41 protein-coding genes and 1 riboswitch are annotated in these 50,290 nt (G+C 63.4%); of the genes, 17 read left to right on the forward strand and 24 right to left on the reverse strand.

Annotated elements, in window-relative coordinates:
* A partial coding sequence (locus RQH62_RS21635) for a recombinase family protein (protein ID WP_311270722.1) occupies positions 1-1,734 on the forward strand: 1,734 nt, incomplete at its 5' end.
* Positions 1,735-1,831: 97 nt separating this feature from the next.
* On the opposite strand, the gene RQH62_RS21640 is transcribed toward RQH62_RS21635, so the two are convergent.
* The 3 genes from RQH62_RS21640 to RQH62_RS21650 are packed head-to-tail and all read right to left on the reverse strand — an operon-like array spanning position 1,832 to position 4,857.
* Positions 1,832-3,268 carry an aldehyde dehydrogenase family protein gene (locus RQH62_RS21640; RefSeq protein ID WP_311270723.1) on the reverse strand — a complete coding sequence of 479 codons (1,437 nt, stop codon included), beginning with the start codon at positions 3,266-3,268 and terminating at the stop codon, positions 1,832-1,834.
* Positions 3,269-3,279: 11 nt separating this feature from the next.
* Complete coding sequence (locus RQH62_RS21645; RefSeq protein ID WP_311270724.1) at positions 3,280-4,101, reverse strand: glutathione S-transferase family protein; 822 nt, start codon at positions 4,099-4,101, stop codon at positions 3,280-3,282.
* Positions 4,102-4,104: 3 nt separating this feature from the next.
* Positions 4,105-4,857: a glutathione S-transferase family protein gene (locus tag RQH62_RS21650; protein WP_311270725.1), complete on the reverse strand. Its 753-nt coding sequence runs from the start codon at positions 4,855-4,857 to the stop codon at positions 4,105-4,107.
* 236 nt (positions 4,858-5,093) lie between these two features.
* Here RQH62_RS21650 and RQH62_RS21655 point away from each other — a divergent pair, with 236 nt between their 5' ends.
* From RQH62_RS21655 to RQH62_RS21670, 4 genes are all read left to right on the forward strand, one after another.
* Positions 5,094-5,762 carry a glutathione S-transferase family protein gene (locus RQH62_RS21655; RefSeq protein WP_311270726.1) on the forward strand — a complete coding sequence of 223 codons (669 nt, stop codon included), beginning with the start codon at positions 5,094-5,096 and terminating at the stop codon, positions 5,760-5,762.
* Entirely contained in the window at positions 5,759-6,181 is a 423-nt protein-coding gene (locus RQH62_RS21660) for an acyl-CoA thioesterase (protein WP_311270727.1), read from the forward strand. Before RQH62_RS21655 ends, RQH62_RS21660 begins: the two co-directional genes overlap by 4 nt.
* A gap of 160 nt (positions 6,182-6,341) precedes the next feature.
* Positions 6,342-7,013 (forward strand): DUF4197 domain-containing protein, encoded by a 672-nt coding sequence (locus tag RQH62_RS21665; RefSeq protein ID WP_311270728.1) that lies wholly within the window; start codon positions 6,342-6,344, stop codon positions 7,011-7,013.
* Between the two features lie 52 nt (positions 7,014-7,065).
* Positions 7,066-7,329, forward strand: a complete 264-nt coding sequence (locus RQH62_RS21670) for a hypothetical protein (protein ID WP_311270729.1) — start codon at positions 7,066-7,068, stop codon at positions 7,327-7,329.
* A gap of 19 nt (positions 7,330-7,348) precedes the next feature.
* Here RQH62_RS21670 and RQH62_RS21675 read toward each other — a convergent pair whose 3' ends face one another.
* Positions 7,349-8,185 carry a helix-turn-helix transcriptional regulator gene (locus tag RQH62_RS21675; protein ID WP_311270730.1) on the reverse strand — a complete coding sequence of 279 codons (837 nt, stop codon included), beginning with the start codon at positions 8,183-8,185 and terminating at the stop codon, positions 7,349-7,351.
* A gap of 137 nt (positions 8,186-8,322) precedes the next feature.
* Here RQH62_RS21675 and RQH62_RS21680 point away from each other — a divergent pair, with 137 nt between their 5' ends.
* Genes RQH62_RS21680 through RQH62_RS21690 form a run of 3 tightly spaced genes read left to right on the forward strand, consistent with a single transcriptional unit; the run spans position 8,323 to position 11,016 of the window.
* Complete coding sequence (locus RQH62_RS21680; RefSeq protein ID WP_311270761.1) at positions 8,323-9,180, forward strand: 3-keto-5-aminohexanoate cleavage protein; 858 nt, start codon at positions 8,323-8,325, stop codon at positions 9,178-9,180.
* Positions 9,181-9,193: 13 nt separating this feature from the next.
* Entirely contained in the window at positions 9,194-10,126 is a 933-nt protein-coding gene (locus RQH62_RS21685) for an SDR family NAD(P)-dependent oxidoreductase (protein ID WP_311270731.1), read from the forward strand.
* On the forward strand, positions 10,123-11,016 hold the full coding sequence (locus tag RQH62_RS21690) for an SDR family NAD(P)-dependent oxidoreductase (RefSeq protein WP_311270732.1): 894 nt from the start codon (positions 10,123-10,125) through the stop codon (positions 11,014-11,016). The genes RQH62_RS21685 and RQH62_RS21690 overlap by 4 nt, the downstream gene beginning before the upstream one ends.
* Positions 11,017-11,332: 316 nt before the next feature.
* Here RQH62_RS21690 and RQH62_RS21695 read toward each other — a convergent pair whose 3' ends face one another.
* From RQH62_RS21695 to RQH62_RS21725, 7 genes are all read right to left on the reverse strand, one after another.
* Entirely contained in the window at positions 11,333-12,205 is an 873-nt protein-coding gene (locus RQH62_RS21695; RefSeq protein WP_120252656.1) for an amidohydrolase family protein, read from the reverse strand.
* Entirely contained in the window at positions 12,195-14,324 is a 2,130-nt protein-coding gene (locus RQH62_RS21700) for a PQQ-dependent dehydrogenase, methanol/ethanol family (protein WP_311270733.1), read from the reverse strand. Before RQH62_RS21700 ends, RQH62_RS21695 begins: the two co-directional genes overlap by 11 nt.
* Positions 14,325-14,424: 100 nt before the next feature.
* Complete coding sequence (locus tag RQH62_RS21705; RefSeq protein WP_311270734.1) at positions 14,425-15,987, reverse strand: AMP-binding protein; 1,563 nt, start codon at positions 15,985-15,987, stop codon at positions 14,425-14,427.
* 4 nt (positions 15,988-15,991) lie between these two features.
* Positions 15,992-16,741 carry a glutathione S-transferase family protein gene (locus RQH62_RS21710; RefSeq protein WP_311270735.1) on the reverse strand — a complete coding sequence of 250 codons (750 nt, stop codon included), beginning with the start codon at positions 16,739-16,741 and terminating at the stop codon, positions 15,992-15,994.
* The gene (locus RQH62_RS21715) at positions 16,738-17,505 is read right to left on the reverse strand and encodes a glutathione S-transferase family protein (protein ID WP_311270736.1); all 768 of its coding nucleotides are present in this window, start codon (positions 17,503-17,505) and stop codon (positions 16,738-16,740) included. The genes RQH62_RS21710 and RQH62_RS21715 overlap by 4 nt, the downstream gene beginning before the upstream one ends.
* 64 nt (positions 17,506-17,569) lie before the next feature.
* Complete coding sequence (locus RQH62_RS21720; protein WP_311270737.1) at positions 17,570-20,077, reverse strand: TonB-dependent receptor domain-containing protein; 2,508 nt, start codon at positions 20,075-20,077, stop codon at positions 17,570-17,572.
* A gap of 274 nt (positions 20,078-20,351) precedes the next feature.
* Positions 20,352-20,816, reverse strand: a complete 465-nt coding sequence (locus RQH62_RS21725; RefSeq protein WP_311270738.1) for a MarR family transcriptional regulator — start codon at positions 20,814-20,816, stop codon at positions 20,352-20,354.
* 102 nt (positions 20,817-20,918) lie between these two features.
* Between RQH62_RS21725 and RQH62_RS21730 the strand changes: the two genes are divergently transcribed.
* Together RQH62_RS21730 and RQH62_RS21735 are read left to right on the forward strand one after the other, a co-directional pair.
* Positions 20,919-22,388, forward strand: a complete 1,470-nt coding sequence (locus tag RQH62_RS21730) for a carotenoid oxygenase family protein (protein WP_311270739.1) — start codon at positions 20,919-20,921, stop codon at positions 22,386-22,388.
* A gap of 505 nt (positions 22,389-22,893) precedes the next feature.
* The gene (locus tag RQH62_RS21735) at positions 22,894-25,254 is read left to right on the forward strand and encodes a DUF3772 domain-containing protein (RefSeq protein ID WP_311270740.1); all 2,361 of its coding nucleotides are present in this window, start codon (positions 22,894-22,896) and stop codon (positions 25,252-25,254) included.
* A 3-nt stretch (positions 25,255-25,257) separates the two neighbouring features.
* Here the strand turns inward: RQH62_RS21735 and RQH62_RS21740 are convergent, their stop codons facing one another.
* Together RQH62_RS21740 and RQH62_RS21745 are read right to left on the reverse strand one after the other, a co-directional pair.
* A complete protein-coding gene (locus tag RQH62_RS21740) occupies positions 25,258-25,800 on the reverse strand; it encodes a hypothetical protein (protein WP_311270741.1) in 543 nt (180 codons plus the stop codon).
* Position 25,801: 1 nt separating this feature from the next.
* Positions 25,802-26,203 (reverse strand): lysozyme inhibitor LprI family protein, encoded by a 402-nt coding sequence (locus tag RQH62_RS21745; protein ID WP_311270742.1) that lies wholly within the window; start codon positions 26,201-26,203, stop codon positions 25,802-25,804.
* A gap of 146 nt (positions 26,204-26,349) precedes the next feature.
* Positions 26,350-26,460, forward strand: a riboswitch (TPP riboswitch).
* A 34-nt stretch (positions 26,461-26,494) separates the two neighbouring features.
* Here RQH62_RS21745 and RQH62_RS21750 point away from each other — a divergent pair.
* The 3 genes from RQH62_RS21750 to pnuC are packed head-to-tail and all read left to right on the forward strand — an operon-like array spanning position 26,495 to position 30,468.
* Complete coding sequence (locus RQH62_RS21750; RefSeq protein ID WP_311270743.1) at positions 26,495-28,789, forward strand: TonB-dependent receptor domain-containing protein; 2,295 nt, start codon at positions 26,495-26,497, stop codon at positions 28,787-28,789.
* A gap of 3 nt (positions 28,790-28,792) precedes the next feature.
* Positions 28,793-29,902 (forward strand): phosphotransferase, encoded by a 1,110-nt coding sequence (locus RQH62_RS21755; protein ID WP_311270744.1) that lies wholly within the window; start codon positions 28,793-28,795, stop codon positions 29,900-29,902.
* Entirely contained in the window at positions 29,902-30,468 is a 567-nt protein-coding gene (gene pnuC / locus RQH62_RS21760) for a nicotinamide riboside transporter PnuC (protein WP_311270745.1), read from the forward strand. Before RQH62_RS21755 ends, pnuC begins: the two co-directional genes overlap by 1 nt.
* On the opposite strand, the gene RQH62_RS21765 is transcribed toward pnuC, so the two are convergent.
* The 5 genes from RQH62_RS21765 to RQH62_RS21785 are packed head-to-tail and all read right to left on the reverse strand — an operon-like array spanning position 30,465 to position 36,777.
* On the reverse strand, positions 30,465-32,069 hold the full coding sequence (locus tag RQH62_RS21765) for an MFS transporter (RefSeq protein WP_311270746.1): 1,605 nt from the start codon (positions 32,067-32,069) through the stop codon (positions 30,465-30,467). The genes pnuC and RQH62_RS21765 overlap by 4 nt on opposite strands.
* Positions 32,066-33,121 (reverse strand): amidohydrolase family protein, encoded by a 1,056-nt coding sequence (locus RQH62_RS21770; protein ID WP_311270747.1) that lies wholly within the window; start codon positions 33,119-33,121, stop codon positions 32,066-32,068. Before RQH62_RS21770 ends, RQH62_RS21765 begins: the two co-directional genes overlap by 4 nt.
* 3 nt (positions 33,122-33,124) lie before the next feature.
* Positions 33,125-34,552, reverse strand: coding sequence for an NAD-dependent succinate-semialdehyde dehydrogenase (locus RQH62_RS21775; protein ID WP_311270748.1), 1,428 nt, complete (start codon positions 34,550-34,552; stop codon positions 33,125-33,127).
* 5 nt (positions 34,553-34,557) lie between these two features.
* The gene (locus RQH62_RS21780) at positions 34,558-35,316 is read right to left on the reverse strand and encodes a nuclear transport factor 2 family protein (RefSeq protein ID WP_311270749.1); all 759 of its coding nucleotides are present in this window, start codon (positions 35,314-35,316) and stop codon (positions 34,558-34,560) included.
* 30 nt (positions 35,317-35,346) lie between these two features.
* Positions 35,347-36,777 carry an MFS transporter gene (locus tag RQH62_RS21785; RefSeq protein ID WP_311270750.1) on the reverse strand — a complete coding sequence of 477 codons (1,431 nt, stop codon included), beginning with the start codon at positions 36,775-36,777 and terminating at the stop codon, positions 35,347-35,349.
* 133 nt (positions 36,778-36,910) lie between these two features.
* Here RQH62_RS21785 and RQH62_RS21790 point away from each other — a divergent pair, with 133 nt between their 5' ends.
* Positions 36,911-37,813 carry an SDR family NAD(P)-dependent oxidoreductase gene (locus RQH62_RS21790; protein ID WP_311270751.1) on the forward strand — a complete coding sequence of 301 codons (903 nt, stop codon included), beginning with the start codon at positions 36,911-36,913 and terminating at the stop codon, positions 37,811-37,813.
* A 104-nt stretch (positions 37,814-37,917) separates the two neighbouring features.
* On the opposite strand, the gene RQH62_RS21795 is transcribed toward RQH62_RS21790, so the two are convergent.
* From RQH62_RS21795 to RQH62_RS21820, 6 genes are all read right to left on the reverse strand, one after another.
* Positions 37,918-38,493 carry a hypothetical protein gene (locus RQH62_RS21795; protein WP_311270752.1) on the reverse strand — a complete coding sequence of 192 codons (576 nt, stop codon included), beginning with the start codon at positions 38,491-38,493 and terminating at the stop codon, positions 37,918-37,920.
* A gap of 150 nt (positions 38,494-38,643) precedes the next feature.
* Positions 38,644-39,999: a HAMP domain-containing sensor histidine kinase gene (locus RQH62_RS21800; RefSeq protein ID WP_311270753.1), complete on the reverse strand. Its 1,356-nt coding sequence runs from the start codon at positions 39,997-39,999 to the stop codon at positions 38,644-38,646.
* Positions 40,000-40,001: 2 nt separating this feature from the next.
* Positions 40,002-40,685, reverse strand: coding sequence for a winged helix-turn-helix domain-containing protein (locus RQH62_RS21805; protein ID WP_311270754.1), 684 nt, complete (start codon positions 40,683-40,685; stop codon positions 40,002-40,004).
* Between the two features lie 8 nt (positions 40,686-40,693).
* Complete coding sequence (mprF, locus tag RQH62_RS21810; RefSeq protein ID WP_311270755.1) at positions 40,694-43,285, reverse strand: bifunctional lysylphosphatidylglycerol flippase/synthetase MprF; 2,592 nt, start codon at positions 43,283-43,285, stop codon at positions 40,694-40,696.
* Positions 43,282-44,013, reverse strand: a complete 732-nt coding sequence (locus RQH62_RS21815) for an AcvB/VirJ family lysyl-phosphatidylglycerol hydrolase (RefSeq protein WP_311270756.1) — start codon at positions 44,011-44,013, stop codon at positions 43,282-43,284. Before RQH62_RS21815 ends, mprF begins: the two co-directional genes overlap by 4 nt.
* Positions 44,010-47,381 carry a glycosyltransferase gene (locus RQH62_RS21820; protein ID WP_311270757.1) on the reverse strand — a complete coding sequence of 1,124 codons (3,372 nt, stop codon included), beginning with the start codon at positions 47,379-47,381 and terminating at the stop codon, positions 44,010-44,012. The genes RQH62_RS21815 and RQH62_RS21820 overlap by 4 nt, the downstream gene beginning before the upstream one ends.
* Before the next feature lie 297 nt (positions 47,382-47,678).
* Between RQH62_RS21820 and RQH62_RS21825 the strand changes: the two genes are divergently transcribed.
* The 3 genes from RQH62_RS21825 (at position 47,679) to RQH62_RS21835 (ending at position 49,915) form a co-directional block, all read left to right on the forward strand.
* On the forward strand, positions 47,679-47,999 hold the full coding sequence (locus tag RQH62_RS21825; RefSeq protein WP_311270758.1) for a hypothetical protein: 321 nt from the start codon (positions 47,679-47,681) through the stop codon (positions 47,997-47,999).
* Positions 48,000-48,024: 25 nt separating this feature from the next.
* Positions 48,025-48,921 (forward strand): pirin family protein, encoded by an 897-nt coding sequence (locus tag RQH62_RS21830; RefSeq protein WP_311270759.1) that lies wholly within the window; start codon positions 48,025-48,027, stop codon positions 48,919-48,921.
* Between the two features lie 127 nt (positions 48,922-49,048).
* Positions 49,049-49,915, forward strand: a complete 867-nt coding sequence (locus RQH62_RS21835) for a hypothetical protein (protein WP_311270760.1) — start codon at positions 49,049-49,051, stop codon at positions 49,913-49,915.
* Positions 49,916-50,290: the final 375 nt, after the last annotated feature.

Raw genomic sequence — 50,290 nt, forward strand, 5'->3', positions numbered from 1 at the left:
CGCAAGTGCATCATAGGGTCGGTCATCGTGGTTCCTTCCGTCAGGTTCGAGCTTCGCAACCCAAACCTATCCGAAAATCACGGTGACCACCTCAGACCCCAGCTACACCACCTCGTGGGACACGATCACCAACAGAGCGCAGCGTCTATAGATGATCAATTTATGATCTGCCGGGAACACGCATCAAGACACGGCTGGAGTATCGTGGGTGCCTACCAGGATGCAGCAATCTCCGGGGCTTCGGTTATTCTCAGGCCAGGCATTAAATCACTTCTTGCAGATGCTCAGGCCGGACGATTTGATGTCATTCTCGCCGAGGCTCTGGATCGCGTATCAAGGGACCAAGCCGACGTGGCGACCATGTTCAAGCACTTTAAATTCTGCGGGGTGAAACTCATCACCCTGTCAGAAGGAGAAATTTCCGAGCTCCATGTCGGGCTTAAGGGCACGATGAATGCCCTGTTCCTTAAAGACCTCGCGCTGAAGACCCATCGTGGTCAGCGGGGCCGTGTCGAAAAAGGGAAGGCGAGCGGGAATGTCTCTTACGGTTATGACGTTGTCAAAAAATTTGATGCAGCTGGCGATGCCGTGCGTGGAGAACGCATGATAAACGAAACTGAAGCGTCCATTGTTAGAAGGATTTTCTCTGAGTTCGCGAATGGGCGAAGCCCTCGTGCCATCGCTGTGGGGCTAAATCGAGACGGCATACCCGGGCCGACGGGCAAGACATGGTCTAATCAGACGATCCGGGGACATGCGGACCGCCAAGCTGGCATCCTCCGCAATGAATTATATGCGGGCATCATGGTGTGGAATCGAAAGCACCACGTAAAAAATCCGGCTACAGGTAAGCGGCTTCCGCGGATGAACCCTGAATCGGAGTGGATCAGGATCGAGGTGCCTGAATTGCGCATTATCGATGAAGATCTGTGGAATGCTGTTAGGAGTCAAATGGCTGAAGTCCGCAGACAATTTCGCCCGGACATCGACGGTACGCCTGTTCCCAAAAGCAAATTCCGCACTTTTCGTCGGCCAAGATACCTTCTCTCAGGTCTTATCGAGTGCGGTGTCTGTGGTAGACAAATGGCAATCATCGTCGAAGATCGTTATGGATGTCCAAACAAATACCGAAGAGGCACTTGCACCAACAATCGGACAATACGACGTGGCTTCATTGAAGATCGAGCATTAAAAGGTCTATCCTATAGGTTGATTTCCGATGCGTCCGTAAAAGAAGCCGTCGAAGCTTTCGGACGTGAAATTGAAACCGCTGATCAAGAGCGCAAATCGCGAGCGGCCGCGAGCATTCGGGATCTTTCAAAGCTCGATCGAGCAATCTCGGGCATCCTCAGCGCAATCGAAGACGGCATGTATCAGCCATCTATGAAGGCCAGACTGGCGGAATTAGAGCAACAAAAAGCCGTATTAGAGAACGCATTAGACCAGACCGATCCGATTATGCCAGAGGTGAAGCACAACTTCGCGGAGCGTTACCGGGATAAAATTCGTTATCTTACTTCTACGTTAGATGATCCGGAATTGCGGGATAGTGTTTCTCGCGACATCAGATCGATGATCAAAAATATCAGGATATTTTCTACCCTAACTAACGGCAAAGTTGATGCCACTCTCTCGGGCGACCTGGCAGGAATCTTGAGTTTAACGGAGGGGCGTAGCGAGCCAATTCACAATCTGATGACACCCAAGGCGGTCGCAAGCCCGCGCGACACATAACTGCGGGTGATGAAGGGGCCATCGTCCCGATAGCGGATCAGCGCGGGCGACTGTCGCGCGCTGTCCTCTATATCACCTTCGATCGGCAGGCTGGCTATCAGCCCATCTCTTCGGGCAGCGCGCCGATCACCGACTTGACCTCCAGAAACTCCTCCAGCCCGAACTTGCCGAATTCCCGGCCATTGCCCGATTGCTTGTAGCCGCCGAATGGCATGTCGAAGGCAAGCCCGCCCGCATTGACGAACACCGCACCGGCGCGCAGGCGGCTGACGAACTTGCGCGCATGGGCGGGGTCGCCCGCGACATAGGCGCCCAGGCCATAGGGCGTGTCGTTGGCGATGCGGATCGCGTCATCGTCATCGTCATAGGGCATCAGGACGAGGACAGGGCCGAAAATCTCTTCCTTGGCGATCGTCATGTCCGGCGTGACATTGGCGAAGACGGTGGGCCGGACATAGCTGCCTTCGCTCAATCCTTCAGGCAGCCCGGTGCCGCCGGTGACGAGGGTTGCGCCTTCGTCGATACCGGTCTGGATCAGGCCCTGAATCCGATCCCATTGCCGCTGGCTGACGACCGGGCCGATATGATCGCCCTCCGCCTGCGGATCGCCGACCTTCTTGGCGGCGAACAGTGCGCCGACCTTTTCCGCCGCTTCGTCATGCTGGGACTTGTGGACCAGCATCCGGGTAGGCGCGACGCAGCTCTGGCCGCTGTTGAGCAGCACGCCGCCGACCCCGCCGGGCAGCGCCTTGTCGAGCGGCGTGCCTTCCAGGATGATGTTGGGCGACTTGCCGCCCAGTTCCTGGGCGACGCGCTTGACCGTGTCGGCCGCGTTCTTGGCCACCATGATGCCCGCGCGGGTGGAACCGGTGAAGCTGACCATGTCGATATCAGGATGCTTGGCGAGCGCGGTGCCGACACCCTCGCCATCGCCCTGCACCAGATTGAAGACGCCGGCCGGCACGCCTGCCGCGTCCAATATCTCCGCGAAGATGGCGGCGCAGCTGGGCGCTTCTTCGGATGGCTTCAGGATCATTGTGCAGCCCGCCGCCAGCGCCGGTCCGACCTTGGCGACGATCTGGTTCATCGGCCAGTTCCAGGGCGTGATGAGCGCCACCACGCCGATCGGCTCGCGCACGACGCGGTTGTCGCCGATCTTCTCGGAAAATTCGTAATTTTTGAGCGCGTTCAGCGCTTGCCCCAGATGGCCGAGGCCCGACCCCGCCTGCGCCGTCTGGGCGATGGAGATGGGGCAGCCCATTTCGGTGGCGATGGCGCGGGCGATATCGGGGACGCGCTTCTGATACTCGCCGATGATCCGTTCCAGTAACGCAACGCGCTCCTCGCGACTGGTCAGCGAGAATGTCTCGAAAGCCCGGCGTGCCGCGACCACGGCTGCGTCAACATCGGCGGGGGTGCCCAATATCAGGTCGGCGGCGCTCTGGTCGGTCGCGGGATTGATGACGGCGATGGTGCGGCCGCCCTGGCTGTCGACCCACTGGCCATCGATATAATGTTGCTGCGTGTTGGGCATGATGAATGTCCTTATGCGGGAAGAAGGCCGAGTTCGGCGTCGGTGGCGGGCGTGCCCCATTTGTCGCGCGGCGGCAGGGGGCGGCTGTCCCAGGGGGGATCGAGCGTGAAGCTGGAGATGGTGCGGCCTTCGGGGAGGCGTCCGTTGCCGCCACCCTGAGCATAGTCATAATAGAGCGTCATCAGTTCGCGATGACCATGATGGCGCTCGGCCACCGGATGAGACAGGCAAGCCTCGCGCCAGCGCAGCAGTCGGGCCAGATGCTGCGGAATCTGATAGGCCTCATAAAAGTCGAGGAACCAGAGCCGCTTGAACATCGGGGTGAAGGCAACCTCTGCCCAACCGAAGCGATCGAACAGATAGTCGCCGTCCGGCGCATAATGGCGCAGAAAAGCGTCCAGTCGCGCATATTGGGCGTCCACTTCGGCCTTATGCTCCTCGCGTTTGGCCGGATCGCGGTTCAGTATCATGCGGTATCCAGCGCCGGTAAACTGGCCGTCGGTTGCGCATAGCATCGCCTCGACCGCATGTTCGAACGGGTCTTGCCGCGCCACCGGCGGATCGCGGAAGCGATCCTCGAAATAGCGCATGATGACCATGCTTTCCTTCAGCGTCTCGCCATTTTCCAGCTCCAGCGCGGGGAGCGCGGTGGTGCCGCGCGTCTTGGCGAGCAGCCAGTCGGGGCGGGGCTGCGATATGTCGATCTCATGATCGGCCATGATGCCGTGCAACCCCTTCAGATCGAGCAGCAACTCGATCCGCTCTGAAAAAGGACAGCCGGGGATATGATACATGCGCAACTGCCCGGCGGGCGGTTCGTCCTGCCAGCCCATGGATCAGGCCGCCGTCGCAGCCGGGCGGGGCGACATTTCGCTCTGTGACCGGGCGAACATCGCCTGCACGGCGGGGCGGGCGTTGATCTGGTCGATCCACGCGACCAGATGCGGTGTCGCCTCCCTGTTGACGATGTCGGCATAGCCAAACTGCATCCCGTTCGCGATCGCGAAGTTGCAGATATCGGCCAGCGTATACTCCTCCCCCGCCAGCCAGGGGCTTTGCGACAGCCGCTGTTCCAGCCGGTCGATCGATACGCGGATCTTGCGCATTTCCTCGTCCAGCACCGCCTGCGGGAAGCCGGCGCGGGCGCTGCGCCATTTGGCCTGCTGCTCCGGAATCGGGATATGCTTCAACTTCTCCTCAAACTCGGCGTCGGACAATTTGCGCGCCATCGGGCCGATCATCCGTTCCCAGCCGATGGTCGACACGCACCAGCAGAAATATTCGTCCACCCATTTGGTCCAGACCCGCATTTCGGCGATCTGCACCGGATCGGCCGGGCGCAGCCGTATCGCGTCGGGAAAGGCATCGTCCAGATATTCGCAGATGACGGTCGATTCGGTGATGATATGGCCGTCATGGTCGAGCGCCGGCACCTGGCCGCGCGGGTTGATCGCCTTGAACCAGTCCTCATGATGTTCGAACCGGGTCGGATCGACGAAGCGGGGCGTGAATTCCAGCCCCTTTTCATACAAAGCCAGCAGGGGCTTCAGGCTGTTGGCAGCCGGACCGAAGCTGTAGAGCGTCAACATGCGCTGTTCATCCTCACCTTATGGTTCTGGCGTCTGGTGCGCCTTCCGGGATGAAACTGGCTGGCGTTCGGGCGGGCCGCAAGTCGTCTGTCGATACTATCAGCGAAACTACCCGGCAGGGCGGGCGGCGGTGCGGGCCGCTCAACCTGTCAGTTTCAATGATAGCGCCGCCACTCGTCTTGCGGCGGGGGCAAGGCTTTGCTTTGGAAAGGTGACAAGAAAAGCCGGAGAGAAAGATGCTGGAACTGCTGACGTCGGAAACGCCCAACGGGTGGAAGGTGTCGATTCTGCTGGAGGAACTGGGCGTGCCCTATAAGGTCACGCAGATTTCGCTCACCAACCGGGTGCAGAAGCAGGACTGGTATGTCGCGCTCAATCCCAATGGCCGCATCCCGACTCTGGTGGATCATGATGCCGGCGACTTCGCCATTTTCGAATCCGGCGCCATCCTGCTCTATCTGGCGGAAAAATTTGGGCGGTTCATCCCTGCGGGAGGGCAGGATCGCAGCCGCGTCATCCAGTGGGTGATGTGGCAAATGTCCGGCCTTGGCCCGATGATGGGGCAGGCGACCGTCTTCAACCGCTATTTCGACGAGAAACTGCCGTCGGTGATCGACCGTTATGTGCGCGAAAGCCAGCGCCTGTTCGGCGTGATGGATGCGCGACTGGCGACCCGCGATTATCTGGTCGGCGACTATTCGATCGCCGACATCGCCTGCTTCCCCTGGGTACGTGGCCATGACTGGGCCGGCGTCGACATGGGCGGCTTCCCCCACCTTCAGCGCTGGTTCGACAGGATTTCGGCGCGGCCCGCGGTGCAGCGCGGGCTTCTTATCCCCACGCCGCCGACCGATGAGGAAATGGCGGAGAAAACGACCAGGCAGGGAAAGACTATTCTCGCGTGAGTGCTTTCCTCCAGCGGATCGTCCGCATCGAATGGGGGCATTGCGACCCGGCCGGCATCGTCCATGCCCCGCGCTACTTCGATATTTTCGGGGAAAGCACGATGCTGTTGTTCGAACATGCGGGACTGCCCAAGAAGCGGGAGATGCTGGCGACCATGCCCTTTGCCGGCTTCCCGATGGTGGACGTATCGGCGCGCTTCTTCGTGCCGACCGCCTATGGCGACGATGTGCTGGTGGAGGCGGATGCGCCGATCTTCGGCAACAGCAGTTTCACTGTCGCGCACCGCCTGTCGCTGGACGGCAAGCTGTGCGTAGAATGTACCGAAAAGCGGGTCTGGACCGTGCCGGATGCCAGCCGACCGGGCGGATTGCGCGCGGAGCATGTGCCGGATTCCGTGCGGACGCTGTTTGTCAAATAACAACCGTCTTTCGTTTCGAGCGTGTCGAGAAACGCCTGCGCAGCGCTCGCGGCTTCTCGACTTCGCTCGAAGCGAACGGAAATATCGTAGGTCTCACTGCGTTCAGCGCCCGGCAAGCCTGACGCGGCCATAGCGTCCTCCACGAAAAGGGAGATGCGTCATGGATCAATCATTCGGCCTTTCCGACAGGCGCAGCCTGATCGCCACGCTGGCGCTGCTACCGCTGGCGGCCTGCGCTACGCCGATGGGGCGCTATACGGTCGAGGACGCGGTGCGGCGTTTGCTGCAATTGTCGAGCGAGCGCGCCTTTGCCCGGCTGACGGAACCGGGCGGCTTTTATGATGATCAACTGACCCGGATCGTGCCGCCGGATCTGGGCGGCGGGAAGGGGGGTGCGGTCCTGTCCGCCCTGCTGCGCACCAATGCTGTGCGCAATCAGGTGGCGCGGTCGCTCAACGATGTGGCGGTCGATCTGGCTGACAATGCCACGCCGATCGTGATGGATGCGGTGCAGCGCATGACGCTGGCCGATGCGGTGTCGGTCTTGCGCGGCGGGCCGACGGCGGCGACCGACCTTCTGGCATCGCAGGCACGCGGATCGGTGGTGGAGGCGTTGCTACCCGGCGCGTCGCGGGCGCTGCGGTCCGACATGTTCGAAATGCTGTCGGCGGCGCTCTCCGCCAGCGGGGGCAAGGATTATGCAGCGCTGGCCGACAATGTTTCGGGCCAGATTGGCGACGCGATCTTCCGCGCGATCGGGCGGGAGGAGGCGGAGATTCGCCGCGATCCGGGCGCGACGCGCGATCCCATTCTGATGGCGCTGTTGAGATAGTCTCCGATTCTTAGACCTTGATTTCGTCGCCGGACCATGGTGACGCAAAGCCATGGAACAGAAATATCCCGGCGTCGCCGGCATCCCCTGGGATCAGCCCGCGACCATGATCGACCTGGATGGCAAGCCGCCGCTGATTGGCACGATTCGCGACTGCGCCGTCCATTTTGGCCTCTATAAGGACCATGCCAAGGCGCAGGCGCGCGTCCTGCTGACCCAGCCTGTCCATCGCGAAGGACGCAAGACGCGCACCTGGCTGCTGGAACCGGAAGAGATCGGCGCACTGGCCGAGCGGCTGAAGCGCGAGACGAACTGATGCCGGCCGGCACCGGCGCTCAAGCGAGCGCTGGCGCCTCCGTTTCCGCCACCAGCTTGGCAAGCCGCGCTGCGCTGACATCGTCCAGCGGCGCGAAGAGCAGCAACCGCTGGCCCGGCGCTTCCTCGATCGCATAGCTGGTGTGGCGGAACATGATTTCGCCCACGCCCGGCATGTCGGCGATATTCGTATCCTCGAAATGCGCCATGATTTCCGAATCCTGCCAGTAGCGCTGGAAGAATTCGGACTGCTCCATCATGTCGGCGATGATGCCCTCGAACACCTCCGGCTGGGCGGTGCGGCTATAATCCCATTTGAAGCGGGCGATCAGGCGGCGGCACATATCCTGGAACTTGTCCGGATCAGCGCGATAGCGCGGGTTCAGCATCAGGATGCGGAACAGATTGCGTTCTTCACGCGGCATCTGGCTGTAATCGCGAAAGGCGCGGCCGACGAGCCTGTTCCAGCCGATCACGGTCCAATCCTCCACGATCACCAGCGCGGGTATCGTCAGCGCATCCATCAGATGCTGAGTGCCCGCATGGATCGTCTCGTCGGGGCGGCGCGCCAGCGGGGGCGGGCGATGCTGCGCCAGAGCGAAGAGAAATTCGCGTTCATTGGGATTGAGGCGCAGGGTGCGGCTGAGCCGTTCCAGCATCGGCGCGGATAGTTGCACCTCACGCCCCTGTTCGAACCATGTGTACCAGGTGACGCTCATCCCCGCGAGCGTCGCCACCTCCTCGCGACGAAGGCCGCGCGTGCGGCGGCGCTCGCCCGGGGGTAGGCCGACTTCCGACGGCGCCAGTTTCGCGCGGGCGGCCTTCAGGAACCGTGACAATTCTTCCCTTTGTGCCATGCCTTATCCAGTTACTCGCAATAATGGGACATCCACCGGCCTTCTTGCGGGCCGTCTCCTCTGCAAGACCCTTGGGTCTGCGGTCGGCAGCATAGCCGAGACTAGACAGGAGAGCGATATTGGCTGGCAAGCTATTTGTGACATGCGCGGTGACGGGAAGTTCGCCGATGCCGTCACATCCCAATTTCCCCTTCCGCCCGGACCATGTCGCGGCCGAAGCATTGGCAGCGGCCGAGGCCGGCGCGTCGATCATCCATGTCCATGTGCGCAACCGCGAGACGGGCGACCCGTCACAGGCGCTGGAGGATTATCGCGAGGTCGTGGCCCTCATTCGCGCGAAGAATAACGAAGTCATCCTGAACGTCACCACCGGGCCGGGCTGCACCTGGATGCAGGGCGATGAAGACCCGGCGGTGTGTGGCCCCGGCACCTTGATGTTCACCGCCGAGCGGCGGCTGGAGCATATCCTCGACCTGAAGCCCGATATGTGCACGCTCGATATCTGCACCATGCAGTTGTGGGGCGGGGTGGCGATCAATCTCGACCCCATGATCACGAAAATGGGCCATATGATCCAGGATGCCGGCGTGCTGCCGGAAATCGAATGTTTCGAGGCGGGCGATTTCGTCTTCGCCGACGATCTGATGGCCAAGGGGGCGATTCCGAAGAATGTGCCCTTCACCTTCGTGCTGGGCACCAAATATGGCCTGCCCGCCACGCCAGAGGCGATGCTCTACGCCAAGAACCAGATACCGCGCGGCGCGCAGTTCACCGGCTTCGGCGTCAGCCGTCACAGCTTCCCGATGGCGGCGCAGTCGGCGCTGTTGGGCGGCAATATCCGCGTGGGTTTCGAGGATACCATCTATCTGCGGCGTGGCCAGATGGCCGCAAATAATGCCGACCTCGTCCGCTGGGGCGTGGAACTGGTCGAGCGGATCGGCGGCGATATCGCGACCGCCGGAGAGACACGGGCCATGCTGGGCCTGAAACAATAAGGGAGAGGATCAGATGACGACAGCAACCAGCCCGATGGGCGATGTGCATGGCAGGACGGCCTTCATCACCGGCGGCGCCAACGGCATAGGTTTGGGCATAGCCCGCGCGCTTGTGCGAGCTGGGGCCAATGTGGTGATCGCCGACATTCGCGAGGAATCGCTGGCGCAGGCGAAGGCCGACCTTGGTGCGGATGCGCAGGTGGAGACGGTGCAACTGGATGTGACTGATCGCGCGGCTTTTGCCCGCGCGGCCGATGCGGCGGAGGCGCGCTTTGGGAAGATCCATATCCTCGTCGGCAATGCCGGCGTCGGCGTGATGGGGCCGGTGCTGGACGCGCGTTTCGACGATTGGGACTGGGGCATGGGCGTCAATCTGGGCGGGGTCATCAATGGCCTCGTCACGATCCTGCCGCGCATCAAGGCACATGGGGAGGGCGGGCAGATCGTCACCACCTCGTCGCAATCGGCGCTGATCCCGATCAGCTATTCGGCCATCTATACGGCGGCCAAGGCAGCCGTGCTGGGCATTTCCGAAGCGATTCGGGGCGAACTGGCTGCCGAAAATATCGGCGTATCGGCCTTCATGCCCGGCCCGGTGCAGAGCCATATCGCTCATAGCGGCGAATTGCGCCCCGCCGCATATCGCGAGGATAGCGGCTATCGCCAGCGTGAGGAGGAACTGGAGCAGCGGCCAGTCTCCCCATTGTGGATGAGTGCCGACGAGGTGGGCGAACGGGTGCTGGCCGGCATCCGGAACAACGATCTTTATATCCTGACCCATCCCGAATTTGGTGCCGGCATGAAGACGCGGTTCGACGCAATTCTGGCGTCGATACCCGACGAGGCGATCAATCAGGACCGGGCGAAGGAGATCGGCTTCCTGCTCGGTAATCCGGTGTTCGACGACCAGCTGGCCCGCCGCAATGCAAAGGAACTGGCCGCATGACGCAGGTAGCAGGGCGCACCGCCTTCATCACCGGTGGCGGATCGGGCGTGGCGCTGGGACAGGCGAAGGTCTTTGCGCAGGCCGGGTGCAAGGTCGCGATCGCCGACATCCGGCAGGACCATCTGGACGAGGCGATGGCCTGGTTCGAGGGGCGCGGGCATGATGTGATGGCGGTGAAGCTGGATATCACCGACCGCGCCGCCTATGCGCGCGCCGCCGACGAAGTGGAGGCGAAGCTGGGGCCGGTCGAGTTGCTGTTCAATACGGCGGGCGTGTCGATCTTCGGCCCGCTTCAGAACGCCACTTATGATGACTGGGACTGGCAGCTGGACGTCAATCTGAAGGGGGTCATCAACGGCATCCAGACCTTCGTGCCGCGCATGATCGAGCGGGGCAAGGGCGGCCACATCGTCAACACCGCATCCATGTCCGCCTTTGTAGCGCTCAAAGGGACGGGCATTTATTGCACGTCGAAGATGGCGATACGGGGCCTCTCCGAATGTCTGGCGCTGGACCTGGCCGACCATGGCATCGGCGTGTCGATGCTGTGTCCCGGCGCGGTCAACAGCAATATCCATGAAGCGGTGCTGACCCGCCCGGCGCATTTGCAGAAGACCGGCTATTATGGTGCGGACCCGGATGTGATGGCGCATCTGAAGCAGGTGATCGCGGTCGGCATGGAGCCGGAGATACTGGCCCAATATGTGCTGAAAGGCGTGGAGGCGGACCAGCTCTATATCCTGCCTTATCCCGAATTTCGCGGGACGCTGGAGGAAATCCATGAGCGGGTCATGGCATCGCTCGCCAAGCCCGAGGATGATAGCGATTATGAAAAGCGGGTCGCCCATGGCGTGCCGGGCGGGGAGAAGCGGGAAAAGATCGAGAGTTGAAATGCCTCTGGCCGGGACGGATAAAGGGGTTCGCCCGGCCAGCTTTTTACAGGAACGGCCTTAACTTCGCACATTTCCCACTGATTTTGTTATTTAAGAACAAAGGTGAGAAATGATGTTGTTCGCCACTGCGGGGGAGGCGCGGAAACGGATTATAGAGACCAGTGCGACAGTAGGACAGCGCTAGATCGCCTTATCAACGCAGCGTCATCCTGAACTTGTTTCAGGATCCATTGTGCCTCCGTGCACTTTTGCCTGTTGGGAGGAATGGATGCTGAAACAAATTCAGCATGACGTTCGGGCATGAGAAAGGGCCTTACCCCAGCCCCAGCAATTTCACCGCATTGTCCTTCATGATGAGCGGCAGCACTTCCTCGCGGAAGCCGGCTTCCCGCGCGGCGTCGATCCATTTTTCCGGCCGGATGAGCGGCCAGTCGGAGCCGAAGAGCATTTTATGCTTCAGCTGGGTGTTGGCATATTGGATAACCTGTTTCGGGAAATATTTGGGTGACCAGCCGGACAGGTCCATGAAGACATTATCCTTGTGCAGCGCCATCGAAAGGCTCTCGTCGGTCCAGGGCCAGCTTGGATGGGCCAGGATGATCTTCATGTCGGGAAAATCGACCGCGACGTCATCGACCAATATCGGCTGGCCATATTTCAGCCGGACGCCGCCGCCGCCGCGCATTCCCGTGCCCATGCCCGAATGGCCGGTGTGGAAGATGGCGGGCAGCTTATATTCCGCGATCACTTCGTAAATGGGATAGGCGACCCGGTCGGCCGGGTGGCAATCCTGCATGATGCCGTGGAATTTGAAGCCTTTGACCCCGTAATTCTCCACCAGATCACGCGCTTCGCGCGCACCGAACTTGCCCTTGCGCGGGTCGATCGAGGCGAAGGGGATGACGATGTCACTATCGTTCGCGGCCAGCTCCGCCACTTCATAATTGCTGATCCGCTTCGCCCCGATACCGCTTTCGCAATCGACGGTGAACAGGCAGAAGGCGATATTCTGCGCCCGATAATAAGCGATGGTTTCAGGGATGGTCGGCCGCTTGCGGTCCGCCTTGAAATAGGCCGAGGCCGCATCGAAATATTTGGCCATCACCGGATCTTCGGGATCATGGCACGACACTTCGGCATGGACATGGACGTCGATGGCGAGAACCTTCGTCGGATCAACGGGCATTGGGCTTGCTTTCCAGTGTCTTGTCCTCATTGGCGCGGTGGATGACATAGGCGCGGATATCCTCGATCTCCTTGGGGGAGAAGATCGACGCGAAGCTGACCATGCCATTATCCTTGAGCGCGCCGTCATGCACGATCATCTGCCAGGTCGACTTGTCGTTCAAGGCAGCGCTGCGGCGCAAATCAGGGACGATGCTGCCGCCGATTGCCGAATCGCCATGGCAAGTGCTGCAATAGCGGCCAAAATGCTTGGCACCAGCCGCTATGTCCGCGGCGCTGGCGGTGGAGGGCGGCGGGTCGAGCGGCATGGCGTTATGAGGCGGGGGCGCGGGCAGTGTGCCCTTGCCGTCCAGCTTGAACACCAGCAGGCGGCTGATGTTGCGGCTGGGACCGCTCTTGTCGGACAGGATGCCGGGCGCCAGCGCCCATACGCCGCCCCAACCGGCCATCACCGCCACATATTGCGCCCCGTCCAGTTCATAGCTGATCGGCGCCGCGACGATGCCGGTCTGCGCCGGGAAGGACCAGAGTTTGCGGCCGTCCCCCGTGGCGTAGGCGTTGAAGTCGCCGGTCGCTGTCCCTTGGAACACCAAGTCGCCGCCGGTCGCCAGCAGGCCGCCATTCCACGGCCCCTTATAGGAGACGCGCCACTTTTCCTTCTGCGCGACCGGATCCCAGGCGATGAGTGCGCCGGTGGTCGCTTTCATTGCGGCGTCGCGGACCGCCTTGTCGGCTGGCATAGCGGCCGCCGCGATATCGACGCCGACATTGAAGCCCAGTTTGTTCGCCTTCCATCCCTTTTCCGGGATATAGGGGAAGGCGGCGAGGTTAGCGGGGATGAAGACGGTCTGGCTCTTGGGATCGAAAGCCATCGGGTGCCAGCTATGCGCGCCGGTCGCACCGGGGGAGCCGATGAAGGGCTTGCCGGTCTTGTAATAGCGCGCCTCCGGATTTTCGATCGGTCGGCCGGTCTTCATGTCGATACCGCTGGCCCAGTTGACCGGCACAAAATTCTTGGCCGACAGCAGTTTGCCGTTGGTGCGGTCCAGCACATAGAAGAAGCCGTTCTTAGGCGCCTGCATGAGCACTTTCTTTTTCTGGCCGCCCATTTCCATGTCGGCGAGCATGATATGCTGAGTAGCGGTAAAGTCCCAGCTATCGCCGGGCGTGGTCTGATAATGCCAGGCATATTCGCCCGTCTTCGCATGGACCGCGACGATGGAAGAGAGGTAGAGATTGTCGCCCTTGCCCTCCGACCGATAGGCCTGGTTCCACGGCGAGCCATTGCCGACGCCGATATAGAGAAGGTCGAGGTCCGGGTCATAGGCCATGGCGTCCCATACGGTACCACCGCCGCCCTGTTTCCACCATTCGCCATACCATGTGGCGGCGGCTTTCTTGAGGTAATCCGCTTCCTTCTCCGTGCCGGGTTGCGCCGGGACGGTGTAGAATTTCCATTTCTCCGCGCCTGTGTCGGCATCATAGGCCGCGACATAGCCGCGCGCGCCGAATTCCGCGCCGCCATTGCCGATGACGACCATGCCGTTCACCACGCGAGGCGCGCCGGTGATGGTGTAATTTTTCGTCTGGTCGAGCGTGACCTTGCTCCAGACCGGCTTGCCGCTCTTGCGGTCGATGGCGATCAGCCGGCCGTCCAGCGTACCGACGAAAATCTTGTCGCCCCATGCCGCCACGCCGCGATTGACCGCGTCGCAGCAGGCCTTGACCAGTGTCTCGCGAGGCACTTCCGGATCATAGGACCAGAGTAATTTGCCGCTGCGCGCGTCATAGGCTTTCACCATGCTCCAGGCGGTGGAGACATAGAGGGTGCCGTCGATGAAGAGCGGGGTCGCCTCCTGCCCGCGATTGGTATCCATATCCGCGGACCAGGCGAGGCCCAGCTTGCCGACCGTCTCTTGATTGATCGTGGACAGCGGGCTGAAGCGCTGCTCGTCATAGGTGCGGCCCGTGGAAAGCCATTCGGCGGGCTTGGCCGCGATGATCCGGGCGGCGTCCACGCCGCCGGTGGAAGCAGGGGCGGCGGCTTCCTGACTCGTGCCTTTGCCACAGGCCGACAGGGCCAGACTCGTTCCCAACAGCAGCGCAATCGCGACCCGCATCCTCTTCCTCTCCTTATGCGGTGCAGATGTTTGCATCTGTCACCCGTTTCTGTTTGCCGCGATTTCCGAGCCGTCAAATGTGCCATTTGACTGAAATCGCTCAATTGACCATCCGCTCGCCGGTCCAATAGGCGGCGCGCAGGGCTTTCTTGTCCATCTTTCCGGCGGCGGTCCGGGGAATGGCGGGGACGAAGGCGACGCTTTTGGGCGCCTTCACCCCGCCCAGCCGGGCCTTGGCATGGGAGATGATCTCAGTCTCACCGATATTGTCGGCGACGACAATGGCATGGACGGCCTCGCCCCATTTTTCATGGGGGATGCCGATGACGGCGCATTCGCGCACGGCCGCCAGTTCGGTGACGGCGGCCTCCACCTCCGCGGAGAAGACGTTGAAGCCGCCGGACACGACCATGTCCTTCTTGCGATCGACGATATAGAGATAGCCGTCCGCATCGCGCCGGGCGACGTCGCCGCTATGGTGCCAGCCATGGGCGCGCACTTCAGCGGTGGCATCGGGCATGGCATAATATTCGCGCGAGACGAGCACGCCGCGCACCACCAGCTCGCCCGCCTCGCCATCGGGCAACAGCGTGCCGTCGTCGTCCATGATGGCGACGCGCACGGAGCGGGTCGGTCGCCCGCAACTGGCGAGCCGTTCTGGGCGATCGCCGGCTGCCGCTGCTGCGACATCCTCCGGCGAAAGCCAGGTGACGATCATCGGCGATTCCACCTGGCCATAGGCTTGACAGAGGCAGGGGCCGAATATCTCCACCGCCTGCCGCAATTTCTCCGGCGAGACGGGCGAGCCGACCAGCAGGAAGATTTTGAGGGATGAGGTATCGCTGCCCGCCAGCTCCGGCGCGTCGAGCAGGCTGTATAGTGCGGTCGGTGGCATATAGACATGGGTGACACGGTGGCGGGCGATCGTCTCCAGCACGGCCGCGGCGTCGAAGCCGGGCAGGATCACCTGCGTCGCGCCCAAGGACAAGGTGGCGAGCGCCACTGGTCCGGCCGCATGGGTGATCGGTGCGACAACGAGTGAGACAGGTGAATCGGTTCTTCCGTCCACGGCCTGCGCCAATGTCTCGATCATCGTGCCCCAGCCCAGATTGGTGACGACTACCCCCTTGGACGGGCCGGTGGTGCCGCCGGTGGGGAAAAGGCCGACCACATCGTCGGGCTTGCCGAAGGGGTCGGAGAAGTCCGGCAAGCTGTCCAACTCGCTGTTCGCAATGAACTGGTCGAGCGAGGGATCGCCATCATGCGCGCGATCGAGACAGACGAAACGGGTCAGGCTGGGGACGCGCGCTTTGAGCGCCGCGACATCCTCCGCCTGGCTGCTATGATAGAAGAGCCAGCCGCAGCGGACATAGTCGAGATAGGCGGCATTGGCGTCGATGGCGTTGCGGGTGTTGACCGGCACCCACTGGCCATTGGCGCGCCAGATGGCGAGCAGGGCGATCATCATGGTCGCGCTGTTGGGGCCATAGAGCGCGATCGGTTGCTGATTGCGGAAGTCCGCCGCATGAAGCGCGGCGGCGATCCGGATCGTCAGCGCCCTGACCGCCGCGAAGCTCAGCGTCTCGCCACTCTCCACGTCGATCAGGCAGGGGCGTTCGGGGTCGATATCATGGCCCCGGTCGAAATAGTCGATCGCGCGCATCCCATCAGCCCCAGCGATTGATCTCCGGGCCGATGGCCCAGATGGCTTCGGGTTCCGGAACGGTGGCGAGGCCCAATGCCTGTACAACGGCCGGGCGGGCGCGCAACCGTGCTTCCCATGCGTCAATGCGTGGTGAAGCGACGAAGGCTTCGGGGATAAGTGGCCGCATGCCGGCGAGCCAGGCGAAGCTTTCCAGATCGGCGATGGAAAAATCACCCATCAGCCAGTCGCGCCCATCGGCCAGCTGCGCCTCGATCTTTTCGACTGCCTGCACGATCTTGTTGCGGCTGTCGGCGAGTTGCGTTGCATCCGCCTTGCCTTCCACGGCCTGCGTCCAGCGGGCGGCGAGGTCGGCGCTGGCGATGCCGGTAGGGACGGCCGGCGGTGGCGCGGCGGCATTGCCCAGTGCGGCGGCGGCGGGGGCGACGCGCTCGATCACATGGCGGCACCAGGCCATCATCTGCCAGCGGGCATAGGGATCGGCCGGGCGGATCGCCGGGCCGCTGCCCACCTCATCCAGATAGCAGGCGAGGAAGACGCTGTCGGTCATCGCCACGCCACCCACCAGCATCACGGGGCCTTCGCCCTCGATCGACTGGTCCACCTCGATCGGGTGGGGGAGAGCGGTCGAGTGGCGGTCGCCCGCGACCAGATCGATCGGGCGTCGGTCGAGATCGACGCCTTTCTCGAAGGCGGCGGCCAGGACGGTGAAGGACGGGCCATTGGGCTGGCCATGATAGAGGATGCCGGTCATGCGGGTTCGCTTTCGAGCAGGGAGATGCGGCGGGCGAGATCGGTGCGGCCCAGCGCCCAGCAGGCGCGGGTGGCGGGGCGCGCATAGATGGCGCGCAGCCAGCGCATGATATTGGGGGTCAGTTCGTCATTGCAGAGCTGCGGCTGCGACAGCGGCATGGCATAGGCGAGGTTGAAGCCGTTGATGTCGGCGAGCCCATAGCTGTCCGATGCCAGCCATTCCCGCTGCCCCAGCGCCTGTTCCAGATAGCCGATGCCGAGGCCTACACGGCGCTGCGATTCGGTCATTTCCTCCGGGGAGAAAGCGCCGTTGATCGCTTTGCGCCAGGCGGTGCGCCGTTCGGGCATGGGGATGCGGTCGATCGCGGCCTCCAGTTCGGCCGGGTCTTTCTGCCGCACCGACGGGCCGACGAAGACGCTCCAGCCGATCATCGAGAAGCTGGGGGCGAGCCACTGGTCGAGGAATTTCATCCACCAGCGGGTACGCCACTGGTCGACCGGGTCGGCGGGCATCAGGCGCGGGCCGTCGAACGCCTCATCGACATATTCCATGATGGCGGTGGATTCGGTCAGTACCAGCTTGCCATGGGTCATGGCGGGAATGGTGCCGAGCGGATTGACCGCCAGATAGTCTGGCCGATGCTGGTCGAAATTCAGCAGGTCGAGATAATGGCTGTCGAACGCGACGCCCTTTTCAAACAGCGCCAGCATGGGCTTTCCCGAATTGGCGTTGGGTTCCCAATGATAAAGTGTGACGTCGGTCATGCCGTATGCGTCTCCAAAAAGAAGCCGGCCGGGCGTGCGCAGCCCGACCGACCGAGGGGGAGGGCTAGAATTTCTTCTTCACCGTCACGGCCCACTCGCGCGGATTGCCGGGGCGTGCCTTGCGCACGCCGGCGCCCGCGCCGCGCAGGTCGAAGACGGAGAGATAATAATATTTGTCGAAAAGGTTGGTGACTTCGAACGAGACGTCGAGATCCTCGTCTGCGTTCTGCCAGGTCAGCCGCGCGTTGGCGAGCGTATAGGCGGGCACGAAGTTGAGGATGCGGGTGCCGTTGATGACCGCCGCGCCGCCGAACTTCTTGTCTTCATAGGTGACGTCGAAGCGCGGGGTCAGGCTGCCGGCCTTGTCGAGGTCGATCTTATACTGGGCGCCGAGGCTGAACTTCCAGGGCGGCGAGACTGGCGGATCGTCGGCCGATACGCCGCCCGGATTGGTCGGATAGGCAGCGGCTGGATCGAGGCTGCTCGCCTTATATTTGAAGTCCAGATAGCTGATCGATGCGTCGATCGCGAGGCCGTCGATCGGGTAGGCGGACAGTTCCGCCTCGAACCCCTTGACCCGCGCGTCGCCGGCATTGAGGCGGGCGGCGCAGGGCGCGGTGGGGCAGGTCAGCACCGGGATCTGGATATCGGTATAGTCGTTGATGAAGGCCGCAGCGTTCAGGCGAACGCGGCGATTGAAGAAGTCGCTCTTGAAGCCGACTTCATAGGCAGTCAGCTTTTCCGGGCGGAAGGCGATGACCTGCTGCGTCGTGAAGGGGCGCGGATTGGAGCCGCCGCCCTTGAAGCCGGTCGACACCGATCCATAGACCATCAGGCTGTCGGTCAGGCGATAATCGGCCGCGACGCGATAGTCCCAGCGCTTGGCGCTGTAATGGGCGGTCAGGCCCGACAGCGCCGTGACAATTTCGGACGTGTTGCCATTGCCATTATAATCGAGCGTGTCCGCACCCGAATAGCCGATGCCATAGGCTGCGCCCACAGGATCGAGGAAGCGATTGACCGTGCCGTCGAAGTTCAGGCGGTAATAGGTCTGGTCCTTGGTTTCCGTCGTGTAGCGCAGGCCGCCGCTCAGCGTCAGGCGATCGACGGGTTTCCAGGACAGATGGGCGAAGGCGGCCTTCGCTTCCGCCTTGGTCGGGTCAGGCTGACGAAATTGCAGCGGATAGACCGGGACATAGCGAATGTCCTGAAGCGAGTCGTAAGTGGAACTCTGCTTGAAATAATAGCCGCCGACCGTGGCGTTGAGATTTTCGCCCAGCTCCGCGTTCAATCGGACTTCCTGGCTGAAGCTCCAGTTTTCGAGATAGTTGCGGCCGAAACCGATATTGGCGGGCGAGATATCGTCGTCGGAATCGAACTGGGTGTTGAAGGTACGATAGCCGGTGATCGAGGTAAGCTTGAACGCGTCGGACAGGGCATAGTTGATCTGTCCCGACACGCCCCAGCCCTTGTAGAGGCTGCGGTCGGTGCCCTGCGTCGCGGCGAGCGGCGTGCCGGCGGCGCCATAGGGATCGACCGGGATGGGCGGAGTCCAAGTGCCCGCCGGCTGGCCAGTGCCGATATAGTTGCAATAGCGGCCGCAGATGAAGCGATCGTCATAAACGACGCCGGGTGCCGGATTGGTGTTGGGGGAATTGACCGGGTTGGTCGCGATCAGCACTTCGCCCGCGATCGTATGTTCGTCCCGCGTGTAATCGCCGATGACCGTGACATCCAGCTTGTCGCTGGGTTCCCAGAAGGCGATGGCGCGGATCGCCTGATAGCCCACGCCACCCAGCTTGCTGATGGTGCAGTCGCCGGCCGGCTGGGTGAATGGAATACCGCTGCCCGGATTGGCGCAGCCATAGTCGATGCGGTCGACGAAGCCGTCCTGCTGCTTGGCGACGCCGGAAATGCGGACGGCCAGCGTGTCGGTGATGCCGAAATCGGCGGCGGCGCGGATGCCGATGCGGTTGCGAATACCGTAATTGACCTCGACAAAGCCCCCGCCATCGCCCGAGGGACGCTTGGAATAAAGCTTGATCGCGCCGCCTTCGGCATTGCGGCCAGCCAGTGTGCCCTGCGGGCCGCGCAGGATTTCGACGCGGTCGAGGTCGAGCAGTTCGAACACCGCGCCGGTCAGCTGCGGATAATAGACATCGTCGATATAGATGCCGACGCCCGGTTCATAGGCGGGGTTGAAGTCGTTCTGGCCCACGCCACGGATTGAGGCTGTGATGGACGGGCCGAAGGACGCGCCCTGCGGCTTCAACGACACGTTGGGCGCGGCGTCGGCCATCTGGGCGAGGTTGGTCTGGCTCTTGGCCTCTAGTTCGGCGGCGCCGACGGCGGTGATGGAGATCGGCGTGTCCTGCAAGCGCTGGGCGCGGAACTGGGCGGTGACGACGATATCGGCGACGGACGATTGCGAGGCGGCTTCCTGCTCGGCCGCCTGCGGCGCTGCAGCGGGCGGCTGGGCCTGCGATTGCGCCGAAGCTGGCGTGGTGATTGCGAGGATGGAGGCTGACGCCAACAGGGCGCGCGACATCATTGCACGAAGATCGTGTTGCATGGGTAATCCCCTCTCCTAATCCGGCTTTGTAAGATCCGCCCTGACCGGACGTGACCCGCCTTGTGACATGCTGTGTGTCGATTGTTAGTAAGACATACAATCTTGCCCGTTGCAAGAGCCTGATCGCCCCGGCAACGAACATTGTTGCAATATTTGCCACTATTGCGAGAGGGCAAATAATGCTGTTGTCTCTATTGGTAGTAGTACCAGTAACAGGATGATCGCGGCGGGGAGGGGAAGGCCACGAAAGTCCTGGATTTAGTTCTTCGCCGGGTCAGACGTAGACGCGGCGCAGCAGTTCCACCAGCATGGCGGTTTCGGCCGGGCTGAACCGCGCCTTGAGCCAATTCTCATGCTCCGCGATGCAGGCGCGGGCATCGGCCAGCGAGTCGCGGCCACCCTCAGTCAGGCTCAATGTCTGGCGCCGGCGGTCCTGCGCGGATGCGCCGCGGGTCAGGAAACCCCGGTCTTGCATGCGATTGACGATCGCCATGACGCTGGCCCGGTCCATCTTCAGCCGGCGGCCGATATCGGCCTGAGCGATGCCGGGATGATCCTCGATCAGCCAGAGGACCGCGACCTGCTTCTGGGTGAGGCCGAGGTCGCTGAAGGTTTCGGTAAAATGCTGATAGACCGCCGCGCTCGCCAGTCGGATGTGAAAGCCGACCAGCCCGTCAATGCCGCTGAGGCTGGGATCGGGGAAGAGGTCGAGCGGCTCGATATCTTTCATGGTATTCATAGTAACAGTGTGCGCAGTAAGACCTGGTCCGTCAATCCTGCGACTTGAAAAAATGTGAGTGTCACATACAATATCTTAACCAGAACAGGGAGAGGATCAGCCGTGGCGCATTTTCCGGACACACCGTCCTTCACGGGTTTCAACACGCCGTCGCGGATTGAGGCGGACATTGCCAATCTGGACGTGAAGGGGGCGGTGCCGCCCGAGTTGGACGGGGCTTTCTACCGGGTGCAGCCGGACCCGCAATTTCCGCCACTGCTGGGCGACGACATCGCCTTCAATGGCGACGGCATGATTTCGATGTTCCGGTTCAAGGATGGCCGGGTCGATCTGCGCCAGCGCTGGGCGAAGACGGACAAATGGAAGCTGGAGCATGAGGCGGGCCGGGCGCTGTTCGGGGCCTATCGGAATCCTCTGACCGATGACGAGTCGGTGAAGGGGCAGTTTCGCGGCACCGCCAATACGACGGCCTTCATCCATGGCGGACGACTCTATGCGCTGAAGGAGGATAGCCCGGCGCTGGTGATGGACCCGGCGACGCTGGAAACCGATGGCTATACAAGGTTCGATGGCGCAATGACCGGCCAGACCTTCACCGCCCATCCCAAGATCGATCCCGCGACCGGCGACATGATCGCCTTCGGCTATGCGGCTAAGGGGGTGCTGACGCGGGACATGACCTATTATGTCGTGTCGCCGGAGGGGGAACTGAAGCAGGAGCTTTGGTTCGAACTGCCCTATTATGCGATGATGCACGATTTCGCGATCACGCCCGATTATGCGCTGTTCCATGTCGTGCCGAGCACGTCCAATTGGGAACGACTGAAGCAGGGGCTGCCGCATTTCGGCTTCGATACGACATTGCCCGTCTATCTGGGCGTGTTGCCGCGCCGGGCCGACGCGAGCGCGGCGGACATTCGGTGGTTCAAGCGCGACAATTGCTTCGCCAGCCATGTGATGAACGCGTTTCAGGAGGGGACGAAGATTCATTTCGATACGCCGGAAGCGAAGAACAACATGTTCCCCTTCTTCCCCGACATTCATGGCGTGCCGTTTAATCCGATGGAGGCCGCAAGCTTCCTGACCCGCTGGACGGTCGACATGGCATCCAATGGGGAGGATTTTGCCAGCGTGCGGCGCTTGACCGATATGATGGGCGAATTTCCGCGCATCGACGATCGGCAGACGGGTCTGCCCTATCGCTATGGCTGGCTGCTGGTGATCGACCCGACCAAGCCGGTGGAGTTGAAGGGGGGCAGCCCGTCCGGCATGCTGATGAACATGCTGGGCCTGATCGACCATCGGACCGGCGAGGAGCAACGCTGGTGGTGCGGGCCTGTGTCGTCTTTGCAGGAACCCTGCTTCATCCCGCGCAGCCCGGACGCGCCGGAAGGGGATGGCTGGATCGTGCAGGTCTGCAACCGGCTGGATGAGCATCGCACTGACCTGCTGCTGTTCGATGCGCTGGATATCGCCAAGGGGCCGATCGCGGAGATTCAGGTGCCGATCCGGTTGCGCTTTGGGTTGCACGGCAATTGGGCGAGCGCGGAGCAGATCGGGCTGGCGGGGTAGCTTTCGCCATGACCTGTTTGTCCTGAGTCTGGCGCAGGCCCTGCCTGTCCTTAGAGAAAGTGAAGGAAACGGGCGACACTTCGCTCATCTGGGAAGGGCATAAGGCCGGCCGCAACATGGCGAAATCGGATCTGGCACCGTTTCCAATGCCGATTATGGCGCGGTCGGTTCCTCCTGCCTGTCCGAGCGCCGCGCGATAGAGATAATCGCCGGCGGCAAACTGGAAACGCGCTTTCTGCGGTTCGGCGACCGGGTGCGGACGGAGATGCTGGATAGTCCGTTCGGCGTGATCGACCAGCAAGTGGTACAGGCTAGGGGGCTGCCGGCTGACGACGCGATGCCGCGAAGGGAGAGGCTTTTGCGTCGTGTCGCGCCCGCCTGACCCGATTTATACCTGCGCGCTGTGGACCTAAACCCACGCCGGCCATAGAGAGGGCCACAGTTTTGCGCAGAAAATGGGTGGTCCTTGTTCCGACACGATCAGGCAATTGATCCGATACGGCATATGCATGCCCTGATGGTGGTTCTGCTGCTGGCCCTGAGCCTTGGTCTGGCTGGCCCGGCGGGGGCGCAGGCGGACCCGGCGACTGATCCGGCAACCCGGCTGGCACAGGCGGAAAAGGATGTGCGCTCGGTCGATCAGAGCCTCGACACGCGGATGGATGCCGGCGATCGCAAGCTGCTGCTGGCAAAAATACTGGCGGCCAGGACGACTGCATCGGATGCCGCCGGCGACTTGCAGGACCAACTGGCCCTGCTCGATGCCAAGTTGACGGGGCTGGGCACCGTTGCGGCGGGCAATAGCGAAGCACCCGACATCAAGCGGCAGCGTGCGGCCCTGACGCGGCAGCGGTCCGCAATCGATTCGGCGATCAAGCGCGGCAACCTGATCGGTGTCGAGGCGCAGCAACTGGCCGACGAGATCGAACGGAGCGAGGCGGAGCAGTTCAGCGAGAAAATATCGACTCGTTCGCCATCGCCCTTGTCGCCCGGCTTCTGGTCCGGGCTTGGCGATGCCTTCCCCCGCGACATGCGGCGCGTGACGGCTTTTCTGGAGACAGGCCGGACGCAGGCCGCAGAGGCGCTGCGCGATCATCGGCCATGGCATGCGCTGGCGGGTCTGCTGCTGGCCTTGCTGATCGTCGGGCCGGGGCAGGTCGCAGCGCGGCATATGGGGCAACGGATGCTGACCGAGGGCGTGCCGGGACGGCGGGTCCGGCGTTCCACCTACGCGCTGTGGCGGGTGGCGGTCGGCACTTTCGCGCCGTTGCTGGCGGCCCTGTCGATCGCGCAGGGATTGCGCTGGTCCGGCCTGGTCGCGGATCGGTGGGAGCCATTGCTCGGCGCATTCGTCGGCGGTTGTGCCTTTAGCGGCTTTACCTTTTCCGTGCTCGGCGCCCTGCTGATGCGCAGCCGCCCGTCCTGGCGGATCGCGGCGATCAGCGATAATGGCGCGACGAAGTTGCGCCCCTACAGCCTGTTGCTAGCGCTGCTGGCCTTCCTCGGCGTGTTCTATGCGCAGTTCAATGCGTCGGCCGGCGTGGGCAAGGCGGCGCAGGAAGCCACTCAGGCGGCCTTCGCCCTGCTCCATATCCTGCTGGTCAGCGCAGTTCTGGTCACGGTGGCGCATTTGCGCGCCGCCAAGGAGGATGGCGAAGAGGGTGAGCGTCAGGAAAGCGTCAGCGGTCTCATTAGCCTTGTGGCATGGATCGTGGTCGCGGTGGCTGCGGTTTGCCTGCTGCTCGGCTATTTCACCCTCAGCCTCTTCCTGTTGCAGATGATGAGCTGGGCAACGGTGCTGGGTTCGGCGGTCTATCTGCTGATGGCGGCGATCGATGATCTGGCGACGACGATATTCGACCGGTCCAGCCGCTTTGGCATGGCGCTGGTCCGCAGCCTTGGCCTGCGCGGCAGCGCGGTCGAGCAGTTCGGCGTCCTGCTGTCGGGGCTGTTGCGGCTGGCGGTGCTGCTGCTTGGGTTCTCGATGCTGTTGTCGCCCTTTGGCGCGGGGAATGTCGCCAGTCTGTTCAGCCGCCTTGGTGCGCTGGCGCAGGGGTTCGAGGTCGGCGGCGTCGCCATCTCGCCCGGTGCGATCCTGCGCGGCATAGTGGTGCTGCTGATCGGTCTGGCGCTGGTGCGCGGTTTCATGCGCTGGCTGGAGCGGCGCTATCTGCCGGTCACCGACCTTGATGGCAGCGGTCGCAATTCGGTGAGTCTGGTCGCCCGCTATGTCGGCATTGCGCTGGCGGTGATCTGGGGGCTGGCGTCACTCGGCATCGGGATCGAGCGCATCGCCATCCTGCTGTCGGCGCTGTCGGTCGGCATCGGCTTTGGCCTTCAGGCGATCACGCAGAATTTCGTGTCGGGGCTAATCCTGCTCGCCGAACGACCAATCAAAATCGGCGATCTGGTCCGCGTCGGCCAGGATGAGGGCGATGTGAAGCGGATCAGCGTGCGATCGACCGAGATCCAGTTGCCGGATCATTCGACCCTGATCGTGCCCAATTCCGAACTCATCACCAAGACGGTGCTCAATAAGACGCTGGCGAGTCCGCTAGGCCGGATGCAAATCCAGTTTTCTGTGCCGATCGAAACAGATGCGGACAAGGTGCGGGCGATCGTGCTGGCGACCTATGCCGACGAACCGGCCGTGCTGGCGGAGCCGGCCTATTCGGTATTCATCGATTCTATCGCGGACGGCCGCATCTTCTTCAACAGCTTCGCCCATGTCGCCAGCCCGCGTGCCGCCTATGGTGCTCGCAGCAATGTCCTCACCGTTCTGCTGCGTCGCTTCCGCGAGGAAGGAATCGAGATCGGCACGGTACCCCAGCGCATGGAACTGATTAATATGGTCCGCCCGGATTGAGGCTCAGTCGCTGACCTTCATCAGGATGATCCGGTCGTGCAGCGGGTGGCCGGCGACAGCCCGCATCTGCTGATGCAGCAACGCGCGGCTGGGGAAGGTGCAACTGGCCGCGGATTGCGGATCGCGCGCGACGGATCCGCCCTGCCGGGTGACGAGCGCCCCCGTTTCCCCGTCGCAGGGCAGGATACCGATCCGGGGCGTGTGCCCGGTCATATCGAGCAGCATGTACATCGCCTTGGGCGCGCGGTCGGCATCGGCCGGGTTCAGCTTCTGCAATTGCAGGATGAACAGGTCCGGGCGGCTGCTGTCGAGTGGGACCGTCAGCGCGCGCATCGGATGATCCCCGCCCTCGACGCGCAGGCTGTTGTCCGGCTGGCGGCTGATGCGGATGGTTTCTCCCTCCGTCGCGCCGGCATCCGTCTCTGCCATGCGATAGAGGCCGTCCGGGATCGTCGGAACGGCGTCGGCCGGCGTGAAGAATGGCAGGCCGCTCCAACAGGCTGACAGGGACAGCAAGCTGACGACCAGCCCCAGGCGGCGGAGCACGCTATTCGCCCAATTTGCTCGAACGGCAGCCTGAACTGACACATTCGCGCAGGCGATCGTTCAGCCAGTTGGTGCGCTGGATCGTCTGGTCGCGGGCACAACCGATATTGACGCGCACGCCGCCTTCCTCGTTCAGGCTGCACTGGCGGTCACGCTGGCGAATCCAGGCGCGCTGTCCGTCTCGCAAGGTCAGGCGATCGGCCGTGGACAGATGGGTGCGCAATTTGGCGTAGATGCTGTTCAGCTCGGTATCCGCCTGCATGAAGACTTGGCGCTCGCAATAGACGCTGTCGAATCCGGTGCCGGGCTTGTCGCAACTGGACGCCGGAGTCGCGGCCGAAATGGGCAGGGTGGGGGCGCCGATAGTGGCAAGGCCTATCGACAGGCCGGTGAGAAAGCGCATGGACGGTTCATCCCCTTCATGGAGCCAGACAGGTAGCATATCGCGGATATTGCAGGGAAATCCATCGCTTTGCAGCGATTTCATCGGACGGGCCGAACCATGCCGCATCAATAAGACTTTTCAGGTCGCATTCCACGCTCTAGAGGGGCGCATCCCCGGGGGGCCGCTTATGCGCGGCTGAGAGGTGGTCCGCAGACCACGACCCGCTGAACCTGATCCGGTTGATTACCGGCGTAGGGAGGGCAAGGCGGCGCGTTCGTCAGTCCCTCCGCGTGGAGTGGACGTGAAACGATGACGATTGATACGGCTTTTATTGGACGGGTTGCGCTGGCGACCGCGCTGCTATTTGCGGCACCCGCCGCGCTGGCGGCAGAGGGTGATGAACAGGATCGCGCGACCATAGAGGTCACCGGCTATCCCGATCCGCAGGGCCTGCTGCCCGACCAGAGCGCGCCCAAGGCGGTCAGTTCGATCGCCGAAGCCTTCATCAGCAAGCAGGCGCCGACACTCAATGCCTTCCAACTGGTCAACCTGCTGCCGGGCGCGAATGTGTCGTCTAGCGACCCCTATGGCCTGTCCACTACCTCCAGCCTGACGCTGCGCGGTCTGGGGCAGGACCAGATCGGCGTGTTGCTGGAAGGTGCGCCGCAGAATGATATCGGCTATTATTATGCCTATCCCTCGCAATTCGCCGACGCCGAAAATGTGCGGCAGATCGCGCTGGCGCAGGGCGCGGCCGACATCGACGCGCCGGTCGTGGCGGCGGCGGGCGGCACATTGTCACTGACGCTGAACGATCCCAAGGCGGCCATGGGCGGGCTGGTCAATCTGTCGGTCGGTTCTTACGACCAGCGGCGTGCCTTCCTGCGGTTCGATACCGGAGAGATCGGCAACAGCGGCCTCAAGGCGTTCATTTCCTATTCCAACAACCGCGCGGATAACTGGCGCGGGGCGGGCTATGACAAGCGCCAGCATATCGACGCGAAGCTGTTGCACGAATGGGGCGAGGGCAATCGCGCCAGCCTGGCCGTCTCCTATAATGACGCCATCACCTCCACCTATCCCAGCCCCACCATGGCGGACTGGCAGGCGAGCGGCCGCGGCTTCAACTTCACGGAGCGCTACACGGACGGCGATACCAGCTATTGGCGCCTCTATCGCGCGCCGTTCCGCAACCTTTATTTCGCCGCGCCAGTACATATCCGGCTGAGCGACAGCCTGACCTTCGACAGCAGCGCCTATCTCCAGATGGGACATGGCAATTCGCCCTATGGCACCCAACTGGCGACCACCGGCAATTTCCTTGGCACCGAGGAACTGACGCAGCCGATCGCGCTGCCAGGTGCGGTGGATGGCATCGCGACCGTGCTCGGCAACTGGACCGGCAAGCAAAGGCGCGTCGGCGATGTCAGCAAGTTCACCTTGCAGGCGGGCATGCACAGCATCACCGTTGGCCTGTGGTTCGACTATGGCACCGACCGCGTGACGCAAAGCTATACCTCGATCGACACGAACGGGCGGCCGGTCGATGCCTGGGGCTATCAGGACAAGGCGATCCGCACCGCCGATGGGCGGCTGCTCGCTTATGAGAACCAGCGCACCGTCACCGTGACCAAGGGCTTCTTTCTGGCGGATAGCATCGCGATCACGCCACGTCTGACCATGGATGTCGGGTTCAAGGGCGTCAGCCTGCTGCGCAACGGCCGCAACTATCTGCCGGGGCCGCAGTCGAAGGTGCATGTCGACAGCTTCGCCGCCCTGCCGCGCGCGGCGGTCCATTATCAACTGGACGATCGGCAGCAATTGTTCGCCAATATCACCACCAATTTCCGTACGCCCAACGAGTTTGCGCTCTACAACAGCTATTATGGCGGCGAACTGGTCAGTCAGGGCACGGAAGCGCTCAAGAATGAATATAGCGTCGCGCAGGAGCTGGGCTATCGCTATATCGGGCCCAGCCTGTCCTTCTCGCTGACCGCCTTCCACTATCATTTCCGCAATCGTCAGGTCGCGACGGTGGTCAATAGCGGCGGCGCGCTGGTCAATTCGACCATCAATGGCGGCAGCCAGACCAGCTATGGCCTGGATGGTGAAATCGACTATCGCCCGTTCAAGGGATTCAGCCTCTATGCATCGGGCGAATATCTGCACACGCGGCTGGACGATGATCTGCTGGTGGGCGGCGACCTGTTGCCGACGAAGGGCAAGCGGGCTGTATCGGCCCCGCGCTTCCAGTTCGGCCTTGGCAGCACCTATGATGATGGTCGCCTGTTCGGCAGCAGCGCGCTTAAATATGTCGGGCGCCAATATGCGACTTTCATGAATGACGAGAGCATCAAGGGCTATGCCACGCTGGACCTGGCGATCGGCGTGCATCTGGCCGGGCTGATCGACGCGAACGCCATGGATCTGCGCCTCAATGCGATCAACGTCACCAACCCGCGCGTCCTGTCGGGTGTATACGCGATCAGCAGCAATGCGCGCGATACGATCGGTCGCAACGGCACGCTGATCGCGGGATCGGCGCCCAGTTATTATATCGGCAGCGGACGCGCCTTCGTGGCGACACTGTCGCGGGCCTTCTGATCCATGAGTGGCGGGCATCTCGTGCATGGCATGGGGACGGCGCTGGAGGCGCCGACATGGCCCGCCATCACATGGGCGGAGGCGCAGACTGTGCTGGCTCGGTTTCCGGCGGCGGGCCGGTTGATCGACCTCAACTGGCATTCGCCGCGTCCTTTCTCGGCGGCGGCGCTGGTCGAGACGGATCGGGGCATCCATTTCCTGAAGCGCCATCATCAGAGACTGCGGACCCCTGACGCGCTGTCAGAGGAACAGGAGTTCATGGCGCATCTGCGCGCGGGCGGGCTGTCGGCGCCGCAGGTCGTGGCGGCGGACGACGGAGCGGGCGCGATCGCGCTGGGCGCATGGACCTATGAACTGCATCGCGCCGCGCCGGGCATCGACCTGTATCGCGACCGTCAGTCCTGGACGCCGTTCTTGACGCCGGGTCATGCGCGGGAAGCGGGGATGGCGCTGGCGCGGCTGCATCGGGCGGCGCAGGGTTACGCGGCGCTCGCGCGGGGCGATCATGCCTTGATCGCCAGTTTCACCATCCTGCCCGCGCGCGATCCGCTGGCGGCGGCAGAGGCTTATATCGCTGCCCGCCCGGCCCTGGCCGGCTGGCTGGCGGACAAGAACTGGCGGCAGGAACTGGTGCGCCTGTTCGTGGCGCTGGGCAAAGAGGTGCCGGACCAGCCGCCGCTCTGGACCCATAATGACTGGCATCCGTCCAACCTGCTCTGGACGGCGGAAGGACAGGTCGCCAGCATCATCGACTTCGGGCTGGCGACACGGACCTGCGCGCTCCATGACCTTGCCACCGCGATCGAACGCACCGGCTTCCGCTGGCTGGATCTGGGGCAGGAGGCGGCAATCGGCGATGTTGGTGCGGCGCTCGCAATGCTGGATGGCTATCGCACGGTTCTACCGGTCGATATCAACGCGCTCGTTGACCTGCTGCCGCTGGTCCATGTCGAATTTGCTTTGTCGGAAATCGACTATTTCGCCGGGATCGTGGGCGATCCAGATCAGGCCACCGTCGCCTGGCAGGAGTATCTGATCGGCCATGCCGAGTGGTTCTTGTGCGCTGCGGGGCAGAATTTCCTGCGACGCTTCAAACAAGAGGCGCCGGCCTGATGTCGACAGTGGAAATCATTGCCGTCGCGGTCAGCTTCCTTGGGATATGGCTCACGGCCAAGCGGCAGATGCTATGCTGGCCGGTCAACCTGCTGGCTTGCGCGCTCTATTTCAAAATCTTCCTCGATGTGCGCCTCTATGCCGACATGCTATTACAGGCGCTGTTCGGCCTCGCGATCCTCTATGGCTGGATCGTCTGGGCGCGGGGCCGCGAAGAGGCGGGGGAGGTCGTAGTGGCTCCATTATCGCGCGCGCGGGCGGCCATCGGCCTCGCGACAGGTGCCGTCGGCGCGCTCGCGATCGGCTGGATCATGCATCGCTTCACCGATGCGTCGCTGCCGTGGATGGATGCAGCACTCAGCAGTTTCAGCCTGGTCGCCCAATATTGGACCGCGCGGCGCCATGCGGCCAGCTGGCTGCTCTGGATCGTCGTCGATATCGTCTATGTTGGCATGTTCGCTTTCAAGAATTTGTGGCTGACCGCCGGTCTTTATGCCGCAATGATCGTGCTGGCGGTGTTGGGATATCAGCGCTGGCGGCGCATCTCCGCCGTGCCGGACCGTTAGATTGCCTCCCCCGCCGCCCGTGCGCGGGGAAGCAGGCCGGCATGGTCGCGCTCCACCCGCCACAGCAGGATCAGCAGCAGCAGCACCAGCGGCGGCGCCACCCAGTTGATCGACAGGATCGCGGCGGCCAGGTCGCCGCCGCGCGCATCGCTGATCATCCCCACCGCATAGGGGCCGATGCCCAGGCCAAAGATGGTCGACACCACGATATAGAGGCTGACGGTCAGGCCGCGCATGCGCGGCAACACCTGTTCGAACAGCACGGCGTAAAGCGGCGGCATCCACATGGTCAGGATCAGGCTGTAGAGGGTGAAGCGCATGTAGAAACCGCTGGCATCCCCCGCGCGATAGACCCACAAGGCGATCAGCGGCGACAGGCCCATGGCGAACAGCGCCACCCAGACGCGGCGCGACAGGCGATGCGCGCCGATCCGGTCGGACAAGGGGCCTGCCAGCAGCGGACCGACCACGCCCAGCGCTGCGGAGAGCAGGCCGAACTGCATCCCCGTATCGGCGGGCGACAGGCCATAGCTTTTCATCAGGAAGGAGGGTGTGAAGCCCATCACGCCATAGTTGATGACGCCCTGTAGCGACCCTGCCGCGATGCACAGCAGCAGCGAGGGATTGCGAGTGATGAGCGCAAAGGCGACCGGATCGCGCCCTTTGAGATTATGCATCAGATTGATGATGACGAAGGCACCGAAGCCGATGACGCTCCATTGCACGGCATGCGGGCTGATCGCCACCCCGCCCAGCATTAGTGGCGGGCGCGGCGAAAAGGCTTCGGCCCAGCGGATCGCCACTATCACGGCGATGACGATCGCCAGCAGTGCGCCAAGGTTACGGAGCCAGTCGCGCCCACTGGCGCGCGCCTGCGCAAGGCTCAGCCAGTGAAATCCCGGCGTCACCGCACACAGCACGGATAGGCTAGCGCGGAAGGGATGGGGATCGGGCGGGGTCGGGATGCCGTCGATCGCGCCGCGCTGCGGCTCGGCAAGCCGGCTCATCAGGAAAGCGATGAGGAAGCCGGGCGTTGCTGCGACGGCGAAGGCGAACTGCCAGCCCTTCAGGCCCAGCGGTGCCGCGCCTGCTACATAGCGCGCATCCCACCATTGCGCCGCGACGCCGCCGATGATCAGCGACCCGCCAAGGCCGATGGCGATCGCGGCGGCCATCACCGCCATCACCATGCCGCGCTTTTCACGTGGGAAATAATCATAGGTCAGGCTGGTGCCGGCCGGCTGCGACGCAGCCTCACCGATCCCCACGCACAGGCGTGAGAGCATCAGCGTGAAGAAGCCGGTGGCAAAGGCCGCTCCACCGGTCGCCAGCGACCAGAAGCCGATGGTGATGGCGAGTAGCTTCGTGCGTATCCACCCGTCTGCCAACCGTCCCAGCGGCAGGGAAAAGAGCGCGTAGAAGAGCGCGAAGACGGTGCCATAGAGCAGCCCCATCTCCGCGTCGCCGATCTTCAGATCCGCTTTGATCGCCGGCGCGAGAATGGCGAGGATGTTGCGGTCGAGCAGGCTGACGAGGTTCGTGCCGGCGACCAGCGCGAGCGCATAATAAGCGGTACTGCGTGGGGGGACGGTGCTTCTCACAGGCGGAACACACGCTCGGCATTGCTCTGCATCAGCTTGCGCTTGGCGGTGTCGGACATGTCCAGCAGGTCATGGGTCCGCACCTCGTCCGCCACATATTGATAGGGATAGTCCATCGCATACATGACCCGATCCTCCCCCAGCACGGATTGCGCGAACTGGATCGCCGGCGCCCATGCCATGCCGCTGGTGGTGACGCAGACGTTCGATCGCATATAGTCATGGATGGATTTGTTGAGCGGCTTCATCCGTTCGTAGCGCTGCGACCGCACGCCGGCCTGATGCATATAATCGAGCCGATAGAGCCAATAGGGCAAAGCCTCCCCCATATGGCCGACGATGATCTGGAGATCCGGATAGCGATCGAAAATGCCGATGGTGATGAGGCGGAGCAGATGCATCCCCGTTTCCACGCCAAAGCCGAAGATGGCGCCGTCCAGCCCCGCCTCCAGCATCGGTCCGATCATCGCGTCGGGCGGGGTCGAGGGATGGATATAGAGCGGCTGGTCGGTATCGGCGAGCGCGCGGAAGATCGTGTCGAATTTGGGATCGTCCAGATATTCGCCCTGGCTATGGCTGTTCACCATCACGCCCTTGAAGCCGAGGTCGCGCGCGCCGCGCCGGATTTCGGCGGCGGACCAGTCCGGGTCGAGCGGTGCGATCGAGGTCATGCCGACGAAACGGGTGGGATAGGCGGCGCAACGATCGGCCAGATGATCGTTGGCGCGGCGCACCATCGCCTTGGCTTCGGCGATATCCAGCAAAGGCTGCACCCCCGGCGATGTCAGCGACAGGATCGCCACGTCGATGCCGGTCGCATCCATGTCCGCCAGCCGCCGGTCGCCAAGGTCGAGCAGCCGGTCGATAATCTGGGTCGCCCGCTCCGACGGCGATTGCGCGTAGAAGCCCCAGAGCGACACCATGCCCCGGTCCGCCGTCCCATCGCGCACCATGCGCAGATAGGCGTCGATCTGCTCGCGCGTGGCAAACGCCTCTTCGGTGGCGATGCGCAGGTATCCGCGATCGCCGCCGGTTTTCAGGTCATGCGTCATCGCTTATCCTTCATGTATGGCTTTGGTGACGAGGCAGGCGTCGATGCCCTCCGGCCCATCCTCCGCGCCATGACCCGACCATTTAATCCCGCCAAAGGGCGAGTCCGATCCGCCGATCATCGCGGTGTTGATGCCGACCATGCCGGCCTCTATTTCGCGGGACACCCGGCGCTGCCGTGCGACGTCGCTGGTCCAGGCATAAGCGGCCAGCCCATAGGGCAGGCGATTGGCTTCCGCGATCATGGCGGATTCATCGGCATAGGCGTTGATCAGCGCGACAGGCCCGAACGGCTCTTCATTCATGATGGCGGCGTCCAGCGGAGTACCGGACAAAACCGTGGGCGCGTAGAAATAGCCCTCGTTACCGATCCGTTCGCCACCGGTTTCCAGACGGGCACCTTTCGCCACCGCGTCCCCGATCAGCCGGCCCATCGCGTCGAGCCGCCGGGCATTGGCCATTGGCCCCATGATGCTGCCGGGCGCCGATCCATCGCCGACCACCACCTTCTTCGCGCGCTCGATAAAGCCGGCAAGGAAGCGATCATGCACCTGTGCTTCCACGATGAAGCGGGTCGGCGATACGCACACCTGTCCGGCATTGCGATATTTGCCCGCGACCACCGTATCGAGCGCCTTGTCGATGTCGGCGTCGGCAAAGACCAGCACCGGGCCATGGCCGCCCAGTTCCATCGTCGTGCGCTTGCAATCCTCCGCCGCCAGTTTCGCCAGATGCTTGCCGACCATAGTGGAGCCGGTGAAGCTCATCTTGCGGATGATGGGCGATCCCAGCAGATGGCGCGACACTTCATCCGGCACGCCGAACACCGCCTGCGCCACATCGCCGGGAAGGCCGGCATCGAGCAGGCATTGCAGCACGGCGAGCGCGCTGGCCGGCGTTTCTTCCGCCGCCTTCAATATCACCGAACAGCCCGCCGCGATCGGTGCACCCAGTTTGCGGCCGGGATTGCCGAGCGGGAAATTCCACGGCGCGAAGGCCGCGACCGGGCCGACCGGCTCCTTCGTCACCGTCGATCGCTGGCCGGCCGGGCGCACCAGCGCCCGGCCGTAAAGCCGAAACACCTCCCCGGCATAGAAGTTGAACAGGCCGACATTCATCATCACTTCGATGCGCGCTTCGGCTAGCGTCTTGCCCTGTTCCAGCGTGGCGATGCGGGCCAGTTCCTCCTGCCGCTCGACCATCAATCGCGCCGCGCCTTGCAGCACGGCGGCGCGCTCCTGCGGCGTGGAGTCGCGCCAGCGGCGGAAGCCACGCTGCGCCGCCGCCAGCGCTGCGTCCAGATCCGCCGCGTCGGCGAGCGGCAACTCGGCCAGCGCCGCGCCGGTGGCGGGGTTGACGACCTTGTGAGTGCGTCGCCCTCCGCCCGACAGCCGTTGGCCGTCGATCATCAGATAGAGGTCGGGATAGGCCATGGCGCTTATGCGCTCACCGCTTCGCGCGCCGCCGTCTCGCGGTCGATATCGCCCTGCCAGCGTTCGGCGACGATTTCCTTGCCCGTCACCGGATGCGGCATGTGAAACGGCACCAGCTTGTGCGTCGGCCACAGCCAGTGATCGGTGATCAGTTCGTCCGGACCGGTCGGGTCTTCGGGATAGGTGATCTTGGGGAAGGGCACATATTCGGCCGGCGTGTTGGCCCAGCCCTTGTCGAAATCGGCATGCCATTGCGGCATATAGTTCAGGATCTGGATGCGCCAGATGCCGTCGACTTTCTTGTAGGTGTTCTCGTAAATGCCGCCTTCCCACCATTGGCGGGCTCCCAGCATGGGGTTGGACGGATCGGTATAGTCCTTGTGCCGGCCGGCCTGCATCATGGATCGGGCGCGGGCATGGGCGGTGACGCCGTCGGGAGCGATATCGACGATATCCTGCAATTGCGGATGATCCAGCAGGAAGCCGTCGATCGGCCCATTCGTGCCATGGGTGAAGCGCGCCTGGAACCGCTCGACATAGAGGCGGCGGATGCCCGCCTGGCCGCGCCACACGCCGCCGAAGAAACGCACTTCGCCATCCTCGGTGAACAGGTCGGCCGTCTCGTTATAAAGGCATTTGTCGATCAGATAGCCGTAGAGATGCTGGAGCTTGCGGACGTCCAGTTCATCCTCCCGCCGTTGCAGCCGGATCGAAAGGTCGGTGACGGTCTTTTCCAGATGGGCGATGCGATCAGTGTCGGACATGAATTGCTCTCCTATCATTGTATGTAATACTTACGAATTTGATGCCTCGACGGCCAGCCGCTCCACTTCCTCACGGTAGGGACGGATGGCGCGGATCATGCACAGGGTGGCGATCGGCAGCAGCACGCCGGCGGTCATGACCAGCGACTTCCACAATTGGCTGGGATCGCCGACGATATAGTCCTGCACCAGCCCGACTAGAAAACTGCCCATCGCCCCGAAGAAGGTGAACATGAACAGGTAGATGGCGGTCACCTGGCCGCGCATCGCATTGGGCGCGACGCGCTGGATCGCGGCATTTTGCGGCACCGCGCCAGCGATGCCGAACATCGCGCCGATGCTGGCGACGCCCAGCGACGCATAGCCGTTGGGCATCAGCGGGGCGAGGATGGCGCAGATGGTGACGCAGCCGAAGAAGATGGCGGCGGCGCGAACATTAGCGTCGGCATGGCGCTTGGCCAGCCATTCGACGAAGATGCCCCCCAGCAGCAGCCCGGTCAGCGAAGCCGCCAACGTCATCGTGCCCATCACCGCGCCGATCTGCGCTTCGTTCCAGCCATAGGTGCGGATCATGAAGGGGACGCGCCAGAATTGCAGGCCGAACACCTCCACCGCACTGAGCGCCAGTCCGGCGAACAGCGGATAATAGACCCGGCGTTTGGCATGGATCGCCCTGGCGGCGTCGAGGCCGGTGAAGGTCAGGATGCGACGGCCAATCGAACCGCCGGTCGGCGGGGTGACGGCGCCGGCTGCCGGTGCCTGACGTGGCGGTTCCTTGACGGTCAGGAACAGCAAGGCGACCAGCAGCGCGGGCAGGCCCAGCCAGATCATCAGCCATTGCCAGCCCAATATGGTGAGGCCCCCATGCTGGGTCGGCGCCCATCCGGCGGCCATCGCGATCAGCATGCCGCCGATCGCCGGACCCAGCGTGGTGCCGCCGATAAAGCCGAATTGCAGCAGCGCAAAGGCGCGGGTCAGGATGCGCGGCGGGAAAGCGTCGGCCAGCAGCGAATAGGAGGACGGCGCATGGGCCGATCCCCCCGCCGCCAGAAAGACGCGAGTGCCGACGAACTGGCCGAAATTCTGCGCCAGCCCGCCCATCGATGTGATGATGCCCAGCGCGGCGGAGCCGCCCGCCAGCACATATTTGCGTGGGAATATGTCGGCCAGCCGTGCGAGCGGGATGCCGACGAACAGATAGCAGATGATGCTGGCCGGTCCGGCCAGGAAGCCGAGCTGCGAATCGGACAGACCGAAATCGGCCTTGATCCGTTCCGCCAGCATGGCGAACACCACCTGTTCGAAGAAGGTGACGAAGGTGGCAAGGACGATGACGAACAGCGCCCAATAGGCTGCCGCCGTCGAATAAGGCGGGCGGGCGGACGCGGTGGCATCGGGTGATGCGGCATCCGTTCCATCCCAAATCATGTCGGTCGCAATCGGTGCGGGCGCCAGGGCCATTGACCTTCTCCTCTCCATCTCTCCCTTTGTTCACAGGGATGAAATTTCGGCTTGGTGAATTTGTAAGTGAACTATACGATTATGGCGAGCGAAAAATGCACGCGCGTTACAAAGATAATCATAGGAGAACAGGATGCTCGACTTTGCGGGACGCACCGCCTTCGTGACCGGCGGCGCTAACGGGATTGGCCTGGGGCTGGTACGCGCGCTGCTGGCGCAGGGGTGCAAGGTGGCGATCGCCGATATTCGCGAAGAGGCGCTGGCGGCTGCGATGAAGACGCTGGACAATCAAAGCGTTTTAGCTGTCCAACTCGATGTCGCATCCCGCACGGGTTTCGCTGAAGCCGCCGACCGGGCGGAGGCCGCTTTGGGGCCAGTCAGCCTGCTTTTCAACAATGCCGGCATCAACCTGTTCCAGACGATCGACGAATCCAGCTATGACGACTGGGACTGGGTGATGGGCGTCAATCTGCACGGAGTCATCAACGGGGTGATGACCTTCGCCCCGCGCATGAAGGCGCTGGGGCAGGGCGGGCATATCGTCAACACCGCCTCCATGGCGAGTTTCCTGTGTGGCGGCGCGCCCGGCATCTACAATACCACCAAATTCGCGGTGCGCGGCATGAGCGAATCCCTGCGCTACAGTCTGGCGCCGCACGGCATCGGCGTGTCGGTGCTCTGCCCCGGTCTGGTGAAGAGCCATATCTATGCCAGCGACGAAGTCCGGCCGGCAGCGCTTAGCGGCGCGGCGAAGCCAGTGGACAGCGCGGCGGTCGGACGGCTGGAGCAATTGCACCAGTTCGGTATGGAGCCGGACGTCATCGCCGCTCGCACATTGGACGGGGTTCAGGAGAATCGTTTCCACATATTCCCCCATCCCGAATTTCGCGACGAGTTGGCAACGGTCTTCGATGAGATACTGGCGGACTTCCGCGATTACCCGCAGGATGCCGGTTTCGACCAGCGTGTCGGATTTGAGGCCATGCGTCGGGAGAATTACGCGAAAGCCCGGCGATCGGCGCGCGAACGCGCCTGACGCTTAGAGCGCGCTGCGTTAAATGAGAGTCAGGTCGCGCGCTCTAATTTTTTTGTCGCATCGTTTCAGGCGCAAAACCGGTTCCCACTTTTGCGCACGATGCTCTAATGTGCAAACAGGTCGCCCTGCCGTGGCGGGGCGACCGTGCGGCGTGGCGTCGCTGGCGCACCGATCAGCACCCGCGCGCGGCCGATCAGCGTATAGACCGCCTGCCGCTGGGCACCGCGATTGAGATGATCGACGCGATAGCCCTGATAATGGCGCTTGAGCAGCCCGGCTTTCACCAGTTCGGTGACGGCGCGGCTGAGGTTGGTCTTGCCCGATGCACGCACGCGGCCCCGGACTTCCTCCTGCACCAGAGCTTCGTCCACGGCGCTCTCGCCGGACAGGCGCTGTCCCTGGTGCAATTCCTCGCGCACCCGTTCCACCAGTGCCATGCGGCGAGGATCGCGATGTCCCATCGGCGTCAATGCGTCGCAAAGCCAGTCACGGAGCGGAATAAGGCCTTGGCCAACGCGCACCTCTGGTCCAGCGCTGCCATCCGCTTTTGCCACATCGGCGATAAGAGTCAGCAGCATGAAGGCATAGCGCGGCCGCGAGCAGCAATGGGACAGTTGGTCCAGCAGCAGCGACAAATCGCTGCCACCGGGGATGCGAGAGGAGACGGACGCATGAAACATATCGTGAATCAAGCATAGTCCAGCCCGCTTGTGAATCCCGTTTTTCCGCCGAGTCGCATTTTGTCGCCCGTGACACTTTGCCCTTCGGTAAAGTGTCATAGTCGGCACTTTACCGAAGGGCGCGAGCGTCTGGATTCATGGGATCGAAGGTCATGCTGCGGGCAAGGTCAGCACGACCCGCAAACCCGGCCCGGCATCGCCCAGCGTGAGCGTGCCGCCATGCATATGCGCCACCGCCGATGCGAGCGACAGGCCCAGCCCCGCGCCGCTGATATGGCGGGCTGCGTCCAGCCGGGCGAAACGGCGCAGCGCTTCGATCCGCCGCTCCTCGGCAATGCCGGGTCCGTTGTCCGCGACGGAAACCTCGATCATGTCGCCGGACCGTCGTGCCGACAGCCAGATGCGGTTGCCGCCATATTTCAGCGCATTGTCGATCAGGTTCGACAAGACCTGCCCGAATATTTCACGGTGCGACCGGATATGCAGGCCGGTCGGCGCATCGACACTGATGGCCACGCCCTTGTCCTCTGCCAGGGCATCATACATGTCCTGGAAATCCTGAAGCAAGGCGGCCACATCGACGGCCCCGAAGCTGTCGCGACCGATACCCGCCTCTGCCCGGCTGATCAGCAGGGCGGCGTCCAGCATGCGCAGCAACGTGTCGCCTTCCTCCAGCGCCTTTTCCAGTGCTGCAATAGATTCCTCGTCCCGGCTCTGGCGCAGCGCATTGTCCAACACGGCGCGCATGCGTGTCAGCGGCGACCGCAGGTCATGCGCCAGGCCGTCCGTCACCAGCCGCATCTCGTCCACCAGGCCGGTGATACGCTCCAGCATGGCGTTGATTTCCTCACCCAGCGCGTCGAACATGTCTCCGCTGCCCGACAGGATGATGCGACGCTTCATGTCGCCGGTGCCGACTGCTGCGGCGGTGTCGATCACCGATCGTAATCGCCCCCGGATGATCGCGGCAGAGAAGAAGGCCGCGCCTGCCGCCAGCGGTATGGCGAGCAACACGGCGCCCAATAGTGCCGCCTCCAGATAGCCGCCGAAGCGCAGGTCATTCTCCACGACATGGCCGGTCAGCAGCCGCGTGCCATCCGGGAACTGGGTGCTGACGATGCCGATGCTCTGGGGATCGCGCTCTTTCTGGCCGATGCGCAGCAGGTCGAGTTGTCGCCAGCTTTCCGTCGGGCCGATATCGGATGGCCAAGCCGGGATATTCCCCGCGACGCGCTGACCATTGGGGCCGATCAGCAGCATGACCGAACTGTCATCCGGATCGGCGGTCATGCGGTTGCGTACCGTCGCGCCGGCGGCCTGCAATCCTGCCGCTGCATAAGTGGCGGCGATATCATCGCGCAGGTTGACGGCCACCGCGCGGCTCGCTTCCTCCACCGAATTATTGGTGAACTGGTGCACCGCCCACAGCGCGAGCAGCACGCAGGCGATCTGCATCAGGAAGACGAGCGCGGCGAACCGCCAGATGACGCTTTGCCGCCAGCGCATCGTCAGCCCTGTTCGCTCAGGCGATAGCCCGCACCGCGAATGGTGTGGATCAGCGGGCTTTCGCCTTCCTCATCCACTTTGCGGCGCAGGCGGCTGATATGCACGTCGATGACATTGGTGCCGGGATCGAAATGATAATCCCATACCCCCTCCAGCAACATGGTGCGGGTGACCACCTCCCCCTGATGCCGCAGTAGGTAGTCGAGCAGGCGAAACTCGCGCGGTTGCAGCTCGATTGCGCGCGCACCGCGCTTCACCTTGCGGGAGAGGAGGTCAACCTCAAGGTCGCCACAGGACAGGCGCGTTTCGGGCGCCTGCCCGCCACCCCGCCGCAGGATGATGCGTAGCCGTGCCAGCAATTCGGCAAAGGCGAAGGGCTTGGCCAGATAGTCGTCCGACCCGCCGGTGAGGCCCTTGACCCGTTCGTCGGCCGTGGCGAGCGCCGACAGGATGATGACCGGCGTCTCAATGCCGGCGGCGCGCAGCGCGGCGAGTACGGCCATGCCGTCCATTCCCGGCAGCATCCGGTCGAGGATGATCGCGTCATGCGCAGCCTCGGTCGCCAGGAACAGGCCGTCGCGGCCATTGTCGGCGCGATCGACGGTAAAGCCCTCTTCCACCAGCCCTTTGGTAATATAGTCCGCGGTGGTGGCGTCGTCCTCGACCAGCAGCACCTTGTAGCTCATGACCGTCCTCATTTCCCGGCCTCCCGCATCCGGGCGGCCATGCTGCCTTTCCCGCCGCCGATTAGCCGCTGGAGGTCCACCATCGCCCGCGCCAGCGAAAGTCCCTGCGGCCCCGCAATGAAACGCGGCTCCCAGATCGGCACGAACTTCGCCTTATAGGCACGCAAACCGCCAAAGCCATAGAAGGCATCGCCATGGCGGTAGAGGAAGGCCGCCGCCTTGACCCAGAGTGGGGACAGGCGGCGGGCTTCCAGTCCGGACAAGGGCGCAATCCCGAGCGTGAACCAACGATAGCCCTGCGCCCGGCCCCAAAGAAGCAGGCTGGTGAAGATGAAGTCCATAACGCCGGGTGGCGCGCCGCCGCTGTGGCGCATCAGGTCGACGGACAATTCCTGGCCGTCCGCCGTCGCCCATATATTGGCGAAGGCGACGATCCGTCCGTGGCAGCGCACGACCGCGCAATCGAACTTTGTCATATAGCTGTCCCCGAAGCGGCCGACGCTGAAGCTCTTCTCGGTCGCGCCCTTGGTAGCTAGCCAGTCGTCGGACACGGCGCGCAATTCGGGCAGCAGAGTCGACACATCCGCAGCTGCGACGATCTCGAAACTGGCGCCATCGCGGGCGGTCCGGCGAAGGGCGTGGCGCAGCGGGCGGGCCTGCGATCCGTCCAGCGTGAACGTGCTGAGGTCAATCCGTGCCTCCTCGCCATATTTGACGATGGACAGGCCAAGGTCGATGGCCAGTGGCAGGCACTCAAGGCTCAGCTGATAGAGCAATAATCGTCCCTGCGCGGCGTCGGCCCGCTCTCGCATGCGCCATAGCAGGTCGCCCCATTCAGCCGGATCGCCGACCGGATCGCCCATGACGATCCAGCTATGCCCCTGCACCTGATACATCAGGAAGGCGCGACCGGACGGGGATGTCAGGAAACGCTTGTCGCCGGTGAGCGCAAGGCAGGCGTCGGTCCGACGGGCGAGGGAGAGCGCGGCTTCGCTGGGCGGGCCGCACGGCACATCGTCGCGACGGTCGGTGGCAGGACGCAATAATCCTATGATTGCGGCGCCGACCATCACTACGCCGGTGGTCAAGGCAGCGCGCAGGAAGCGCGAGGCGTCCTGATGGCGGCCGAATTGCCACCACAGATCGCTTTGATAATCGACATGGCGATAGGCGATGAAACCGATCCAGATGGACAGGCCGACGGCGACGCCCAGCGTGGCGATCCATCCCGGCGTCAATATGGCCGATGTCAGGCTGGTGCGGCGATAGAAGGCCGCATGGCTCCATTGCAGCAACGCGGCGATGGACAGGAGGATGATCGCTTCCTCATAATCCAGCCCCTTGCTGAGCGAGAAGATCGCGCCGGCGACCAGCAGTAGCCGCGTCAGCCAGAAGGCGCCATCCAGCCGCCGGTAGAGGCCCGATGCGAGCAGGATCAGCATCGCGCCGGTCATGCTGGCGGCCAGATGGGATGCCTCAACAAAGGGCATGGGGATGATGCCCGCCACGGTGCGGAACCGGCCCGGCACGGCGGGGAGCGATCCGGAAATAAGCAGGATGGTGCCGCCCACCGCTACCAGCGCGGCGAACATGGTGGGGGCGATCGCACGGGCCAGCGTCTGCGCGCCACCCATGACTTGGTGTATGGGTCGTCGCCAGGCATGGCTTTCATGCGCGGTGATGAGGATGACGGCCACGAACAGCGGGATCAGATAATAGAGGATGCGATAGGCGATCAGCGCCGCGATCAGCACTGGCTGGTCGACATTGGGCAAAGTGGCGACGATCACCCCTTCGAATATGCCGATGCCGCCGGGCACATGGCTGATCAGCGCTACGATGATGGCCAGCGCATAACCCAGGAAGAAAGTGGGATAGAGAGTAGAGGAGAGATGGGGAACGAGGACGAACAGCGCGGCGCTGGCAAAGGCCAGGTCGATGCAGGCGATGCCGATCTGCGCCAGCCCCTGCGCCCTGCTGGGCAGCGTCAAGGCCCAGCCGAAGAGGTTGACCGAACGGGCGGCTGGGCCGAGCGCGGAGAGGAGCAGCATCGCACCGATTAGCAGGGCGATGCCGATGGCGCGCTGTGCGGTTGGATCAAGCGCGAAGCCGCCCAGCGCGATGGCCGCGGGATGGAGCGCCATGGCCAGTGCGGCGAGAGTGAAGACGCCGCCCCAAAAGGCGAAGCTGGCGGACGCGATGATGCGCGCGACGTCCCCCGGCCCAAGACCCGCCGCGCCATAGATGCGCAGCCGCGCCGACCCGCCGGTGACGATCGCCAGGCCCAGATTATGGCTGAGCGTATAGCTGCAAAAGGACGCTAGCGCCGCCGTGCGCCAGCCGATCCCGCTGCCGATGATGCGCAGCGCCAGATGATCATAGAGGGTAAGTGCAAGATAGCTAAGGCCGGTCAGCAATGCGCAGGCGGCGATGGCGGCGGGTGAAATGGCATGAAATGCGGTGCGGACATCATGCCAGTGTATTTCGGTGAAGACATGGTCAAGTGCTGTGAAGGCAAGCATCACCACCAGCAACAGCAGCGCAAAGCACAGCAGATGCCGACGCCTGCTGGCAGCGGCCGGAAGCGCAAGGCTGCTCATCGACCGGCGTCGCGCCAGCCTACGGCACGCCCGATACCCTGTAACAAAGCGGCGCTGACGGCATCGGCATCATGGTGCAGCGGGTGGCCGCCGGGTAGTTCCAGCCGGGTGACATTGGGCTGGCGTAGTGCCGGGCAGAGGCTTTCCATCTCCTCCGCGCCATGGATGCAGAGCAGCGGCGTCCAACTGAGCCGCTGGGCCGCTGTCACTGCGTCCTCAGCCGGCTCATTGAAGGAGAAGATTTCGGAGGGAGAAGCGCGCCATTGTCGGGTTGCGCCGGGTACGATCAGGCCGATGAAGGCGATCCGACGGCGCAAATCCGTTGGGACATAGGGCAGCGAGGGGGCGATCACATCCGCGCCGAAGGACTGACCGAGTAGCAACAGCCGGGCATCCGGGTCGAGGGCGACGGCGCGGCGCAGGCCATCGGCGATCATTGCGCCGGCTTCTTCGGGCGTACGGCGGGTGCGGAAGAAATGCAGGCTGTTTTCAGCCACGACGGGGATGCCCTGGCGTGTCAGTCGTTCGGCGACATCCGGTCCCAGCCCGGCGTGAAATCCCATGTCGCCCGACAGATAGAGCGCCACCGCGCGCGGCTGATGCTGGCGGGGGACTGTCTTGGCCGGCAGCGTGTCGAACAGCGCGCCATTGCCGATATAGCCGATATAGCAAAGCGCCAGGAGCAGTGCGCCGGTGAGGCCCGCCAGGCCGATCGTTGTCCGGCTCATGACGCGCTGCTCCAGGCCGCGCCATGGGCCGTGTCGGTCGATTGCACCCGTCCGCTGCGCTCCAGCTTGCCCCAGCCGACCCAAGGGCCGAGGATGGCGGTGCCTACGGCGCGGATGACGACGCTGTACATGATCTGGCGGTAGATGAAGCGCTGCCCCACCAGCAGCAGGGCGGGATAGCGTTTCTCGCGCGGCTCCAGCCGATAGGCGACCGCGCCGCAGGCGATGTCGATCGCGGTGAAGGCGATCCAGTAGAGCGCCATGCGCAGCACGTCGCTTTCGGTCTGCGCCCAGCCATGCTGGTGGACGCGCAATGTGGTATCGAGCGCGCTGACCACCAGCGCCAGGTCGATGATCGGCGACACCATCGCAAAGCCGATCTGGAACAGCCAGGCCTGGGGCAGGCCGACCCAGGCAAGGCCGGCCGGTTTGCCTTCCCGCCAGATGCCGCGATGCTTCCACAGACATTGCAACGTGCCATAGGCCCAGCGGAAGCGCTGTTTCGACAAGGCGCGGAAGCTTTCCGGCGCTTCGGTCCAGGCGACCGCCTCCGTATCATAGGCGATGCGCCAGCCGGCGCGCTGCACGGCGATGGTCAGATCCTGATCCTCCGCCAGTGTATCAACCGGATAGCCGCCCACCGCGTCCAGCGCCGACCGCCGCCAGGCACCGACCGCGCCCGGTACCACGGTGATCGCGCCGAACCGGGCCAGCGCGCGCCGTTCCAGATTTTGTGCCGTCACATATTCCACCGCCTGCCAGCGGGTGACGAGGTTGATGCGGTTGCCGACCATGGCGTTGCCGGCGACGGCACCGACTGCCGGATCGGCGAACCAGCGGCCGAGCCGGGCAATGGTCAGTGGTTCGAACTGCGTATCGGCGTCGAGCGCCACGATGATCGGTGCCCGCGCCAGCTCCAGCGCGCGGTTGAGCGCCGCCGCCTTGCCGCCATTGGCCAGGGTCAGCAATTGCACGCGGCTGTCACCGGCAAAGGCGTCGGTGACGATGCGGCTGGTGCCGTCGGTCGATCCGTCATCGACCACGATCACCTCCAGCCTGACCTGCTCGCTGGACAGGACGCGGCGCACGGATGTTTCGATGACCTTGGCTTCGTTGAAGGCAGGGATGATGACGGACACGAACAGGTCCGGCTCGATCGCTGGTGGCGCGATGCGGTTGCGCGGCAGCCGGCTGCCCAGTGCCAGGCCTGCCAGCATCAACGCGCGACCGATGCCAAACAGGATGACGGCGAAGAACAGCCATTTGAGCGTCATGGCGATGGCGGCGAGGATCAGGAATATGGCGACATCGACCCGCACGGCGGCAAGGTCCGCACCGCGCACCTGCGGCATCACCTGCGCCGGCGTCAGGCCGGCCAGTGTCGATACCGGGACGAAGCGATAGCCGCGCGCCTTGAGCGCCCCAATGATGCGGGGCAGGGCGGCCACGGTCTGTGCCCGGTCGCCGCCGCTGTCATGCAGCAGGATGATCTGCGCCGAGCGATCCGCGCCGCCGGCTTCTACCTGCGCGATGGTCCGTGCAACGATCGCGTCGGCGCCCGGCCGGGTCCAGTCGCCCGGATCGACATGCAGGCCGACGTTAAGATAACCGGCTTGCTGCGCTTGCAATGCCGGCCCGATCTCGTCCGCCGTGGTCGGCTCTGCATCGCCGAAATAGGGTGCGCGGAACAGGCGCATGGCGTGGCCGGTATAGGCTTCCACCAGTCGCTGCGTGCTGTTGAGTTCCAGCGTCACGCCCCTGTCCCACACCTGCGCCAGATTGGGGTGGGTGTAGCTGTGGTTACCGATCTCGCTGCCCTGCGCGAGGATCTGGCGCAGCAGGCCAGGATGCATCATCGCATTTTCGCCGATGACGAAGAAGGTCGCGGGTACATGCGCCTCGCGCAGGATGTTCAGGATCGGCGGCGTCCAGACCGGGTCCGGACCATCATCGAAGGTCAGCGCCACCTCATGCGGGCGATAGCCGGTACGGCGGATGACATAAGGGGTCGGCAGGCTGGCGAAATGCTCGTCGGTGATGAGGCCGGCGGTGCGGCCCGATCCCATGGCGATCGTGCGGCGACCGATGGTCGGCACGTCGTCGATCCGCAAAATCTCGCCATTGCCCTCGACATCGACCGAGTTGAAGCTGGTCAACCGGCCTATGGCGGCGGGCGGCGCATTGTCGCGTTGCTTGAGTGCAGACCAGAAGCCGGGATCTTCTGACCCCAGTCGCCACAGGGCGATGCCGCCGGTGCCGGCCAGCCGCGCGGCGCGGATTTGGTTCCAGCCGCTCGCCGCGTCCAGCATCCAGACATGATGGACCTGCCCATCCTGTTGATAGTCGAAGCTTGCATTGCCCGATGCCGGATCGAAGCGGATCGGGGCGCCGCTGTCGTGCGCGGACAGCCATGCATCCTCGATCGACAGGGTTTCGGCGTTGGCCGCGCCGTCGGTCCAGTCATAGGCATAATTGCCAATGGCGACGATGGTTTTGGCGGCCGGCACGACCTTCAATGCGGCGCGCAGTCGCTGCACGAACCAGGGCTGGGCGGCGATCGGGCCAGCCTTGTCGCCGATATAATGCTGGTCATAGTCCATCAGGAACAGCCGGTCGGCCAGTTGCCCATAGCGGGCGAGATTCCAGCTGCTGTCGTCCACCGGCACGGTCAGCGTCAGTAGCAGATGCTGGTCGCGCAGCATCGGCGCGGCCTGTCGCAGGAAGGACAGATAGTCGCGTTGCGCAGAAGCCGGCAGCGCCTCGAAATCGAAGACGACGCCGGCGGCGTGCAGCGTCTTTAGCGCCGGGACAAGCTGATTGAGAAATGTCGTGCGGGCGCGGCGATCATGCAGCAGGGCGGCGGTGCCTTGGCCGTCCCAGGCGCCATCGGCGACATTCTGCACGACCGGCAGGATTTTAGGACGGCGATGAGCCGCACGGATGATCGCAGCAAAATGGCTATCGCTTGCTACTTGCAAATGATGCGCGGGACCGGTGACCGACAGCAGGGCGGGGGCGATCCAGTCGATATGGTTCACATGCTCGCGCAGCGACGCGCGACTGGCGTCGTCCCATGGCACATAGAAGGCGGCGGTAACCGGATGAGCAGGGATGGCAGAGCCGCCATGGGGCAACCAATGGGCAAAACCGGCGCGCAACTTCGCGCTCAAATGGCCGAGCTTCTGGCCGATGCCTTCGGCGCGCGGGCGTTCCATGCGCAGCGGTACGGCAGGGGGTACAGGTACATCGACTATGGTAAAAGCGAAGGCGACCGCCGCCAGCATGAGCGCAAACAGCGTTACGAACAGGGCGGGCAGGGTGAAACGGCGGCGACGCCCGCTGGCATCGTAGAAGATCGGCCTCTGCATCGTGCACCCGTGATATGGAGAGGCGGCGCAACAGGGGAAACGCCGCCTCTCACTGCACGGTCGAGGAAAATGACCGCAACCGTGGATAGGATAGTGCGATCGTCAGCAGGATGAGCGCATCATTACAGTTTCGTCATGAGGTCCGTTACACTGAACGCCCCACCTCCGTCGGACGATGATCGCAAGTCGAGTTCTTCACTGTTCAACTTTATAGAATGGAATGGTGGAATTTATCAGGATGAACGCAAAAGCCTCCGCTGGCTATGAAGGGCGCATAGCCAATCAGGAGTTTTCGCCATGCTGACCATCGCCACACCGCGCCTCAGCCCTGCCGAATGGCAGCATGTCCAGCAGGCGCTGAGTGCCGTTGCCGATTGCGGTTGCGGCGAACCGAGCGCTGCCGGATCGCTGCGGTCGCGCATCGGTCATGCGGTGGATGCTCTGATTGGCGCGAAGAAGGCGGCGCCCGCGCCGCTTCCCGCCCGTCTCCATCCGGTGCGTGATTTCCTCTGCGAGACAGGCCGCACCCGCCAACTGGCCGAGCGCCATGTGCCTACTCTGGCCGCGCAGGGCTTTTCCCGCGCCCAGATCGAAGCGCTGGCGCTGCTCGGCGCCTGACCCATTTCCCGAAAGGAACTGTCCCATGTCCATCCGCTCTTCCGATATCGACGCCGTCGACACGATCATCCTGCCGCCGGTCCGTGATCTGGGCGACGGCTTTACCGTCCGCCGCGCGCTCCCTTCGACACATCGTCGCATGGTCGGCCCGTTCATCTTCTTCGATCAGATGGGGGAGGCGGTGTTCAATAGTGGCGAAGGGCTGGACGTTCGCCCGCACCCGCATATCGGCCTCGCCACTGTCACCTATCTGCTGGAAGGCGAGATATTGCATCGCGACTCCGTCGGCTCCGTCCAGTCGATCCGGCCGGGCGAAGTCAACTGGATGACGGCGGGCAGCGGCATCGTCCATAGCGAGCGCACATCGGATGAAAATCGTGCAAAGGGCGGCAAGCTGTTCGGTCTCCAGACCTGGGTGGCACTGCCCACGCAGCATGAGGAAGCCGACCCCGGCTTTTCCCATCACAAGGCGCAGGAAATCCCGACGATCGAGGATGCTGGTACGCGGTTGACTCTGATCGCCGGTAGTTCCGACGGGCTGGTGTCGCCGGTCAAGACCTTCTCCGACATGGTCTATGCCGACATCGTCCTTCAGGACGGCGCACGCTATCAGGTGAAGGCCGAGCATATCGAGCGCGCCATCTATGTGGTGGCGGGCGAGGTCGAGGTGATCGGCCAGACCGGCGGCTTTGCAACTGGCGAACTGGTGGTGTTCAAGCCCGGCGCGGAGATCGTGTTGCGGGCGAAAGGCGGGGCGCGGCTGATGCTGTTGGGTGGCGAGCCGTTGCCGGAAAAGCGCAACATCTACTGGAATTTCGTTTCGTCCTCGGCGGAACGCATCGAGCAGGCCAAGGCCGACTGGCAGGCGCAGCGCTTCGCCAAAGTGCCGGACGAGAGCGAGTTCATCCCGCTCCCGGCCTGACCTGGGCTCGAGGGACCGGTTCCGTGAACTCGAGGTTCGCGCGGCGTGTGCGGTGGCGCTGCTCCCCAGATCAGGACAGCCGGCCGTGGGCCTATGGCTGGCCAGGGCATGCGGCGGTCTTGCGGGTATGGCGGAGGCAGCACTGGACGACGTAGTCGCTGCGATTGAAGGCTACGAGTTCGCGCTGATCAACGGAGGGCTTGGCGAGCTCTACCGTCTTCCCCTGAGGCTGTCGAAGTTGCTCGGCTGGGCCGGCTTCGCCGTTCACGCCCGCCGGATCGCCGGTGATGACGGGTCGACTGCGGCGGAGAAGCTCAATGACCTCTACTCACGGATCTTCGCGACTTATTCCCTGTCGCTAGTGTCGATGAGCGATTGTCAGGCTCCTGACGTTCTCATCGCGCTCACGGCGTCGTCGCACGCAGGTCTGCTGGATCATGGCGAGCGGCTGCTGGGTCACATGTTTTCGTCAGCGGTCCTCTGCCGGGGGCGGGTCGCGCGGTCCGACCTCGATCCGAGCAAGCAGCTCTCGTATCTCATCATGCGAACCGGGTCAGAGACTGAGCCGAGCCGCGAACTCGTTGCGCAACCGACCGAACTAGTATTGGCATTGCTCAGGGCGTCACGACTCTTTGACCTCTCCGAGGAATTCGATTCTTCGCTCGCTCAGCTCGATCACCTTGCCCTGAACGCCTATCTTCCCGAGACCTATCTGACCTTTGGCGAGGAACACATCGCGGGTGGCGTGAACTCCGTTTTCCAAATCGGACATGACGTCTGGAGCGTCGCCGAACTTGAAGCAGCCTGGCCAGACTTCCCAGCACCTTCTGGGCCGGGGCAGGCGATGACGGCGATACTGAGTTCGCTGCTTTTCCCGGATCGCGTCCCGTGGTTCCTGTTGCCGGTTCCCAGCTCATCGAGAATTAGCGCGATATCGTCGGCGCTGGGTTCCGAGCCGATCCGCTACGATAAATCACGACGTGAAAGAGGGTAATGGCAGGTTCAGACAAAGCTGACGCATTTCAGTCTGCGGCGGAACGGCGACATCTGGTCGTAGATAGCCGCCGGAAAGCGGCCGGTCCGCGCTTGGGGACCGAAAAATCGCCGCTGAATGTCTCACAAGGGTGTGCGCCGTGCAAAGGCGGCACTTTCTAGCGGGTGAAAGGCCCGCCCGGCGATGCTCCAGCCGGAAGCAACCGGGGCAGGCATGGAGGTGACGAAATGTCTGAAGCCCCCGGATGGCGGTCACGTAGGTGACCGTGCGAGCGTACAGGCCGTAACGTGAGTGAACGCTGAGCAATCCTCGGAAAGGACGATGTGCAGGCCGACCCGTTAACCCTTACGGGGAAGGTTGATATGGACGGGCGAG

The sequence above is a fragment of the Sphingobium sp. WCS2017Hpa-17 genome (genome assembly GCF_031843765.1).
Taxonomy (GTDB): domain Bacteria; phylum Pseudomonadota; class Alphaproteobacteria; order Sphingomonadales; family Sphingomonadaceae; genus Sphingobium.

Coding starts and splice junctions, on each gene's coding strand:
- RQH62_RS21640 (WP_311270723.1), bottom strand. CDS start 3,268: ATGCCCAACACGCAGCAACATTATATCGATGGCCAGTGGGTCGACAGC.
- RQH62_RS21645 (WP_311270724.1), bottom strand. CDS start 4,101: ATGGGCTGGCAGGACGAACCGCCCGCCGGGCAGTTGCGCATGTATCAT.
- RQH62_RS21650 (WP_311270725.1), bottom strand. CDS start 4,857: ATGTTGACGCTCTACAGCTTCGGTCCGGCTGCCAACAGCCTGAAGCCC.
- RQH62_RS21655 (WP_311270726.1), top strand. CDS start 5,094: ATGCTGGAACTGCTGACGTCGGAAACGCCCAACGGGTGGAAGGTGTCG.
- RQH62_RS21665 (WP_311270728.1), top strand. CDS start 6,342: ATGGATCAATCATTCGGCCTTTCCGACAGGCGCAGCCTGATCGCCACG.
- RQH62_RS21670 (WP_311270729.1), top strand. CDS start 7,066: ATGGAACAGAAATATCCCGGCGTCGCCGGCATCCCCTGGGATCAGCCC.
- RQH62_RS21675 (WP_311270730.1), bottom strand. CDS start 8,185: ATGGCACAAAGGGAAGAATTGTCACGGTTCCTGAAGGCCGCCCGCGCG.
- RQH62_RS21685 (WP_311270731.1), top strand. CDS start 9,194: ATGACGACAGCAACCAGCCCGATGGGCGATGTGCATGGCAGGACGGCC.
- RQH62_RS21690 (WP_311270732.1), top strand. CDS start 10,123: ATGACGCAGGTAGCAGGGCGCACCGCCTTCATCACCGGTGGCGGATCG.
- RQH62_RS21695 (WP_120252656.1), bottom strand. CDS start 12,205: ATGCCCGTTGATCCGACGAAGGTTCTCGCCATCGACGTCCATGTCCAT.
- RQH62_RS21700 (WP_311270733.1), bottom strand. CDS start 14,324: ATGCGGGTCGCGATTGCGCTGCTGTTGGGAACGAGTCTGGCCCTGTCG.
- RQH62_RS21705 (WP_311270734.1), bottom strand. CDS start 15,987: ATGCGCGCGATCGACTATTTCGACCGGGGCCATGATATCGACCCCGAA.
- RQH62_RS21710 (WP_311270735.1), bottom strand. CDS start 16,741: ATGACCGGCATCCTCTATCATGGCCAGCCCAATGGCCCGTCCTTCACC.
- RQH62_RS21715 (WP_311270736.1), bottom strand. CDS start 17,505: ATGACCGACGTCACACTTTATCATTGGGAACCCAACGCCAATTCGGGA.
- RQH62_RS21720 (WP_311270737.1), bottom strand. CDS start 20,077: ATGCAACACGATCTTCGTGCAATGATGTCGCGCGCCCTGTTGGCGTCA.
- RQH62_RS21725 (WP_311270738.1), bottom strand. CDS start 20,816: ATGAATACCATGAAAGATATCGAGCCGCTCGACCTCTTCCCCGATCCC.
- RQH62_RS21735 (WP_311270740.1), top strand. CDS start 22,894: ATGCATGCCCTGATGGTGGTTCTGCTGCTGGCCCTGAGCCTTGGTCTG.
- RQH62_RS21745 (WP_311270742.1), bottom strand. CDS start 26,203: ATGCGCTTTCTCACCGGCCTGTCGATAGGCCTTGCCACTATCGGCGCC.
- RQH62_RS21750 (WP_311270743.1), top strand. CDS start 26,495: ATGACGATTGATACGGCTTTTATTGGACGGGTTGCGCTGGCGACCGCG.
- RQH62_RS21755 (WP_311270744.1), top strand. CDS start 28,793: ATGAGTGGCGGGCATCTCGTGCATGGCATGGGGACGGCGCTGGAGGCG.
- pnuC (WP_311270745.1), top strand. CDS start 29,902: ATGTCGACAGTGGAAATCATTGCCGTCGCGGTCAGCTTCCTTGGGATA.
- RQH62_RS21770 (WP_311270747.1), bottom strand. CDS start 33,121: ATGACGCATGACCTGAAAACCGGCGGCGATCGCGGATACCTGCGCATC.
- RQH62_RS21775 (WP_311270748.1), bottom strand. CDS start 34,552: ATGGCCTATCCCGACCTCTATCTGATGATCGACGGCCAACGGCTGTCG.
- RQH62_RS21780 (WP_311270749.1), bottom strand. CDS start 35,316: ATGTCCGACACTGATCGCATCGCCCATCTGGAAAAGACCGTCACCGAC.
- RQH62_RS21785 (WP_311270750.1), bottom strand. CDS start 36,777: ATGGCCCTGGCGCCCGCACCGATTGCGACCGACATGATTTGGGATGGA.
- RQH62_RS21790 (WP_311270751.1), top strand. CDS start 36,911: ATGCTCGACTTTGCGGGACGCACCGCCTTCGTGACCGGCGGCGCTAAC.
- RQH62_RS21795 (WP_311270752.1), bottom strand. CDS start 38,493: ATGTTTCATGCGTCCGTCTCCTCTCGCATCCCCGGTGGCAGCGATTTG.
- RQH62_RS21800 (WP_311270753.1), bottom strand. CDS start 39,999: ATGCGCTGGCGGCAAAGCGTCATCTGGCGGTTCGCCGCGCTCGTCTTC.
- RQH62_RS21805 (WP_311270754.1), bottom strand. CDS start 40,685: ATGAGCTACAAGGTGCTGCTGGTCGAGGACGACGCCACCACCGCGGAC.
- mprF (WP_311270755.1), bottom strand. CDS start 43,285: ATGAGCAGCCTTGCGCTTCCGGCCGCTGCCAGCAGGCGTCGGCATCTG.
- RQH62_RS21815 (WP_311270756.1), bottom strand. CDS start 44,013: ATGAGCCGGACAACGATCGGCCTGGCGGGCCTCACCGGCGCACTGCTC.
- RQH62_RS21820 (WP_311270757.1), bottom strand. CDS start 47,381: ATGCAGAGGCCGATCTTCTACGATGCCAGCGGGCGTCGCCGCCGTTTC.
- RQH62_RS21825 (WP_311270758.1), top strand. CDS start 47,679: ATGCTGACCATCGCCACACCGCGCCTCAGCCCTGCCGAATGGCAGCAT.
- RQH62_RS21830 (WP_311270759.1), top strand. CDS start 48,025: ATGTCCATCCGCTCTTCCGATATCGACGCCGTCGACACGATCATCCTG.
- RQH62_RS21835 (WP_311270760.1), top strand. CDS start 49,049: ATGGCGGAGGCAGCACTGGACGACGTAGTCGCTGCGATTGAAGGCTAC.